Consider the following 57,671-nt stretch of genomic DNA (forward strand, 5'->3'; position numbering starts at 1 on the left):
TGCCGGCCGTGGTCATGCGCACGCCATAGCTCAGGTCGACCTGATCGATTGGCCCTTCCTTGCCCGCGAACCAGCGCCGTTTGGGCAGGTACTGGGGCAGGATGGTGGACTGCAGGGCGTCGCGTGAAGGCGACTCGAGCAGCTCTTCCAGACGTTTGCGTAGCACTAATGTAGTCAATTCCGGTAACCCCTCGGTAGGCTGGTTATGCCAGCTGGGCATGCGATCGTGGGCAGCCAGCACGAACCAGTAAAAGCCATAAGGCGGCAAGGTCAGCAGGAACGGCAGCTGCCCGATGGGCGGGAAGGCGCTGCCCCCGATCATTTCCACGGGGACCTTGTCGGCGTATTGGGACAAGTCCAGTTCCGCAGCCTGGGCCGCGCGCGACACGTTGGCGACACAGAGAATGACCTCGGTGTGGCCATCGGCACCGGTGAACTCCCGGATGTAGGCAAGGATGCGTCGGTTGCTGGGTGTCAGGGTGCGCAGCGTGCCGCGGCCGAAGGCTTTCTGCTGCTTGCGCACGGCGAGCAGGCGACGGGTCCAGTTGAGCAGTGAATGGGGATCGTGGCTCTGCGCTTCGACGTTGACCGTCTGGTAGCCGTAGAGCGGGTCCATGATCGGTGGCAGCACCAGCCGCTGTGGGTCGGCGCGGGAGAAGCCGCCGTTGCGGTCAGGCGACCACTGCATGGGCGTACGCACACCGTCGCGATCACCCAGGTAGATGTTGTCGCCCATGCCCAGCTCATCGCCGTAGTACAGCGTCGGTGTACCTGGCATGGACAGCAGCAGACTGGTGAGCAGCTCGATCCTGCGCCGGTCGCGCTGCAGCAGCGGCGCCAGGCGGCGCCGGATGCCGAGATTGATCCGGGCGCGGCGGTCTTCGGCGTAGTAGTTCCAGAGGTAGTCGCGCTCACGGTCGGTGACCATCTCCAGGGTCAGCTCATCGTGGTTACGCAGGAAGAAGGCCCACTGGCAGTTGGCCGGAATCTCCGGGGTCTGGCGCAGGATGTCGGTGATGGGGAAGCGATCTTCCATCGCAAGCGCCATGTACATGCGAGGCATCAGAGGAAAATGGAACGCCATGTGGCATTCGTCTCCGTCGCCTTCGCCGAAGTAAGGGCGGGTGTCCTCCGGCCATTGGTTGGCCTCGGCGAGCAGCATGCGGTCAGGGTAATTGGCATCGATCTCGGCCCGGATCGCCTTGAGCACACCATGGGTTTCGGGCAGGTTTTCGTTGTTGGTGCCGTCGCGCTCGATCAAGTACGGGATGGCGTCGAGCCGCAAGCCATCGACGCCCAGGTCCAGCCAGAAACGCATCACGCCGATTACAGCCTTGAGCACCTGCGGATTGTCGAAGTTCAAGTCCGGCTGATGGGAATAGAACCGGTGCCAGAAGTACTGGCCTGCCACCGGGTCCCAGGTCCAGTTGGATTTCTCGGTATCGAGGAAGATGATGCGGGTGCCGTCGTATTTGTGGTCGTCATCGGACCACACATAGAAGTCACGGGCCTTGCTGCCACGTTTGGCATGGCGGGCACGTTGAAACCACGGGTGCTGGTCGCTGGTGTGGTTGATGACCAGCTCGGTGATCACCCGCAGCCCGCGCTTGTGCGCCTCGGTAATGAAGCGGCGGGCGTCGCCGAGGGTGCCGTAGTCCGGATGCACCGCCTTGTATTCGGCGATGTCGTAGCCGTCGTCGCGCCGGGGCGAGGGGTAGAACGGCAGCAGCCATAAGGTGTTTACGCCCAGCTCAGCGATGTAGTCGAGCTTGCTGATCAACCCGGCAAAGTCACCGATACCGTCGTTGTTGGCATCGAAGAACGACTTGATGTGCAACTGGTAGATCACCGCATCCTTGTACCACAGCGGGTCGTCGATGAAGGCTGCCGGGCGGGTACGCTTGGCCATGTACCACTCCTCTGAATGCTTGATCGGTAAAAACCCGTCAGAGAGCGGGCGCGCCCGCTCCCTGACACGCTCAGCTGACTTTGCTGATTCGCCAGATACCGAATGGCTGATGCCAAGGCTCGATGCGCATGAACTGGGTCTTGCCGTACCACGACCAGCGATGACCATTCATCAGGTCCTCCCCGTGGGTTTCGGCACCGTCATCAAGGCCAAGCTCCCACAACGGCAGTTCGAAATGGGCTTCCTGGGCGTTATGCGGGTCCAGGCTCACGGCGATGAGAATGTAATTGTCACGGGCGGGGGTGCGCTTTGCGAAATACAGGATGTTGTCATTCCAGCAGTTGAGCAGCGTCAGGCCCAGGTGGCTCTGCAGGGCCGGGTTCTGCCGGCGGATACGGTTGAGCTGGGCGATCTCGGCGATGATGTTGCCCGGCTGGGTGAAGTCACGCGGACGGATCTCGTACTTCTCCGAGTCCAGGTATTCTTCCTTGCCCGGCAGCCCTGCCGCTTCGCACAGCTCGAAGCCCGAGTACATGCCCCACAAGCCCGACCCCATGGTCGCCAGTGCGGCCCGGATGAGGAAGCCGGCCCGGCCATTTTGCTGGAGGAAGAACGGGTTGATGTCTGGCGTGTTGACGAAGAAGTTCGGCCGGTAGCATTGGCTCCACGGCGGCTGGTTGAGCGTTTCGAAATACTCGCTCAGCTCCTGCTTGGTGTTGCGCCAGGTGAAATAGGTGTAGCTCTGCGCATAGCCGACCTTGCCCAGGCGGGCCATCATGGCGGGCTTGGTGAACGCCTCGGCCAGGAACAACACGTCCGGGTATTGACTGCGCACATTGGCGATCAGCCACTGCCAGAACGGCAGGGGTTTGGTATGCGGGTTGTCCACCCGGAACGTTTTCACGCCCTCCTCCACCCAACCGATGATCACATCACGCAGGGCGATCCACAGTCCAGGCACGGCATCGGGCGCATAGAAGTCGACGTTGACGATGTCCTGGTACTTCTTCGGCGGGTTCTCGGCATAGCGGATGGTGCCGTCCGGGCGCCAGCTGAACCAGCCTGGATGTTCCTGGAGCCACGGATGGTCCTGGGAGCACTGGATGGCGAAGTCCAGGGCGATTTCCAGACCGTGCTGGGCTGCCGCCGATACCAGGCGACGGAAATCTTCACGCGTGCCGAGTTCGGGGTGGATCGCATCGTGCCCACCGTCGGCACTGCCAATGGCGTAGGGGCTGCCAGGGTCCCCCGGCTGGGCCTGCAACGAATTGTTCCGGCCCTTTCTGTGCTGCATGCCAATGGGGTGAATGGGCGGGAAATACAACACATCGAAGCCCATGTCGCGAATCATCGGCAGGCGCTGGTGCACATCGTTGAAAGTGCCATGACGCTGCGGATCATCGGTGATCGAACGGGGGAACAGCTCATACCAGCTGGCGAATTGCGCGGCCGGGCGGTCCACATCCAGCGGGTAATCGCAGCTGCGGGTCAGGTAGCTGCGGTGCTCGGCGGCGGCCATCATCTGCGATGCCTCGGCGCCCAGCAGCAGGGCCACTTGTTCATCCTCGGGCAGCGTCTGCAACGTGGCTTGCAGCGCCTGTAATTGCTCGCGCAAGGCGCCGCTGCTCAATTCGATGCCCTTGCCCAGCAGCAACCGCCCTTCCTCGAGTTCAAGCTTTACGCCGACGCCGGCATTGAACTTTTTCTCCAGGTCGTAGCAGTAGGTGGCGTAGGGGTCGATCCAGGCTTCGATGCTGAACACATGCGGCCCGATTTCAGTGGGGGTGAATTCTGCCAGCCACAGGTCATTGCCGGGCGAGGTCATGGGCACGCAATGAATGCGACGGCTACCGGCCTGGCGCCAGTTCAACACCACAGCCATCCGGTCGTGGCCGTCGGTGAATACCTTGGTGCTGACCGCAACCGGCTGGTTGCTGATGGCCTTGGCGGCAAAAGCGCCGCCGTTTAGCACCGGCTGGGTGTCCTCGATGGCGATACGCGGTGCCATCAAGGCCTGGGACAGGCTGATGACCTGGTCCGGATGATCATTTGCCGTGGGCACGCTTTCGAAGGGCTCGTTCAAAGACATCAGGCCTTGCTCCCTGGGACTGGTGGCGGTAAGGGTTGAGAGCGCGGCGACCGAGCCTGGGTTCAAAAATGAATTGATTCGAGGCACCAGCGGTCGAACGCTGCAGGACAGGTTCACTCAACCGCAAGAGGCATGGCCATGACGCTCCCAACGCCCCCGGAAACGCCCGATCCGAACATTGACGATCCCAACCTCCCGCCCCCAGAGCCTGAGCGTGACCCGGATGACCTGCCGATTCAGCCGACCGTGCCGCCAACCGTGGGTGACCCACCCAGTCAAGAACCCCCGATAAAGGCGTAAGACTGTTCATTCAAGATCGCTGGGGCCGCTGAGCGGCTCCATGTGAACGGCACTACGATAACGGCGGGCGATTGAAGTCGACGACTGTCAGTCTTGCCCGTGGCGCATTGGCTGCGTTGTTCCGATCACAGGCCACCCTGTGTCGCTGACCTTTCTATTCGACCCTGCCCAGTTCAGCCACGCTGATCTCCCGCATCCTGAACTTCTGCACCTTGCCCGTCACCGTCATGGGAAATTCATCGACGAAGCGGATATGGCGGGGCACCTTGTAGTGGGCGATACGGGATTTGCACCAGGCCTGCAGCTCCTCGGCAGTGGCCTGGTGACCTGGATGCAGCTTGACCCAGGCGACGATGTCCTCGCCGTAGCGGCTGCACGGGATACCAATGACCTGGGCATCGGCGACCGCCGGGTGGGTATAGAAGAACTCTTCTATTTCACGCGGATAGATGTTTTCGCCACCGCGGATGATCATGTCCTTGTTGCGCCCGACGATGCGCACATAGCCCGCCTCGTCCATCACCGCCAGGTCACCGCTGTGCATCCATCCGGCCGCGTCGATGGCACTGGCCGTGGCCCCGGGGTTATCCCAGTAACCCAGCATCACGCTGTAGCCGCGCGTGCAAAGCTCCCCGGTTTCACCGCGCGCAACCGTTGCGCCTTGCGGGTCGATGATCTTGCTTTCCAGTTGCGGCTGGGTACGGCCCACAGTGGTGACGCGCAGCTCCAGGTCATCATCCGGGCCGGTTTGCAACGACACCGGGCTCGTTTCAGTCATGCCGTAAGCGATCTGCACCTGGGCCATGTGCATCTGGTCGATGACCCTGCGCATGACCTCGATCGGGCAGGTGGCGCCGGCCATGATGCCGCTGCGCAAGGACGACAGGTCCATACGCTGGCGGGCCGGATGATCGAGCATGGCGATGAACATGGTGGGCACGCCGTACAGGATGGTGCCGCGTTCCTCGGCCACGGCGCGCAAGGCCAACTCGGCGTCGAAGCCGTCGCCTGGGTAGATCATGGTGGTGCCATGGGTGATGCAGCCCAGGTTGCCCATGACCATGCCGAAACAGTGATACAAGGGCACCGGGATCACCATGCGGTCATGCGCAGTCAAGCCCAGGCTTGCGCCAACCATGAAGCCGTTGTTCAGAATGTTGTAGTGGCTGAGGGTAGCGCCCTTGGGCGCGCCGGTGGTGCCAGAGGTGTACTGGATGTTTACCGGCTGGTCGAAATGCAGGCTGTTTTGCCGGCCCGTACACGCTTCGTGGCTTACGGACATGCCCCAAGTGGCCAATGCCTCCCACGGCAGGAAGCCAGCAGGCGGGTCGTTGGCCAGGCTTACGACCCCGCGCAAGGCGGGCAGCGCGGCACTGCTGATCTGACCGGGTGCTGCGGTCGCCAACTCCGGCACCAAGGCCTGGACCATGGCGTGGTAATCGGAATGCTTGAACGCGTCGGCACAGACCAGCCAGCTGCACCCTGACTGGCGCAGCACGTACTCAAGCTCACCCACCCGGTAAGCCGGGTTGACGTTGACCAGGATGGCGCCCACCTTGGCAGTTGCCACCTGCAGGATGCACCACTGCGCGCAGTTGGGTGCCCAGATGCCCACGCGGTCACCGGTTTCGATCCCAAGGGCCATCAGCGCCCGGGCACACGACTCGACCTGCTCCGCCAGTTGCCGCCAGCTGTAGCGCAGGCGCTGGTGCCGAGCCACCAAGGCTTCCTGCTCGCCCAGGCGCGCCACGGTCGCGTCGAAGGCCTGGCCAATGGTTTGAGTAAGCAAGGGGCGGTCCTGGCGACCGCGGGTATAGCTGGGTTGAGTCATGTGCGTCCCTTCTTTTGATTGTTCTGGATAGGGGCCAAACGCGCGCCAATCACTTTGGCTCAGATTTACGTTTACGTAAAGGTGACGGATAAATTGACAAAAAAGCAGGTGCAGGTTTACGTTTACGTAAAGGTGATAGGCAGCTGAGCACGCTTTCTGCGTCAGCTGCCTGCCCAGGCAAGCTTGCCGCTCGCAGCGTGATCCCATTTCAAGAACAACAAGGTGCCCTCGCATGCATTACCCCAGCCTGAACTTCGCCCTGGGCGAGACCATCGACATGCTTCGCGACCAGGTGCGCACCTTCGCCGCCGCCGAGCTCGCCCCCCGCGCCGCGCAGATCGACCACGACAACCTGTTCCCTGCCGACATGTGGCGCAAGTTCGGCGACCTGGGCCTGCTCGGCATCACCGTGCCGGAAGAATACGGTGGCGCAGGCCTGGGTTATCTCGCGCACGTGGTGGCGATGGAAGAAATCAGCCGCGCCTCGGCCTCGGTCGCGCTGTCCTACGGCGCCCACTCCAATTTGTGCGTCAACCAGATCAACCGTAACGGCACGCCCGCGCAAAAGGCCAGGTACCTGCCCAAGCTGGTCAGCGGCGAGCACGTCGGCGCCCTGGCGATGAGCGAACCCAATGCAGGGTCGGACGTGGTGTCGATGAAACTGCGCGCCGACAAACGCGGCGACCACTACGTGCTCAACGGCAGCAAGACGTGGATCACCAACGGGCCCGACGCCAACACCTACGTCATCTACGCCAAGACCGATCTGGAAAAGGGCCCCCATGGCATCACTGCGTTCATCGTCGAGCGCGATTGGGCAGGCTTTAGCCGCAGCAACAAGTTCGACAAGCTGGGCATGCGTGGCTCGAACACCTGCGAGCTGTTCTTCGATGACGTGCACGTGCCAGAGGACAACATCCTCGGCCAACTCAATGGCGGCGTACGGGTGTTGATGAGCGGCCTGGACTACGAGCGCGTGGTGCTCGCCGGCGGCCCTACCGGCATCATGCAGAGCTGCATGGACCTGGTGGTGCCGTACATCCATGACCGCAAGCAATTCGGGCAGAGCATCGGCGAGTTCCAGTTGATCCAGGGCAAGGTCGCCGATATGTACACTCAGCTCAACGCCAGCCGCGCTTACCTGTATGCCGTGGCCCAGGCGTGCGATCGCGGCGAAACCACCCGCAAGGACGCAGCCGGGGTGATCCTCTACACCGCCGAGCGCGCCACGCAGATGGCCCTGGAGGCGATCCAGATTCTTGGCGGCAACGGGTATATCAACGAATTTCCCGCAGGTCGCTTGCTGCGCGATGCCAAGCTGTACGAAATCGGCGCCGGCACCAGCGAAATCCGCCGGATGCTGATCGGCCGCGAGTTGTTCAACGAGACCCGCTGAACACGCTGGCGCTGCGGCCGGCTCATACGCCCGCCGTGGCCACACCGGACAACCTTGCACGGCCAAGCCAAGGGCGCGCCGCTGCACCAGGAGTCATGATGATTCTGAAATCCCAAGTGAACCCCCGGTCACCCGAATTTGCCCAGTCCCAGGCGGCCATGCTGGCGCAGGTCGACAACCTGCGTGCGCTGCTTGCCGAGGTAGCCCAGGGTGGCGGCGCCAAGGCTCAGGAGCGGCACACCTCGCGAGGCAAACTGCTGCCCCGCGAGCGAATCGAACGTCTGCTCGATGCCGGTTCCGCCTTTCTTGAAATCGGCCAGTTGGCTGCACACCAGGTCTACGGCGAAGACGTTCCGGCAGCCGGCCTGATCGCCGGGATCGGGCGCGTGGAAGGCGTGGAATGCATGATCGTGGCCAACGACGCGACGGTCAAAGGTGGCTCTTACTACCCGCTGACGGTGAAAAAGCACCTGCGGGCGCAGACCATTGCCTTGCAGAACCGTCTGCCGTGCATCTACCTGGTCGATTCTGGCGGCGCCAACTTGCCGCGCCAGGACGAGGTGTTTCCCGACCGTGAGCACTTCGGGCGGATTTTCTTCAACCAGGCCAACATGAGCGCACTGGGCATCGCCCAGATCGCCGTGGTGATGGGGTCATGCACCGCAGGCGGCGCCTACGTGCCGGCAATGGCGGACGAGGCAATCATGGTGCGTCAACAGGCCACCATCTTCCTGGCCGGCCCACCGCTGGTGAAGGCGGCCACAGGCGAGGTGGTGAGCGCCGAGGCGCTAGGCGGCGCCGATGTGCATTGCCGCACCAGCGGTGTAGCCGACCATTACGCCGAGAACGACGAGCATGCCCTGGCGCTGGCCAGGCGCTGCGTGGCCAATCTCAACTGGCGCAAGCTCGGTGCCCTGCAATGCAAGCCGCCGGTTGCGCCCTTGTATGCGGCGCAGGAGCTATACGGCGTGATTCCGGCTGACGCCAAGCAGCCTTTCGATGTGCGTGAAGTCATCGCACGGCTGGTCGATGGCTCGGTGTTCGATGAGTTCAAAGCCTTGTTCGGGACCACGCTGGTGTGCGGCTTCGCCCACCTGCACGGCTACCCGATCGCCATCCTGGCCAACAACGGCATCCTGTTTGCCGAGGCTGCGCAAAAAGGCGCGCACTTCATCGAGCTGGCTTGCCAGCGTGGTATCCCGCTGCTGTTCCTGCAGAACATCACGGGGTTCATGGTGGGCAAGAAGTACGAAGAAGGCGGCATCGCCAAGCATGGCGCCAAGTTGGTCACGGCCGTGGCCTGCGCGCAGGTACCCAAGTTCACGGTCATCATTGGCGGCAGTTTCGGTGCCGGCAACTACGGCATGTGCGGACGCGCCTACGACCCGCGCTTTCTCTGGATGTGGCCCAATGCGCGCATCGGGGTGATGGGCGCCGAACAGGCTGCCGGCGTGCTGGTGCAGGTCAAGCGCGAGCAGAGCGAGCGCAGCGGCGAGCCGTTTGGCGCCGAGGATGAGGCCAGGCTCAGGCAGCCGATCCTCGATCAGTACGAGCATCAGGGCCACCCCTACTACTCCAGCGCCCGCCTATGGGACGACGGCGTCATCGACCCAGCGCAGACCCGCGATGTGCTGGCCCTAGCCTTGTCTGCGGCGCTGAACGCACCGATCGAACCGAGCCGCTTCGGCATATTCAGGATGTGACCCCATGAGCGATTTCACTACGGTAGAGGTGAGCCACGATCCACGTGGCTTCGCCACCTTGTGGCTCAGCCGCGAGGACAAGCACAACGCCTTCAATGCCTTGATGATCCGCGAGCTGAACATTGCCCTGGGGCAGCTTGCCGACGACGCGGGCGTACGCTTCGTGTTGCTGCGTGGGCGGGGACGGCATTTCAGTGCCGGCGCCGACCTTGCGTGGATGCAGCAGTCGGCGCAGCTGGACTTCAACACCAACCTGGATGACGCACGCGAGCTGGGCGAGTTGATGTATGCACTGCACCGCATCAAGGTGCCGACCCTGGCAGTGGCCCAGGGCGCCGCATTCGGCGGCGCCCTGGGCCTGATCAGTTGCTGTGACATGGCCATCGGTGCCGAAGACGCCCAGCTGTGCCTGTCGGAAGTGCGCATCGGCTTGGCACCGGCGGTGATCAGTCCCTTCGTGGTCAAGGCCATTGGCGAGCGCGCCGCCCGCCGTTATGCACTCACGGCAGAGCGCTTCAGCGGGTTGCAGGCCCAGGCCCTTGGGTTGTTGGCCGAGGTGTACCCGGCCAGCCAGTTGGAGGCCAGCGTGAACCAGTGGGTTGAAACCCTTCTGGCCAATAGCCCCCAGGCAATGCGTGCGACCAAGGAGCTGTTGCGCGAGGTCGACGGCGGCACCCTCAGCCCTGGCCTGCGTCGTTATTGTGAGAACGCCATCGCGCGAATCCGCGTAAGCGCCGAGGGCCAGGAAGGCCTTCGTGCGTTTCTGGAAAAACGCCAACCTGCCTGGCAGGCCGATGCAAACAAGGAGCCACGCCCATGAACCGCCCGCCATTGACAACGTTGCTGGTGGCCAACCGTGGTGAAATCGCCTGCCGGGTGATGCGCACCGCCAAGGCCATGGGCCTGACCACGGTGGCGGTGCACAGCGCCATCGACCGTAATGCCCGCCACAGCCGGGAAGCCGATGTGTGCGTGGACCTGGGCGGCAACAAGGCGGCAGACAGTTACCTGCAGATCGACAAGCTGGTGGCAGCGGCCAAGGCAAGCGGTGCCCAGGCCATTCACCCGGGCTATGGCTTTCTTTCTGAAAACGCAGATTTTGCCCGCGCAGTCGAAGCCGCTGGCTTGATGTTCCTGGGCCCACCTGCGTCGGCCATCGACGCCATGGGCAGCAAGTCGGCCGCCAAGGCCTTGATGGAGTCCGCAGGCGTGCCGCTGGTGCCGGGCTATCACGGCCAGGCCCAGGACCTGGACACCTTCAAGCAAGCCGCCCGGCACGTCGGCTACCCGGTCCTGCTCAAGGCCAGCGCCGGTGGTGGCGGCAAGGGCATGAAGGTGGTCGAGGACGAAAGCCAGTTGGCCGATGCCCTGGCGTCGGCGCAACGTGAAGCCCTGTCATCCTTTGGCGATGCGCGGATGCTGGTGGAAAAGTACGTATTGAAGCCGCGCCATGTGGAGATCCAGATTTTTGCCGATCGCCATGGCCACTGCCTGTACCTCAACGAACGGGATTGCTCGATCCAGCGGCGTCACCAGAAGGTGGTCGAGGAAGCCCCTGCCCCGGGCCTTTCGGCAGACCTGCGCCGCGCCATGGGCGAGGCGGCAGTACGCGCGGCGCAGGCCATCGGCTATGTCGGCGCTGGCACCGTGGAATTTCTGCTGGACGCCCGTGGCCAGTTCTTCTTCATGGAAATGAACACGCGCCTGCAGGTGGAGCACCCCGTCACCGAGGCCATCACCGGCCTGGACCTGGTGGCCTGGCAGGTTCGCGTGGCTTGCGGTGAGCCCCTGCCCATCACCCAGGACCAGGTACCGCTCAACGGCCATGCCATCGAAGTGCGGCTGTACGCCGAAGATCCGGCCAATGACTTCTTGCCGGCCACCGGCACCCTGACGCTTTACCGGGAACCGGCTTGCGGCCCAGGCCGGCGCGTGGACAGTGGTGTGAGCGAGGGCGATGCGGTGTCGCCCTTCTACGACCCGATGCTGGGCAAACTGATCGCCTGGGGCGAAGACCGGGAGCAGGCCCGCCTGCGCTTGCTGGCCATGCTGGATGAGTTCGCGGTAGGCGGCGTCAAGACCAACATCGCCTTCCTGCGACGTATCCTGGCCCACCCTGGGTTTGCAGCAGCCGAGCTGGATACCGGCTTCATCCCGCGCCATCAGGAAACGCTGTTGCCCGCCGCGCAGGCATTGTCGGCCGAGGGCTGGGAGGCAGCAGCCCAGGCGTGGTTGCTGAGCGAACCTGCCTGCGCACGCGTGGACGACCCACACTCCCCGTGGGCCCGACAAGACGGGCTGCGCTTGGGGGCTGGAACTTCGCTGAGTGTGCATCTGACCCACAACGGGCATGACCAGGCCGTTACGCTTAACCAGAAGACCCAAGGCATCTGGAGCCTGCAAGGGGATTGGCTGATGCGAGAGCAGGCAGGCCTGCGCACCCGCCGCCTGGCCATTCGCAAAGGTGCCAGCCTGTATCTGCACTGGGATGGAGAACTCCACACCCTCGAAGCATTCGACCCGCTCGCCCAGGCAGCCATCGACCTTGTCCATCAAGGCGGCCTGACCGCCCCCATGAACGGCAGCATCGTGCGGGTACTGGTCGAGGTGGGTCAGGCGGTAGAGGCAGGTGCCCCGCTGGTGGTGCTGGAGGCCATGAAGATGGAGCACAGCATTCGGGCCCCCAAGGCCACCACGGTCAAAGCCTTGCTGTGCCAGGAAGGCGACATGGTCAGCGAGGGGGCAGCGCTGGTCGAACTGGAACCGTGAAGGCCGCGGGGTCGCGGTGCCTGACGGCCTGCGGCCCTTGCCTCACCGCACGGGCCACGTGGCCTCAGAACGCCCCGTGTACCCGCACTACCACGCCCAGGAACTCACAGCCGGTTTCGCAGAGCACCGTGGGGTAACGGGTGTTCAACGGCTTGAGCATCTTGTCGCCGCCTTCTTCGACCAATTGGCGTAGCACGGGGGCTTTGCCAGGCTGGCGTGCGATCACCAACCTGCCGGGCTCCACGGGCAACCCGGTATCGACCAGCACGCGCATGCCTTCGGGCACGCTCTTGCCGCTGGCAGCGTTCATCGAGTCGTTTTCCACGGCAAGCCAGAACGCATTGCCGGCAGGCATGTAGTCGGTCTGCTCGTGCACTTCGCTGGTTTCAGGCAACGGGCCCTGCAAGTCCGCCCACTTGAGCACCGGAAAGCGAAAGCTCGCATAGAGCAGGGCCTGTGCGGAAACAGGCGGCTCAGCACCGTAGTGGCCAGGTGATTCGCGCATCAGATCGCGCTCGACCACCATGACCTGGGCCTCCAGAAAGACCAGGCCGAGCTTTTCCAGTTTTTCGTTGATGGTCTCCAACGTGGGACGACGGGTGCCGCGAAGCCAGTGCCCTACCCCACCTTGCGTCATGCCCAGGCGCTCGGCCAGTTTCAACTGGCTGAGGTTGTGTTCGCGCTTGTAGCGCTTGAGAAATGCATTCCAATTTTCCATGAGCGGCAACAATACGGACTGTATTGGAAGCAGCAATACACAATCTGAATTATTTATTTGGCGCTAGAAAATACAAATTGACCTATGCTCTGAGTTCATTGTGTTTGACGAGAACCTGGAAGGTATCGCAATGAAACATCCGAAAAACGACGAAACAGATCTCGACAGCGAAGCCGCCCGCCGCGCGCTGGATTATTACCTAAACCCCAACCCGCCCCGCCCTACGCCTGAGAACAGGATTTGGACGCTTCACGAAGGCGTCACACGTGATCAAGCCCAGGAGCATGCCATTGCCCTGCTGCGCTGTGCGGCGGCAACCGCCCAGGAAACCGCCACCCACCAGCATGGTGGCCAGCGAGAGCTGCTGTTTGCCTTGATGCACATGATGGACATGGCTCGCGCGCTGCTGGAACACCAGCGCACGGCAGACCCCTCCGCTTGAGGCAGGTTGTCGTGAATGGGAGGGAACGCAGCAGGCGCTTGGCGTGCAAAGCCAAGGCCCCGCTTTGGGGGACAAGGAAGCGCAGCGGTAGATTTTCTACCGTCGTGTATAAAAAATCATTTGACTGGCAAATGATAACGATTATTATTGCACTCAGCTGATCGCGAGATCAGCTGGATAAACCGGAGCTTAGGTCGCTCTCGGATTATCTCCTCATCAGGCTAATCACGGTTTTTGACCCAGCTTTTTGCTGGGTCTTTTTTTTGGCTCTTCAGGCTAATGAAGATCGTGATGGCGGCGATGGTAGCAAAAGTGTTTCCGGGGGTGAACGGCCATTACAAAAGTTTGCCGATTCAGCACTTGAGAATCAATCTCGTTAAGTCTAAGCTCGGCTTCTACGGATGTCCCCATCTGCTCTCTAGCAAGGAACTGCTCATGACCCGCATGCTCTTGCGCCTCCATACGCCTCTGCCCGAGCACGCTGCCGATAGCGATGCTGCCCTGTTGCTCGCACTCAAGCGCCTGCCACGCGCTGCGCAACAAGTGTTTCTGCTAAGCCGTCTCGATCAGCTGGCCCAGGCCAGGGTCGCCACACGTCTAGGCTTGCCCCTACGCAGTGTCGAGCGTCTCATGGTCCAGGCGTTGCTCGCCGGTCAGCCCCGCCCCGATGGCCCGACGAGCCAGGCAGCTCGGTGGTATGTGCGTTTGCAGAGCCCGGACGTCACCGCCTGCGAGCGTATCGACTTTCGTCGCTGGCTGGACGCCTCGCCCAACCACCTGCAGGCGTTCCACGCTACTGAACTGCGCTGGCGCAGCCTTTACGCGCCCGCCCTGGCCTTGGGCCGCGATGGCTGGTATCGCAAGGGTCGCGCTGCCCTGTCGCTGGGTGGATGCTCGATTGCCGCCGCGCTGGGCATGGCCGTACTGGTCTTGCTGGGGCTGTGGACGTGAAAAGGAGCCATTGCCCGTAGCTGACGCCTGCGCTTTGAGCGCCTTACCACAGCGCGATGTCGTACGTCAGGTACAGCCGATTGCTGTCGCGTCCACGGGCAAAGTCCGAGCGGTACACATAGTTGCGCAGCTTGACGCCAAGCCCTTTGGCGGGGCCTGATTGCACGACATACGCAAGCTCTGCGTCGCGCTCCCATTCGCTCAGGCCCGCCGCGCCAGAACGGCCGTTATCACCGCTCAGGTAACGGGTCATGAAGGTCAACCCCGGCACCCCGGCAGCGGCGAAATTGTAGACATAGCTCGCCATCCAGGTCTTTTCATCTTCTTCGATGAACTTGCCGATGCCCACGTTGCTGAATGAGTACACCGTCGCGCCGCTGATGTATGGCAGTCCCGCTTTGCCATTGAGCTGCTGATAGCCTGCGCCGAACGTGTGGCCGGAATGCGTGTAGGCGATTTGGCCGCTGAGCATGTCATTGTCGATCGGGCCACCGTAGGCCGCACCGGTGCTTTTGCTTTTGAAGTAACGCAGGTCCGTGGTCAGCACACCGCCAGCCAGCGCATGGTCGTGAACCAAGCCGGCGAAGTCCTGACGGTAGAAGTGCTCGAGCTGGCCGTGGTAGTAGCTCAGGCGCAGCTGTTTGCTGAAGGTGTAGTCGGCGCCGGCAAAGCTGAAGTCTCCGGCTTCGCCGCCACTGTAGCCGTCCAGGTACAGGCCGGTGCTGTTCGATGAATCGCGCTGCTTGAAACGAGTCAGGTGCCCGGCCGTGAGGGTCAAATTATCGAGTGCGGTACTGGTGAGCTGCGTGCCTTGGTAGGTTTGCGGCATCAAGCGAGCATCGTTGTGCACCAGCACTGGTAACTTGGGCAACAGGGTGCCATGCCTGACGACGCTCTGCCCAACACGCGCCTTGACCGTAACGCCGGCACTGGCGAACGTGTCGGCGGCCCGGCCATCGTCATGCACAGGCAACAGGCCCGTGCCACTGCGGCCACGCCCCGAATCCAGGCGCACGCCCAACAGGCCCAGTGCATCGAGCCCCAGACCCAGGGTACCGGGGGTGTAACCCGACTGGTAGTCGAGCAAGAAGCCCTGCGCCCACTCGGTACGCTCACTCTTGGCAGTGCCTGCGGCGCGGGGACTCATACCCTGTTCGTCGCGAAAGTTCTCGTTGAAATAGACGTTGCGCAGTTGCAGCTTGAGCTTGCTGTCTTCAATGAAATCGGTAGCGCCGGCCACAGGCAGGCAGCCGCAGAGCAGGCCACAGGCGGCCCCTCGCGCGAGGGTCAAGGACATGATCGGTACTCTGTTGTTGTTTTTAGGGTGTAAGCGATGGCGGGCGCCCGGCGGCGCCCGCACCGTTCAGACGAAGAACGACAGCGCGCCGGTCAACACCGCCAATGCAGTGATGACCAGCGAAGTGAGCACAGCCCACTTCACCGTGGCTTTCTGGAAGTCGCCGATGTCCTTGTCGACCATGCCCACCAGCAGCAGGGTCGAGGCGACCAACGGGCTCATCAAGTGCACCGGCTGGCCCAGCACCGAGGCGCGGGCGATCTCCACCGGGTCGATGCCATAGGCGGCGGCTGCGTTGGCCAGGATCGGCACCACGCCGAAATAATAGGCATCGTTGGACAGCACGAAGGTAAGCGGCATGCTGGTCAGCGCCACCACCAGCGGGAACCAGTGGCTCCAGGCTTCCGGGATCCAGTCCACGAGGGTTTGCGCCAGGGCATCGACCATCTTGGTGCCCGAGAAGATACCGGCAAAGATACCGGCGGCGAACACCAGCAGCACCACGGTCATGGCGTTGCCCGAATGGGCCAGGATGCGTTCTTTCTGCAGTTCCAGTTGCGGGTAGTTGATCATCAGCGCAGCAACGAAACCGATCATGAACAGGATCGCCGCGTGCATCAGGCCCAGCACCAGCGCGGTCATGACCACGATGACCAGCACCAGGTTCACATAGGCCAGACGCGGGCGCTTGTGGGGCGTATCACCCAGGATTTCCTTGATGTAGCAGTTGCCGCCGCCGGACTCCAGGGCCACGTTGCCAATGCGGCGTCGTTCGGCACGGCCCAGCAGGTAGGCGGTGAACACCACCCAGGCGGCGCCACCGATCACCGTGGGCAGCATGGGAATGAAATAGTCGGTGGCATCGAGCCCAAGTGCTGCGATGGCGCGGGTGGCAGGCCCGCCCCAGGGGCTCATGCCACTCATGATGCTCAGCGACAGCATCGATACCGTTGCCAGGATCATCGGGTTCATGCCGATGCGCTTGTACAAGGGCAGCATGGCCGCGCAGGTGATCATGTAGGTGGTGGTGCCGTCGCCGTCCAGCGCCACCAGCAGCGACAGCAATGCAGTGCCAATGGCGATCTTGATGGGGTCGCCGTTGACGCGCTTGAGGATTTTACGGATCAGAGGGTCGAACAGGCCGGCATCGATCATCAAGCCGAAAAACAGGATGGCGAACAGCAGCAAGGCGGCCGACGGGGCTACCATTTTCAGCCCGTCGAGCATCATCTTGCCAAGGTCAGGCGCAAAGCCCCCCACCAGTGCGAAGACGATCGGCACGACCGTCAAGGCGACGATCGGGGACAGGCGTTTGCTCATGATCAGGTAGGTGAACGTCACCACCATGATCAGGCCCAGGAGTGCGAGCATGGCTTTTTCTCTTTTGTTTTTATCCGGGTTGGGCCGTCGATGGCGCAGACGAGCCCCCTACCCGCGCGCGTTCCTGCGCGCGGGTTGCAGCGTTTTGAGGTCAGGGTGTTGCGGGCGTCTTAGCCGTGATGGCTTGGCTTGGCGACCCAGGTGGCGTCAGGGCCGACCGTGGTGGGTGCCGGCTCGACCACAGGCTCGCCATTGAGGCGGCTGAGCAGTATCTGCTTGTCACACGCGTTTTCGGAAATCGACACCACCACGGTGGCCACGGCGTTGCTGGCAAGGCTCGTGAGGGCGCGAGCCTCTGACATGAAGCGGTCGATGCCGATCAGCAGGGCCAGGCCTGCCAACGGGATGTCGTGGATGACTGTCAGGGTCGAGGCCAAGGCCACGAAGCCGCTACCGGTCACGCCCGCTGCGCCTTTTGACGACAGCAGCATGATCGCCAGCATGGTCACCACCTGGCCCAGGCTCAGGTCGATGTTGCAGGCCTGGGCAATGAACACGGCGGCCAAGGACAGGTAGATCGCCGTACCGTCGAGGTTGAACGAGTAGCCGGTAGGCAGTACCAGGCCGACGACCCCTTTCTTGCAGCCAAGCTTTTCCAGCTTCTCCAGCATGCGCGGCAACACAGGTTCCGTGGAAGAAGTGCCCAGCACCACCAGGAACTCTTCGCGGAAATAGCGCAGCAGCTTCCACAGGCTGAAACCATGGGCGCGGCAGATGCCGCCCAGCACGACCAGGACGAAGAACGCACAGGCAATGTAGAGCGTACCGATCAGCTTGGCGAGCGACCCCAGCGAGGTGACGCCGTACTGCCCGACCGTGAACGCCAGGGCACCGAACGCACCGACCGGTGCGAAACGCATGAGGTAGCCGAAGATGCGGAACACCATGGCCGAGGCCGCTTCCAGTACGTCCAGCACCGGCTTGCCCTTCTCGCCCATGGACGACAGCGCGAAACCGCTGAGCACGGCAATGAACAGCACGGGGAGCACTTCACCCTTGTTGAACGCCCCCATGAAGGTGTCCGGGATGATGTGCATGAAAAAGTCCACCACGCCCAGTTTGGCGGCCGAGGCGGTGAACTGGGTCAGGCCTTCGGTGCTCAGGGTGGCCGGGTCGATGTTCATGCCGACCCCTGGCTTGAACAGGTACACCGCAGCCAGGCCGATGATCAGGCTGACAATGGTCAGCCCCAGGAAAAGCAATAGTGTCTTGCTCATCAAGCGCCCGAGCGAGCGCTTGTCGGTCATGCCGGCTATACCGGTGACGATGGTGCAGAACACCACGGGCGCGATCATCATCTTGACCAGCTTGATGAAGGCATCGCCCAAGGGCTTGAGCGCAACGGCCTGTTGCGCCCAGAAGTGACCGAACACTACGCCCAGCACGACGGCGCAGAGGATCTGGAAGTACAGCGATTTGGCAAGTTTCATGAGGCATCACCCATTGTTCATATTGTGCGGATGCGCTTGTTGCAAGGTACAGCGGTCGACCCTTGAGGTGGCTAGCCAGCCAACCTGCGCAAGGTAGGCGCGTAGACGAACCCTGAAAAGAGCCGCCGGGCAGTACGTACTACAGAGGCTTGCAGGGTCTTGCCATCAGCGCCGCTGCGTGACAACGCGACGTCGATGCCACCACTTGGATGCTCAAGACGAACCTGGCTCAGGTCCAAGGCTTGTTCGCCCAGCAGATCCACAATGACGCTGCCGGGGCTGACACAGGCTGTGGCCAGCCCCACAGCACCGGTGATCGCCAGGGCACGGTGGCAATTGTGCGGCATGAAGTAGCGCACCTGGAGCGTGCCGTCGTAGCGCGGCTTGGACACCAGCACCGGCTTGGGGATCACCATGCCGCTGACATCGCCAAGGCCCATGGCCTTGCCGGCTTTGAGGCGCAGGGCTTCCAGACGCTTGAGCAGAGGGCCGTTGGCGTCGAGCTCGTCGGGCGTTTCGGCGCCGGTCATGCCCAGGTCACTGGCCTGGATGACCATCATGGGCATGGCCATGTCGATACAGGTCATGGGCACGCCATCGATCACATCCTTGGCTTGCCCAGTGGGGAACAGCTTGCCGGTCTTGCTGCCAACTGCATCAAGGAAGGTCAGGTGCACCGGCGCGGCAGTGCCGGGCACGCCATCGATGGCGGTACGCCCTTCATAGCGCACGATGCCACCCGGGGTTTCCACCAGCGAGTTGACGAAGGTGCCCGTGTTCAGGTTACGAATGCGCACCAGGGTCTTGCCTTCCTGGCCCTTGACCAGCCCTTGCTCGATGGCGAAAGGACCGACCGCGCACAGCATGTTGCCGCAGTTGGGCGCAGTGTCCACGCGGCGCTGGGCGACCATCACCTGCACGAACAGGTAATCGACGTCGGCGTCGGCATGCAGCGACGGGCTGATGATCGCGACCTTGCTGGTCTGCGGGCTGCCGCCACCGATACCGTCGATCTCCAGCTCATGGCCGGACCCCATCAGGTCGATGAGCAATTCATCGCGTTCGACCACATTGGCAGGCAAGTCCCAGGCATGAAAGAACGGCCCTTTTGAGGTGCCGCCGCGCATGAGTACGCAAGGAATTCGTTGCATGATTTCGCACTCTTGTTGATCAATGGACATCATTGATGCCGTGAGCAAAAGAGTGACAGGGATGGATAAATCATTCCAATGCAAATATCGTAGCGATTATTCCGTTTTACAACATAATAAAAATCGACTTCGACCTGAGGTGAATCGTGGAATATGAGCTTCAAGACATACGATCTTTCGTGAAAATCGCCGAACTCGGCAGCTTCCACGAGGCCGCCGAGGTGCTGCATCTGTCACAACCGGCATTGAGCCGGCGGATCAAGAAGCTGGAGGAAGGGTTGGGCACCTCGCTGTTGGAGCGCACCACCCGCCGTGTCAGCCTGACCAGTGTGGGACGCGATTTTCTGCCCAAGGCCAGGCGCCTGCTGGACGACTTCGAGGATTCGATTCTCAGCATCCGGGAGCTGGCCGAGCGCCAGACCGGGCAGGTGACGCTGGCCTGTATCCCGACTGCAGCGTTCTATTTCTTGCCGTCGGTGATCCGCGACTACAACGACCAGTACCCCAAGATCCGCATTCGCCTGTTGGACCTGAGCGCCAATGATGGCCTGGAGGCCGTGCTGCGCGGGGAAGCCGATTTTGGCATCAACATGATGAGCGGCCAGCATCCGGACATCGAGTTCGTGTCCTTGGTGCAAGAGCACTTCGTGCTGGCCTGCCGGCGCGATCACCCATTGGCCAACCGCAATGCAGTGACCTGGACCGAGCTTGCCGACTATCGATTGATCGGTGTCGGCCGATTGAGCGGCAACCGCATGTTGCTCGACCACGCTCTGGCCGGGCTGAATCTGCGGCCCAAATGGTTCTACGAAGTGCAGCACCTGTCCACGTCCCTGGGCATGGTCGAGGCCGGGCTTGGCGTATCGGCCATGCCTAGCCTGGCCATGCCCAGTGCAGACCACCCTACCCTGGTAAGCGTGCCGTTGATTGAGCCGCAAGTCACCCGCACCTTGGGCCTGGTCTACCGCCGCGGCGCCTCGCTGTCGCCGGCAGCGGAGAAGTTCGTGTCGATCCTGCTGGAGAAATGGCCGAACCGCTGAGCATGAAACAATCTTAACGCCGGTTAATTCAGCGCTGGGCCCGCCTGCCAATAAGCTGTGCGTTTTATCCGGAGTTTTCCCATGCTCAAGACGTTGTCCTGCACGGCACTGCTGGTCGCCACCTTTGCCTGCTCTGCCGCAGAGCCCACCCCTGACCAGGCCCCCACGCTGACCGTGCTCAGCTCCGGCGGCATCATGGGCGCCATCCGCAACGTTGCACCGGCTTATGAACACACCTACGGGGTCAAGCTCAACGTGCTCGCCGCGCCATCGATGGGCCAGACCCCGCAAGCCATCCCGAATCGGCTGCAACGGGGCGAGCCGGCCGATGTGGTGCTGATGGTGGGCTCGGCGTTGGACAAGTTGGTCACCGACGGCAAGGCCGACAAGGCCAGCCGCATCGACCTGGGCAAGTCGTTCATTGCCATGGCCGTACGCAAAGGTGAGCCCAAGCCGGCTATCGGCACAATGGGTGAGTTGCGTCAGGTGCTGCTCGATAGCCCCTCGGTTGCCTACTCCGACAGTGCCAGCGGGGTCTACCTGTCCAAAACCTTGTTCCCGAGCATGAACCTGGGCGAAGGCTTCACCCACAAAGCCCACATGATCCCCGCCGAGCCCGTCGGCAAGGTGGTCGCACGCGGCCAGGCAGCCATCGGGTTCCAGCAACTGAGCGAGCTCAAGCCGGTGGCCGGCATCGACATCGTGGGGCTGATCCCGGCCGAGGGGCAAAAGATGACGATGTATTCGGGTGCGGTGGTTGCCAACAGCCAGCACCGAGCGGCGGCCCAGGCGCTGCTTGACTACATGGCCTCTGCCCAGGCGGACGCCGCCATCGAGAAAAGCGGCCTGACCCCGCTGCCGCACACGGCCCACTAAACTTCAACCCTCGCCCGGGCACGTTGATCAAAGGCGTGCCCTGCCGGCGTACCGCAGCGTCTGAGACCCATCCTTCCTCGTTCCCAAGGCCGTCGCGATGCAAGACATGCTGCAAGAGATCCTCGACCAGGTGCGCCCACTGCTCAGCCAGGGTCAGGTCGCGCAATACATCCCCGCCCTGGCCCAGGTCGACCCCAACCAGCTGGGTATCGCAGTGCACAGCCTTGATGGCCAACTGCACTGCGCTGGCGATGCCTATACGCCCTTTTCCATCCAGAGCATTTCCAAGGTGTTCAGCCTGGTCCAGGCGATCAACCATAGCGGCGAAGACATCTGGTCACGCCTGGGTTACGAGCCTTCGGGGCAGGCCTTCAATTCGCTGGTGCAGCTGGAGGTGGAAAAGGGTCGCCCGCGCAACCCGTTCATCAATGCTGGCGCACTGGTGATCTGCGACATCAACCAGTCACGCTTCGCCACCCCAGCCCTGTCGATGCGCGACTTCGTTCGCCGCCTGGCTGGCAACCCGCGCATCGTCAGCGACACGGTGGTGGCCGAGTCCGAATACCAGCACCGCGCACGCAATGCCGCCATGGCCTGGCTGATGACCGCGTTTGGCAACTTTCGTAACGACGTGGACGCGGTGCTGAGCAGCTACTTCCATCACTGCGCGCTGTCGATGAACTGCGTCGACGTAGCGCGGGGCTTTGCGTTTCTGGCCAACAGCGGCTATTGCCCGCACAGCGGTGAACACGTGCTCAGCGCACGTCAGACCCAGCAGGTGAACGCGATCATGGCTACCAGCGGCTTGTACGACGAAGCCGGCAATTTCGCCTATCGTGTGGGCCTGCCGGGCAAGAGTGGCGTGGGCGGTGGCATCGTGGCAGTGGTCCCCGGGCGGTACAGCATTTGCGTCTGGTCCCCAGCGCTCAACGCTTCTGGCAATTCGCTGGCTGGTATTCGTGCATTGGAATTGCTGAGTGAGCGTATTACGGGGTCGGTTTTTTCGGCGGTACCTTGAGGGCCATTTCCTACACGTCGGAACTCTTGTCAGACGTGCAAACCCCTTGTTTACAGTCAAGTACGATCGTCCCAAGTAAGATCCTGATGCACATACAGGCCCTCAGGGAGAGCAGCCATGAGCATCAACAGCAAAAGACGACGTGACCTGAAAAAAGCCAAGAGAAAGCCTGCTAGCGGCGGCGGTAGCGGTCTGCAGCCGCGAGCTCTCTACCAGCTGAATAGCTTTCGCAAAGCGTACATCAAGAGCTGGGGCATCAACTCCGAAGGTCACTTGGCCCAGGGCCACTACCCCTGGATGGCCGAACGCGTGAAGGGCTTCCCACGTACCCTGGAGATCGGTTGTGGCGTCGGCCATTCCACGCTGGCGCTGCTGCAACAGGGGCATACCGTCGTGTGCGTGGAAGAGAACCCCCAGTGCATTGCGGCGACGCGCAAGCGGCTGGCCGACGAAGGCTTCTGCGTCGAGGTCATTGCCAGGGAAACGCCGGTTAGCCTCGATGAAAACGCCTACCGGCTGATCTACAGCGAAATCCCAGAAGCGCCCGAAGCGGACTGTTTGCTCATCGAGGGCGATGCCCTGAACGACCCCGCCCTCGAAGCATGGCTCGAACGTCAGCCCAAGTTCGACGCCGTCGCGTGCTGGTTGCTGGGTACCCATGATGCACGTGGGCACAACGCCGCGGTCGATCTGGCACTGATGCCCACAGCCTATGAACATCGGATCTTCGTGCAGAACCGGGTTTACGAGATTGCTGATCGTATTCTTCGCTCAGGTGGCGTGCTGTCAGTGATCGACCGGGCTCAGACGCCGACCACACAGGATATGGTCGAGAAATTGCTGCAGCACCATCGCGAGCAGGCCAGCGTGACGTCCCTGGTGGTGCAACCTGTGGAACACACGCCGCACGTCGAGTCTGAGCAGCAAGGCGCCATGCGTATGATGACCACTAACCCCCTCGATGCTGCAATGGCATTCACGCCTGACGACCCGCCTACGATGTCGCTATGCTCGACGACGTCAGTCAAGCCATGAGGTAGGCGGCTCGTACCCAGGCCAGGTGTTCGGGGATGGATTGATCTGCAAAAAAAGATAGGGGTGTGAAAGAACTGGACCAGAGGCAGGCGCGGCCTTAGTTGTCGTTCGGTTCAGTTCCTTCACACACGGGTGCAGTGTCAGGGGGTAGAGAGCCCTGCACAACTGGCAAAATTAACAGCTGTGCGGGGCTTGAACTTGCCTCTATTGTAGTATTCGTCTGACCGGTATCAATTCGGCTTTATTAGAGCTTGCCACGTGGAATCCAAGTATTCTGCTCCGCACACTGGACGCCAATCTGCAAATTGTGTTCCTTGAGATAAGGCTCGCCCTGGTTATCAATCAAGTAGAAAACTTCATGCAGATATTGATTTCCAGTGGCGTCCTTGTAACAGCGGAATGCGGTGTTTGCAGGGAAGGCCTTACGAATATCAGAGAACATCGTTTCATGGCCGATCATCTGCTTGAACGCGGCTTCGTTCGCGAAGGTGACCGCCTTGCGAAACGTTACAAAGTTCTGGAAGTATTGCTCCATCGTCTGGCCTGAACACGTGCCGTGCTTTTTCCATTCGTGCGCGAACATCCCGGCGGGATCGCTGGGCACCAATGCCCTCAAGTCGGCATTGGCGAGCGCCTTGTCAATGTCGTCTTCACTCATGGCGCATGCCTTACCCTCTTCACAGGCCGGCGACCGAGTGCAGAACTGAGGATGGCGGTTGGTATATTTCCCAATACTCTCGCTATAGGGCCAAATCCCGTGGGTTAGAAAGCGCTGTGGGGGTTGCTCGCAGCCAGCCGTCGCTGGTTTCATCTTGCAGAACGTCGGTTGCCAGGTTACGGAATACACCAAGAAGCTTACAGGAGGTGCGTCGGCATCGGCTTGCTCGTTCGGATCCAATGCCATGGCGGTGTTGATCCAGGCGAACGAAAAAAGAAGCAGGCTTGCGGTCAGTAGGCGCATGAGTTCATTCCCTTGAAGATAAGCGCCGTCGGTGTGACGGCTCCTCAATCAGACTGAGATTGCGATAAGAGGTCTACTGGCAAAAAAATCAGGCTCCGTTCTTCTCCCATGAGCACGATCCCACATCAAGGCGTACTGAAGCCGACAATGTTGTAGACAAATTCGTGAGCCTCGCGCTGCCTGCCGATACTCGGGTCCTGCACCCTGACACGATCGTCATCATGCACGACCAGTACATGATCGTGGTCGAGCACTTCCACGCCTTCTGGCTTGTGATTGAACGCCACGGCAGAACCGTCCGGCTGTTTCACAGGCTGGGGCTGGCCTATCTGTTTACCCTGATAAGGCAGTACCCAGAGATAGCCGCCGAGCTCGTCACCCTTTTCAAAACTCGTCACGGCGTAGAAACGGTCTTTGTTGTAACGGTCGAACTTAATGCCGGAGAGCCCCAGCTCCGGACGGGGTGAATGGGCAGGGCCCAGCTTTTTAGCCATCTCATCTGCCGGGATACGCCAGACGACTTCAAGTTCATCACCCAAGACGGCCTGTTGCGGGTCGATCCGAAAGGGCACGGACAGTAACAGAAACGAGAACACGGTGGCCTTGCTGTTCTCACCATACTCGCGCACGCCTATCAGCAGCCGATCGTCAGGTGCCGTCGTCAGGGCTTCGATCTGGTAGTAAGGCGACCCTACGGCTTTGCTGATGCGCTCACGCAAATCTCGCGAACTGGCAACATTTCCTCGCGTTGACTCACTGACGATTTTTGCATCGGCAGACGCGTCTGCGGGCCAATACAGCAGTGTATTGAGTGCATCTGCCGCTGGGTTTTCTGCCGTCCCCTCCTTGTTGAATGCCGTGATGGCAATCACGTACTTACCGTCCAGCGTGGTTGTGAGCCCTCATACTTGTCTGCATGCTTAAGTGTCTGGCTATCCAGGTAACGAGGCTGCCCAGCCAGCCGATTTTGATCGTCCAGCCCGATTGTGAAAATGGCAGGGTCACCAGGGTTGGGCATCTGCTTGTCATTTGCCAATACAACCCGATTGCCCAACCGCACGACACCAGAGACCTCACAGTTCACCGCACTGCCTTTCTCGTGACACGCCGCAAGATGCGTTTGCACAGATTGCGCCGGATCGCTGATAGGCGCTGCGTGGAGGCTGGGCCAATAGGCTGTCGCCCCAGCAAACACGATCACCATGATTGATCTGCTCATTTGAACCTTCCTTGGCAAAGCGGTTGCGTTGAAGAGGTAACGTACATTGAGAATAGCCTCAGTGACACTGGCAATTTTGATAGGTATTTCGGGCTGCTTGTGGGTACTTAGTTGATTGAAACATACCGGGAGATTAGGCATCAAAGCCGGCCTGCCACGAGACCTCCTAACGGCCAGGAACTCCCTGCGAGACGATAGGAGCACGTGTGAGTAAGAGTCGAGCCTCAGGCGATCGTTTGATCGCGGCATGCCTTTAGCATGGGTCGGTGTGAAGATATCTGCGATTCACGTCCCAAGCTTCATTTGATAGTTCATAATGCTTGGCCATCGCAGAATTCCCTCGCGTAGATGGCTGAAAAATTTACAGAACTTTGGCTTTCAAGGCGCAGCAGTCCGGTGTGTCGGAATCTCAGATAGCGCCTAGACCAAAAAAATGAGTGGTAGTTGCGAAACTCCACATTAGGCCACCGAGACTGCGGCCTAGCACGTGAGCGGCAGCCTCGTTGGGCCTGCCTTTTGCCCGGCGCCAGAGGAGGCCCGGATGGCACGTCCGGCAGTCGAATTGATTATCCAGATTTATAAATCGATGCACGTGCGGCTCGGCGATTGGCGTTCTCAGGATTTAGTAGATAGCCTAGTATTTTTGTCAGGTGACAAAAGGTGATACGGGCTGCAGGATCCAACTGAATGACTTTGTGCAGCAAGTCCTGCTCCCCTACTAATCGGGAAATCAGCCATGAGTCGCTTCCTGGATGCTCGTGTCAATGGTTATAACAAAACCGTTATCGACAGTGCAGGCCTGAAAAGAGGTCAGCGGATTCATGTTAATGGCGATGGCTGTTGGTTTTTGCAAGCCGAGTCCACCCAGCTCCACGTTCTGTATGTGGATAAGGATGGCAAATTTAATGACTACTATGCACGCCGTTACCCTGTCACCGTGCGTTACACGAGCATCAGAACGATCACCGAGGTACCGTGCGCAGAGATCAGTTTAGAGAGCCAAGACCCCGAAAACTATCGGCTGCTGGTACAAGCCTATCAAGAGGGTTTTGGTGATCTGACCCATGCAGGCGCTAAACTCGTAACACTGGACGGCATCGAAGAGCAATCAATACGGAGCGTGCCTGTATTGATTGAAATCAAGCCCGATGTGGTCGACACCCCCGACACGATATATGGATATGGTGTGGCACACGCCGACACGTATGGCATTCTTTGTTATCTGGATGCACCTCCATCAATGACTGGCACACACGTCAGCGTCTCACGCGATACTGCGCTTGAGCAATGTTCAGTTTCACTCGGTAGGGCTTATGGTATTGTTAATCACTTTAGATTGGCATTCATTGACAGTATCAAGAAATCGAATATTCATGCCATTTACGCATTGACGGATCTGCCTGAACTCACCGACCTCAAGACGCTGTTGGTGAGGCGCGCTCAAACACAGAACGCGCTGATTGCCGCAGGTGCGTTTAGCGTAGAGCCTGCTCAGTGGGCAAAGCTGAGCGATCGTCCAGGCCCTTTCCTGGTGGAAGTCCACTCGCCAGAAAGTTTAGTAAACGCTGATTCGGATGAAGAGGAGGAAGTCTCGGCTGAACGTGCATCGACAGCTTATGACGGCACCTTTGGCATGATTAGTAATATTCAGATATGGTCAGCGTCTGCTGGCAGTCTGCAGGTCACCTGTGATGAGAGCACTAAACAAATATATGAAGCACTTGTCACTCAGGTGGCCGCTGCGTCGCGCTATGCGACGGTCGAAAAAATTACACTTTCTTGGGGTAGTATAAAAACCATCTACAGTATGGCCGACGTCAAGTTGGAGCAGGACACCCCGGCACCGGCCCGTGACACTCCAGAACGAGTACCCGCCTGGTGGGGGGAAAGCGAAACACCGGCCGATAATGATACCCTCCCGAACATGACTGGCTTCGAGGCAGCGCAGCTTGGCGCTGGCCAGGAAGTCTGGCGTAGTTGGAATTACCTGCTCGCAGATCGAGATTTACAGGTCGATGAATACCTACATGCCTGGGTCATCAATGAAGCCGATGGAAGCATCGTCAAGCACGTGGCATGGAAAGCCGCAAAGGCAACTTCAGCGTTGGCCAAATGGCCAGAGGCATTTTTAAAGGCGATCAACGCTGCTCCAGTTGACTCCCAAGGTTACAAATGGGTGTGCGCGGGTTATTTGACCGTAGCAGGGGATCTGAGTGTGGCCACGAGTGGCAGCCCGACCACGGCGGCTTTCACTACGCTCACGTCCACCGGCAAATATAGCCTCAACAGACTTTGGGTCTACGGAGACGGGCTGCGGCTTTTCACCAATGCTCCGTTCGTGGCCAATCAGGTCATTGTCAGTCGACTGTCAGATAGCCCCCCGCCGCCAGGTGAAAGCATTTCGGTGCAAGTGCGCGATCGTACTTCCTTGCGTTTGTATGAAACCTATCTGTTCGAGCCAACGATCGACCCCGGGCGTTCTGACGATCCCAGCGTAACTGCGGCCGTATGGAGCAAGGCGCTGTGTAGCCACATCAATGCAAAGTGCCAGGATAGGCGTTACGGGCTACTGCGGGCGGGCGTACTGGGCAGTGATGACGTCACTATTGAACCCGCTGACAAAGGTAATGCGTTGTGGGTTGCACAACACGCTGATGTGTCGGTGGAACTGGACTCAATGGTTTGGCAGAAGTACCGCACGGCCACCACGTTCACGCCACAGCCAGGGTCCGTCATCCAGATCCTGCTCTATGATCGCTACAGCGCGGAGCAACTGCCCGGCTCCCCTCTGCGCTACACAGTGAAAAGCACCGACGCTACAGCAGCGAAATGCCTTGAATCACTCGCTCAGGCACTTCATGCATCGGACTTGGGCGAGTACCTACGCCTAGGCACGCTTGAGTCGGCGCAAGGCAAACCTACTGGCACCGAAGACTGGATGCTTTGGCATATGCCTTTACCTGTCAGGGTAGTGGTCACGGGTGTACCCGGGTTGACCAGTGACTATGAGCCGGCGCTTGAGACGCCAGAAGGCCACCCACTCACGCTGGGTGATCTGCATAAAAACTTCAAGAATGGACTAACGCTGGCATTGAGTGACCGCTGGACCGGACATGTCATGGATTCCTGGAGCTTCACGCAGGCAGTAGATGAATCGGACGCAGAGACCGACGCTGCGCGCTTTACGAAGTGGGTCAATGGGTTGGGTGAGCTAGTTGCACCGAGCGTTGCGATGTGGGGTACGCATTCAGCGCTCCTGACCAAGCCAGACATAGAGGCCAGCGACTTGGCTGATCAATCCCTATGGTTACCCACGGACGCGGAAGTTGTGTTGGTTGCTCACCGTCTCATCGCAGCGCCTTCATACAAGCCCAGAAAGCCGCCAACGCTCGAGCAACGAATAATTTACAAGCGCAACCAGCTGATATGGGAAGAGGCACAGAATTACAGTTACTATACGGCATGGACCTCCCAGACGAATTATTCGAAACAATTTTCGAAAATTCTCAGTTGGGGGGATGATGTTCTTACCGCTCGCGACAGGAGCGAAATACGGCCTCGCAATTTCTCATACAAGCCAACCTCTATCAAGGAGGTTACTTATGCCGATTTTCAATTTAAAGGCCCATCGGCTAATACACCCGTACTGGTGGCGTCCAGGCTTGCACGGGACGATATTTTTTACGCGCGGAATGATGTTTGGCAACTTCAATACTCATCCAACCATGTCACCCAGCGCCTGGCAAGCAGTGAGGGCCACGTTGTCGTTCAATTTACCAAGCCAGATCACGACTATCTTTACGTATTGGGTGTATTGAGAGTTATACAGGCGTCCTGTAACAACGAAAGTTCGAACGAGAAAAAGATGAGCGGCTCCGTAAGGGAGGCGATCCGGAGTGGGTGGTTTGATGCCGCTGCAAAAAAACTCACCAGCATCGATGCCATGAGCCCTCAAGATGCAGCTTGCTTGAAACAGGCCGACGAATTGATTACAGCGTTGGCAGATACGGAGCTGCTGGCAGCAATCAGGCATTATCAATTGGCTTTCCTGAGTGACGAGAACAGTATGTTCATTGGGGATTTATCTGCAATCCAATCAGAGTTTTGTCGTCTGCCTTTGGTAGCAGCATTAGACAAAAGCATAGATGAGGCAGCATTAGACGAAAGTATAGATGAGACAGCATCAGGGAACAATCTGAGCGACATAGGATTGTTGGTGAATCCCAATGAAATAGGAAAAATTTTTGACAAGCTCGCCACACTGCCGGCAACATCTCCTGAGTTTTCCAGCATAAGATCCAACCTCCTTGAACTTGCTAGGCGCTTAGTGCTCGGAGAGAACAAGACGTTCTCCGAAACAACCTGGACCACCCTACGAGCCCTAGGCAAATTGAACATTGCACATGAGCCGCTACTCGTTCAGTTACTCTGCGGTGAACAGAACCCAGATCAGCATCACCTTCACCTTCGATTGACGCCAGCGGCCTGGGCTAAAGGAGTTCGCATCATTGACTACTCTGCGGACCTTTCTCCAGACATACGCCGTCTCTATGAGCTTTCACCGAACTTGCGTTCCTGGAATGGAGGCATGCAACTTTATATACCCAAAGATATAACGCTTGATCGCGTCGACGGCTTATGTAGCGCCAGCTATCTTAGTCGCTCAGGCATTACCCCCGCCTTCTTGAATACAGCTCCTTCGCACGGGGCCTTGGGTCCCATGCCACTCACCATCGAAATGCCGTTCAAAGGCCGCACCTTCATCCCCAAGGACTCGCTTTGCGCCGACTACGCCGGCACTCTCGGTTCCGAACTCTATGACGTCAGCGGTGCCAGTGAAAATGGTGTCGACAGCAAAACGGGCCTGTTCCACGCCCATTACCCAGTGGGTGTCGTACGCGGACTGGCAGGCAAGGGGCCGGAGCTTGACCTGACCCTGCATTACGCCGCCACCCGTGCCAACGAAAGTGCGTTGGGCGACGGCTGGGCATTTCGCTTTAGCGTCTACGACAATCGCCTTCACCGGTTGACACTGCATAGCGGTCAGACCATTACCCTCACCGCCGAACATGTGGGCCAAGCGAACGGCAAAAAACGCCTGACCATCAATGGCATTACGCTCACCGGTGCCACGGGCAATCACGGCGCCCTGACCGGCCTGACCGTGGTGTTCCCAAGCGGGCGCAGTGAAATCCTGGCCAAGCCCGACCCTCATGATGGCAAGGAAGCAAGTGAAAACTACAAAGCAGCTTTCGTCAGCAAAGCAAAAAAACTCAAAGAAAACCTTGAGCAATGGCTCAAGGAGTCAGGTGTCAGCAAAGAGCAAAAAGAAACGCTACAGGCCAAAATCCAAGAGCTGAGCAAGCTCGAGAGCGATATCAAACGCAAGGCGTATCTTCTGGTTCCTCGCAGTATCAGGGCATCGCAAGGCGGTGTGCTCACGTTGTCCTGGGAAGGTAAGGAAGGCCACGTACATTTGCAGCATATCGCTGATGGCGACACCACGCTAATGATCGCCAGCCACGAGACACCTGTAGCAGAGGGTGAATACAGCTCCACATTCACTGTGTGGCCCGATACCGAAGAGGCTTACACGGTCAAATTGTGTATCAAAGACTGTCTGCTCACGCAACTGACACGCCAGGGCAAGAACGATGCAAAGCCAGTGCAGACAGTCGTGTTCGGGTACGAAGGTGAACCGGTTCTTGACCGCGTGCTGTGCTCGATCAGTGAGGAGGACGGCTCGCTGGAGGCCGTCAGCTATGGACCGACGTGGAAGGACTGGGATACCAGTAGCGACTGCCTCATTCCCTTGTCACGGGTTATGCGCCACACACTGGTGCCTGGTGCGGGTCAACTACCCATCACCCACATATGGGAATGGCAAGGCAGCAGTTCACTGATGAAAGAAGGCGCGACATTCTCGTCGACCTGCAGCCTGGACACTGGAAGCCATCTCGAAGGCCCCTCTACCTCACGTACCTGGACGCTCAAGAATGGTTTCATCGTCGAAACCCAGGTCATCGAGAAGCTTTCGCATCTGGTCCGGCAAACCACCCGCATGATCTACCCCGACACGGTCGCCAGCAGTGATCCCGCAGTCAGGTTCCGCCTGGCTACGCAGCCGATCAGCACGACAGTGACCACTGAAGATTTTCGTGCCCATTCTCAGCCCGCTGCACCAGTGGACACTGTTGTCGATAAATCCGCCGAGGAGCGTCATCCATGACTATCGACCTCAATGCAAGCCGCAGTGGCGAGGCGTTCACTGCAGCAGGAACTGTGAGCAAGACGTCGAGCTTCACATACGATCAAGATTCAGGGTTGCTCACTAAAGCCGTGATGGACGATGGTCAGACGACGCACCTGTGCTACTACCCGGTAAAGGCAAGCGCCGACAAGGCGGATCGTAGCGATCAGGTTCCTGCGCTGGCATCGCTGTTGAAAGGGTTCAAGTTGGAGAAAGATGAGTCTGCTCTTTCTACAGTGGCGCTGGGATGCCCTGAAATCCCCGATGTCAGCAACCCGCCTCTGCTTGCGCAATGCAGTTATCTGACGTTCCCGGACGGCAGTTGCTCGGAAATGAACATCAGTCTTTATAGCTACGCAAGCGTCCACAAAAGCAGCAGTGGCGTGTTGATGCCTGACACGACACTAAGTCTGGAGGGCGTTGAGGTGGATACCTCTACTACGCCATGGACGCTTGCCAAAGCACCTGGTCGCCAAGGGCTGGTCGTCACCTTGCAGCAGGTCAGCAGCACTCCGAGTGACACGGATGTGAAGACCGAAACGACCTCGACCCGTTGGTTCAAGGACAATCATGCCCGGCAGACGCAAAAGCTGACTGAGACCACCACCATCGATACCAGTGCCGGCACCTTGCAGGTAAAAAGCCAATCGCCCCTTACACTGGGAGCACTGAACCTCACTGCCACCTTGGCCCAACACATTCGCTCCGCACGTAGCGGCCGCGTGCTGGCCGATACCGAGCAAGATGAATTGGGTAGGCCAGTATCGATGGCTTACTACACGTATGATGCCTGCGACCGTTTGTTGACGAGCACCACGTATGCCTGGGATGCCAAAAAATTCTCCCCAGGGCCTAAAGAGCTTGAGGCCCTGTCGGTAACGACGCAGCAATGGATAGAAACAGGCAACGGAACCTGGATCGTCACGGTTGGCCCAGATGGTCGCAAGGGCCGCACCCTGCTCGATGGTCTGCAACGTCCTGTTCGGCGAGAACTGCAGCGCACAGCAGGTAGCGACGACTCAGCCCAGAATTACGTCTGCCTTGAGGAAGTCGTTTACGGCGCAGACGGCGAGCCGCAACAGCAGTGCATTTATGACTACCACCCAGGAGGGTTATGCGTTCGTAACGACGGCGCGAGCTTGCCTGCTTTACTCCGGGACTGGTTCTGGCAAGCCGAGGCGTGTGATGATCAGACCAAGCCAGATGGCACGCAAATTCAGCGGGTCGAAACATTCACCGGCACAATGCTGCGAGGCCCTCTGCATAGCGTCGAGAACACCCAGACCAACCAGGCAGATGGCAGCGTCACGCTGGCGGTCAGTCATAAGCGCTGGGGCGCGGCGAGCCAAAAAATGGAGGCTACTGGGCTGAGTCGCGAGCAACGAATCAACAACCGTGGCTTATGCGATCAGGTCATCGAGACGGTAGGAAACGTTAACCGGAAATGGACGCTCGCCTACGATGAGCTCGGCCGCCGCACCCAGACGACCGCGCCAGACGGCACGGTCGTGACATGGGCGTTCAAAGGGCTCAGCACTGTTCCTACAAAAGTCAGTATTCAAGCCAAATCAGGCGCCGTGCGGGAATTGGGTAGACAGAGTTTGGGCGGTGAGGGAAACCACGGCTCGGATATTGAATCAAGAGTAGTGGGCGCCGAGGGCTCAACGCAAAAAATCACCTTTTTAAACGATGGTTATCAACGCCCTGATGGCACAAAAGTGTGGAATGAAAGCAGCACCGATGGCAGCAGTGTGTCGTGGTACATCAAGGGCAATCAAGCGAGTGCTGTCAAGGCGAAGATTGCAACCTTCACCTACAACGAGATCACCCAGGCCATCAAGGTCGAGCGCCTCGAAGCCTCAGTAAACTTACAGAGCAAGATCAGCACCGAGAGCCTCTCGCCCCGCTTGTTAGGGCAGACATTGACAACCCGCACACTGCGCGGCATGCATCAGCGTGAGCATGTTCAGCAGTCGCTACGGGGAGACATCAGCCAAGCGAGTTTCAACAATGGGATCGCCACTCGCGTCTGGCACGATGGACAGAACAGACGCACTCGGGTACGACGTATGGGCCTGGACTATCGCTATCGCTATGCGGGCCAGGGTGAGCTCGACCGGTTGTTTGTGAGTGACCGAGCCAACGGCAGAACACTGCTGGTGTCCTTCGATTACGATACCCTTGGCCGGGAAACTCAGCGTACCTACCACCTGAATGGCGAGATCAAGAGCCGCTATGAACAAACATGGTCGGTAAGCGGGCAGCTCTTGAGCAAATCGTGGTTCCGTAACGGTGAAAGCGAGGCGACGCGTAGCGAAACCTTCGCCTATGAAACCCATCGCAATGAGCTCAAGCAATGGAGCGTTCGGGCATCCAAAGGCTTCGAGATTCAAGACAAGAACCAGAAAGGCATCCAAGACCAAGCCTACACTTATGACGCGCTAGGCAACCTGCTTACGTGCGTCACGACCTTCCTTGACGGCGCAAGCGAAACACGCGAATTCGTTTACGGCAATGCACTGCAACCGACCCAGCGCACAGGCATCACCGTGACGCACACCCCTAACGGGGGCAAAGCGGGCAAGCCGACAACGCACACCCTGGTCAGTGACAAGAACGGCAGCCTTACCACTGATGACTCAGACCACCAATTCGTCTACACGCCCGTTGGCCAACTTCAATCTGTGACTAGCGTCAAGGATCGCACGCTGCTTGCCAGTTATGAATATGACCACATTGGTCGTCTGGCCTCTCAATGGGATGAAAGCAAGCAACAGCGACGGGTCATGCAATACAAGGGCGACCAACTGTGCGGAGTCGTATGGTTAGATGCGAAGGACACACCAGTGCGGGGCACGGTGCTGGATGAGGAAGCCGGCCTGGTAGTGCAATGCCAAGAGATGAGCGAGGCGGCTACCGCCGCTCACTACTGCTTCAGATTGCCCGATCCGCAAAATGGTGGCGCAGAAGAGTACTCGATGGATGCCCACGGCGACTGGGTAAGTCAGTCTATAGGTTTGACGCCGTGGGGCGAAGCTTCCCTGGAAAGCCTCAATGCGCTCAACAGTGGTCTTGGCTACAACGGCCAGTGTGTCGACCCGGTAACAGGCGCCTACCATTTGGGTAACGGCTACCGCGTGTACGACCCTCGCTTCCAGGCTTTTTTCCAGGGCGACAGTCTGAGCCCGTTTGGTGAGGGCGGGCTGAACGACCGTGCGTACTGCGCAGGTCGGGATCCGGTGAACTGGCATGATCCGAGCGGGCACATCATGATCAGTCGCCGGGAAGAGGCTTCGACGCTTGCGTCCCTGGACGATATGATCCACGAAACTGCCCCGCCTCATCATGAGCCTGCGGCGTGGTGGGAATGGCTACTATTAGCGAGTGTTCTGGTGCTAGGTGTCATTGGCTCGATCCTTACAGGCGGTTTGCTCGGCGTCTTGTTACTCGCCGTCGCTGGCCTTGCGTTCGGATTGGGAGCAGCGGAACTGTCTTTGCGGCAAAGTAACCCGGCGTTGTCGTCGAAATTGGGCTGGGCCTCCCTGGCGGTCGGCCTGTTCGATGCGTCTGGAAAAGGGTTGGCCAAGTTAGGCAGCGTGCTGCTTAGAGGTGCAAGCAAAGGTGTAAGAGCATTGACTACGTTGCGCTCCTCAATGCTGAGGCGGGTTGAGGGCTTGTACAGCTCACTGTCCAAAGGTGCTCGCCGTGGCCTCGGTAACATCAAGGAGCGGCTCTTGTACCGTGTTGAGACGGTATCTAAAGCGCCAGTCAAAACAATACCTGGACGGGTATCGAAACAACAGAGGGACGCGCTCAATGCGAGTCGTCCTGCTACACCTCCCAGCAATGTCTCACCACCGCGAATGCTTCATGTGCCTCATGTCGTCGCTGTAGATGATCTGGGTGATTATCAGCTTTATCGCAGGGCCTATCACCCATCAGACAGGGTCGTCATGTCATTCCATGGAATGAACTCAGTGAGAGGAGGCAAAGTAGAAATTCCAGCACATGCGCAACTCAATCACTATGCCCCCGCCACGGGTACCGCGAACACCGATATCGCGTACATACGAGGAACGAATACAGTTGCACGAGATCTAGGGTTGGAGCGAGTCGCCGCAGGGACTGGCAATGTGACCAAGGTCGTACCAGGCAGTCACTTTACCTCCAACTATGTCATCGAGCATTTTGAAAAATTCTCCGATGTGCACCTGCGTCAACTGGTGGAAAAATACAATGTCGATATTTTGGTACTCAAGCCGAAGTCGGGACCGCGACCACTCGCCAACGCCTTTAATACGCTGGACAGCGCAGGTCACTCCTACAAAGTTTACGACTTTGTCGCCTGTCGTGCATCCGAACTGAAAATGAATATTCCGTTCATGAAGTTACCTTCTAGCAAAATCTAGAAAAGTCGACCATCCAAGTTTTCGCTATAAGTCGAAGGGTTCGAGGACTGGGATTTTTCGACTTGAGGAGCATGGCGCATCATGATGAACAGTCCGTTGGATTATCTCCGCCTGGGTATTGTGAATCACAGGACCCAGGCGGATAAGTTACTTCGATCCAGACATTCGAATAGCCGATTTCGCGCAGCACCGTAGATGAGGTACCGCGCATGCCATACCTCAGTCAGCAAGCCCGCATACCCATACGGTTCAAAGCCGTATTTAGCGTGTTCTCGCTCATCCTCTCGTTGAGGTCATAGCGGTCGGCAAAGACGTTATTGGCCCGTCGCCGCTCAATCCTGGCCAGCACGTCGAGCAGATTGTTGCCGCTTGATGGTTTAAATCGAAGTCTTGCCCAATGTCGGCAGCACGTCGTTGTCGAGGCACGCTGGATCTGCACCAGCGTGCTCTGCCGCCCCTTTCTTCAGCACACGACCGCGTTGCTAAAGCCACAATGCGTACATCGCCTGGAAAATGTGCTGCTCTGCAAGATTTTGGGTATGACGCTAATGCCGGCGATACGTGCCGGAGTTGGTGCCCTAAGCAATCAGCCGCCGCGCCTAGTCGCGCAGCGAGCGTGTCTGACGCAAGCCAACTTCGGGATCGGTACCGAAGGGCATGCGCTTTTGCATGCCGGCCCCCGAATAGTGGAAGTGCCGCGACTTGCCGCCAGCCCCGCTCACGCTGAGTGACAGGCCATCGCTATTGCCGGGGGTGTAGTCTTGCCAATGGCTTTGGCGTGGCGGACGGTTGCATCTGAGAATGCCATGTATGAGCTCCTGAACATGAAATTCAGGGCTAGATGCTCGTAACGCTCCTCTCCAGCAACAAACCGCCACGGTGGGAGTCCGGATTTCATGGACTAACTTCTCGACTAAAAAAGTCCAGATGCCCATGGGTAGAAGTGGCTTTGGCTGGAACGAAAAAAGACGCCTAGGCGTCTTTTCCGAAGATCTAAGAAACCAACGGGCCCCTGTAGACCGATATTTGGAGCGGGAAACGAGACTCGAACTCGCGACCCCGACCTTGGCAAGGTCGTGCTCTACCAACTGAGCTATTCCCGCGTCGTGATGGGTGCCATTGTAGCGATATCCAAAATGGCGTCAACCCCTTGATTCAAAAAAACTTTTATTTCTGCTCCGAGCCTTCGCGCAGGTGCGGCCAGGCAGCCACCAGGTAATGCACCATCGACCACAAGGTCAAGCCCGCCGCGACTAACAACAACCCATAACCCAGGATCACCCAGAAGGTTACCGCTGGCGGGTTGCCCAGCAGGATCACCAACGCCAGCATTTGTGCAGCCGTCTTCCACTTGCCCAGATTGGACACGGCCACGTGCGCCCGCGCGCCCAGTTCGGCCATCCACTCGCGCAGCGCCGACACCACAATCTCGCGACCGATGATGACCGCAGCCGGCAAGGTGAGCCAGAAGTTGGCGTGGGTCTGCACCAGCAGCACCAGCGCAACGGCGACCATGAGCTTGTCGGCCACCGGGTCCAGGAACGCACCGAACGGGGTGCTCTGCTGCAACCGACGCGCCAGGTAGCCATCCAGCCAGTCGGTGGCGGCGGCGACGGCAAATACGCTGCTGGCGGCCATGTAGCTCCAATGGAACGGCATGTAGAACAGCAGGATGAAAATCGGGATGAGCAGAACGCGTAGAACGGTGAGCAGGTTTGGAATATTCATCGGTACGACTGGCCGCGGGTTGAACCCGGCATTCTACTCGCTATGCAGGCTGGCATAAATCGACTCGGCAAGCTTTTTACTGATACCCGGTGCCTTGGCTATCTCGTCGACACTGGCGCGGTTGAGCTCTTGCAGGCCGCCGAAATGTTTCAGCAAGTCACGCCTGCGCTTGGGCCCGACGCCTGCTACATCCTCCAGGCTCGACACCCGCCGGGCCTTGCCGCGACGGGCACGATGGCCGGTGATCGCGAAGCGGTGGGCCTCGTCGCGGATCTGCTGGATCAGGTGCAGCGCTGGCGAATCACCCTTGAGGGTGAATTCGTTGTGCACATCGTTCAGGTAGAGGGTTTCGAAACCAGCCTTGCGCGTCACGCCTTTGGCCACGCCAAGCAGGGTCAACTCGCTGAACCCCAGTTCCTGCATCACATCGCGCGCCATGTTCAACTGGCCCTTGCCTCCGTCCACCAGCAGCACGTCCGGCAGCTTGCCCTCGCCATCGCGGATACGCCCATAACGACGGGTCAGGGCCTGGTGCATGGCGGCGTAGTCGTCGCCGGCCGTGACGCCCTCGATATTGAAGCGCCGGTAGTCCGACTTGATCGGCCCTTCCGGCCCGAACACCACGCAGCTGGCGACCGTCGCCTCGCCACTGGAATGACTGATGTCGTAGCACTCCAGGCGCTGCGGCACTTCGTCCAGGCCCAGTACTTCGGCCAGTGCGTCAAAGCGTGCTGCCATGTGCTGGCGGTTAGCCAGGCGTGCGTTGAGCGCCTGCTCGGCGTTGGTCACTGCCAACTGCTGCCAGCGCGCACGGGTGCCACGCACGCGATGGCTGATGGTCAGCTCGCGGCCGCGTAGAGCATTGAGGGCCTCGGTGATGGCCTCGAAGTCCTCGTGCACCACGTTCACGATGAGCTCCCCCGGCAACTCACGCTCCGGGTTGCCGACGTAGTACTGGGAAACGAATGCCGCCATCACCTCGGAAACGTCTTCCTCGATGCCGACCTGCGGGAAGAAGTTCTTGCTCCCTAGCACACGCCCGCCACGGACGCTGATCATGTGGACGCAAGCGCCGCCGGGGTTGACGAACGCGGCAATGACGTCGACTTCGCCACTGCCCCCTTCGATGTACTGCTGGTCCTGTACGCGGCGCAGCAGGCCGATCTGGTCGCGCAGTTCGGCTGCCTTTTCGAAATTGAGGTCCATGGCGGCCTTTTCCATCTCGGCATTGAGCTCATTGCCCAACTGCTGGCTGCGCCCTTCCAGGAACATCACCGAATGGCGTACGTCCTCGGCATATTCCTCGGCGCTGACCAGGCCGGTGCAGGGCCCCTTGCAGCGCTTGATCTGGTATTGCAGGCATGGACGGGTGCGGTTGGCGTAGTAGCTGTCCTCGCATTGCCGTACCAGAAAGGTCTTTTGCAGCACGCTCAGGCTCTCGCGGATGGCCCCGGCACTTGGGTAAGGGCCGAAGTAGCGCCCCTTGGCTTTCTTCGCGCCCCGATGAATGCCAAGCCGCGGGAACTGACCGTCGGAAAGGAATACATAAGGATAGGATTTGTCGTCACGCAGCAGGATGTTGTACGGCGGGCGCCACTCCTTGATCAGGTTCTGCTCCAGCAGCAGCGCCTCGGTTTCGTTGGCGGTGATGGTGGTTTCCACCTGGGCGATGCGGCTGACCAGTGCGGCGGTCTTGGGCGCCAGCCCGGACTTGCGAAAATAGCTGGCCAGGCGCTTCTTGAGGTTCTTGGCCTTGCCCACGTAGAGCAGCCGCGCATCGGCGTCGAACATTCGGTACACACCCGGGCGACCACTGCAGGTCGCCAGGAATGCGCTGGCATCAAAGACTTCAGACATGAGGTTTACAGGCTTGCGTCAACCATACCGTGGCGAACGGCCAGCAATGTCAGTTCGACGTCGCTGGTGACCGAGAGTTTTTCAAAGATCCGGTACCGGTAGGTATTCACGGTCTTGGGCGAGAGGCACAACTTGTCGGAAATGATCTGCACTTTCTGGCAGCCGACGATCATCAGGGCAATCTGGATTTCACGCTCGGACAACGCATCGAATGGCGAGCCCTGTGGCTGGAACGACTTGAGCGCCAACTGCTGGGCGATCTGCGGGCTGATGTAGCGTTGGCCGGCAAATGCCAGGCGAATGGCCTGGACCATCTCATCGAGGCCGGCGCCCTTGGTCAAGTAGCCGGCCGCCCCGGCTTGCAGCAGGCGCGTGGGGAACGGGTCTTCTTCACACACGGTCACTGCCACCACCTTTATGTCAGGGTGGCTGCGCAGCAACTTGCGCGTGGCCTCAAGACCGCCAATGCCAGGCATCTTGACGTCCATCAGCACAACGTCTGGCTTGAGCTCGCGCGCAAGCTTGAGCGCCGATTCGCCGGAGTCCCCTTCACCTACCACCTGCAAGCCGTCGATGTCGGCCAGCATGCGCGTAATACCGGTTCGTACCAGATCGTGGTCGTCGACCACTAGGACCCTAATCAAGCACACACCTCTTCAGCAGGGCGATTGTATGACGCCACCTTAACAAAATTTTTCAAGACCGGCCTAGCGCATTGCTTTCGTCAGAAACGACTGACGACCCGGGTCTGAATATATACGCCCCGGCTGCTCATGCCTGTGGTCAGACAGACGTTTCAACAGGTGAACAATCGCCGCCTTGTCGGCCTCAGCCAGGCCCCGAAGCGCGTTGAGCAGGTCCGACTCCTGCGCACTAAGCCCATGCAAGGGTACAGGGGTGCGTACCCCGTTCAGAACATACAGCGCATCAACCCCCCTGACCGCTACCGCAGCCAGGTAATCGACACGTGGCATGCGCTCCCCACTTTCGTATTTGCCCTGCGCGTTGGGTTCCACCCCACCGATATCGCCGAATACACGCTGGGTCATACCCAGCCGCTCACGTTCTTCCCGCAGCCGGGGGCCGATTCCATTCATCCGGGCGTCTCCTTGTCCCTGGGTATCTCCGAGCAGCGCCACGTCCGCACGCACCGCTGCCTCGTTTACAAAGGGCACTATGCCGCTGACGGACGACTGGGACAAGGCATCATTGCCCTGAGCAATCGATCCTGCGCTGCATGCGCACAAAACAATCATCCTCGCCCATTTCGACGAACCCTCGTCGCTGGTAAAGCCTGCGCGCCGGGTTGGTGCGAAACACCATCAGCCTGAGCAGCGCCAGGCGCCGTTGGGCTGCCCATTGTGCGAGCGTTTCGAGCACCCAGCTGCCAACCCCCTGCCCCTGGTAAGCGGGAAGCAAATGCAACTCACGGATGAACAGTGCCTGGCTATCCTGGCTGAGGCTGCAGAAACCCAACACGGCGTCGGTATCGGTGTCGGTCACTAGCCACTGCTCGCGCCACTGCCAGGCCTGGTCGAAAGCCTGCTCCACCCACAGAAGGTCGTATCGGTGGTAATAAGGCAGCATGAGGCGGCGCGTCAGGTCGCGGGCGAACGTCAGATCACTGTCAGTGGCAGGAATGAGTTGCAGCATCATGCGCTCTCCCGCTCAGGCCGGCTTGGCCGGAACGAACTCACGCCCTTGCGTGGGCTTGGCGCTGCAATGCATCGGTATCGACACGAACGAACACCGAATCGGCCCTGACGGTGAGCACCCCATCGGCCCACACCTCGCAGATCACCCGGCTTTTGCGTGCCACTTCTCCCTCGACTCGAGCCTTGAGCAGCAGCTCAACCCCCATGGGTGTCGGTTTGAGGTACTCAAGCCCCAGGCGGCCAGTGACGCAATCGATACGCGGCAAGCTGCCAGGCGCCCGGCCTTCGCTTCGATAGTGATAGGCCATGGCCGTCCAATTGGAGTGGCAGTCCACCAGCATTGCCAGCAATCCGCCATAGACCAGCCCCGGCCAGCCGGTAAAGGTAGCGTCGGGGGTGTGTCGACAGATCAGATGAATGCCGTCTACGGCCCAATGGCTTTGTACACGGAGCCCGTGCGGATGGGCGCTGCCACAGCCATAGCAAATGCCATCCGGGGCAGCCACTGCCTGCAGGCTCAAGGCTTGATCGTTCATACGCTTCCTGTGCTTGTTGTAATGAGGGCGCGCTACGCCCTCATTAAAGCAGATAGGTCACGCGGTTTGCAGGCTCGCCTTGCCGGGGCGCCTGGCCAGGGCCACCACGAGGATGAACGTCGTGACCCCGGCTGTCATCAATGTCTCGTATCGGTAGGCATCGCTGAACAACATGTACCCCAGCACCAGGACGATGGTGGCGATCACCAGCCAGGTGAGCCAGGGGAACAACCACATCTTCAGCTCCAGCAAGCGCCCTTCGCGCTCCGCGCGCGCACGCATGCGCAGTTGGGACACGGCGATGACCAGATACACCAGCAACGCGATGGCACCGGTGGTGGACAGCAGAAAGCCGAACACCTTGCCTGGGAACACATAGTTGACCAGACACCCGGCAAACCCTGCCAACGTCGAGAGGATCACCGCGACCGTAGGCACCCCGGAGCCTGCAATGCGCCGGGTGATGGGCAGAGCCTGCCCGCGGGCGCCCAGCGAATACAGCATGCGCGAGGCGGTATACAGCCCCGAGTTCATGCAACTGGTCACGGCCACCAGCACCACCATGTCCACCAGCAGCTTGGCGCCAGGCACGTTCAGCACCTCAAGGACCCGTTGGAACGAGCCGACTGCCTTGAGCCCTGGGTCATTCCAGGCCACCAGCGAAACCACCAGGAAGATCGAAGCCAGGTAGAAGATCGCGATGCGGTACACTACCAGGTTGGTGGCACGACGGATCTTGTCCTTGGGGTTGGCCGTTTCGTCGGCAGCGATGGTGACGATCTCCGCGCCGAAGAACGAAAAGATGGTGATCAGTACACCGCCCAGTACGGTGCCAAAGCCGTTGGGCATGAAGCCTCCGGTATCCCAGAGTCGGCTGACCCCGGACACGTCGGCCAAGGGCCAGAAGCCAGTCACCGCCAGGGTACATACGACGATGAAGGCAACGATGGCCACGACCTTGATCAACGCGAACCAGTACTCGAAGGCGCCGAAGTTCTTGACGCTGATCAGGTTGGTACCTGATAGCACGAGCATGATCAGGAAGGCGAACAGCCAGGACGGCACCCCGGGAAAGTAGGCATGCAGGATATCAGCGCCGGCGATGGCCTCGACCGGAATGATTAGCACCCAGAACCACCAGTACAGCCAGCCGATGGTAAAGCCCGCCCACGGGCCGATGGCCTGCGAGGCGTAGGTGGAAAAAGAACCGCTATTGGGGTTGGCGATGGCCATCTCGCCCAGCATGCGCATCACCAGCAACACCAGCAGCCCGGTCATGGCATAGGAAATGAGGATCGCCGGGCCTGCCGTGGCGATGGCGTTGGAGGAGCCAATGAACAGCCCGGCGCCAATGATGCCGGCAATGGAAATCATCGATACCTGACGGGACGTCAGGCCATGTTGCAAGGAACGCTGTTTCTTGTTGTTCGGGGAAGCCATGTTGAACCCTCTGACTGGATCGCACGGTCATTTTTTGATCCGGGTCAGTATTGAGACTTGCCAGAGGTGTCACAAACGACGTTTTATCAGTACGTAATTCCTTGAGGGAATGATTAAGCGCTCGCCTATGTGGATTACGTCCCCTAGCACGGCGTATGAGCCTCCCTTGCAAAAGGGTGAATCATGATGTTCAAGGAGCATGACCAGTGCACCACTGGTTACAGCGTCGAACACATCAAGAACCGTAGGAATGAAACCAATCCAATAATTCGTTTGCACCCCCTGACCCTACGCGCTTGGATAGGCAGTACATCGCCCACAGGTCCCCGCCTCATGAACCACGACTGCATCAGCCAATCCATCGCCATCGTTCATCCCATCACCCTTTCACATGGCCGCAACGCCGAGGTATGGGACGACCAAGGGAAACGCTACATCGATTTTGTAGGCGGCATTGGCGTGCTGAACCTGGGCCATTGCAATCCGGCGGTCGTACAGGCCATACAGGAACAAGCCAGCCGCCTGACTCACTACGCCTTCAACGCAGCCCCACATGCCCCTTACCTTGAGCTGATGGCGCAACTGAGCCAATTCATCCCGGTCGATTACCCGGTGGCCGGCATGCTGACCAACAGCGGCGCGGAGGCGGCCGAAAACGCCTTGAAAGTGGCCCGCGCAGCGACCGGCAAGCGCGCCATCATCGCCTTCGATGGCGGCTTCCATGGCCGTACCCTGGCCACCCTGAACCTCAATGGCAAGGTCGCCCCTTACAAGCAGCGGGTTGGCGAGCTGCCGGGGCCGGTGTACCACCTGCCCTACCCCAGCGCCGACACCGGGGTTACCTGCGAACAGGCCCTCAAGGCCATGGACCGCCTGTTCAGCGTCGAGCTGGCGGTGGAGGACGTGGCGGCGTTCATCTTCGAGCCGGTGCAAGGTGAAGGCGGGTTCCTCGCCCTTGACCCAACGTTCGCCCAGGCCCTGCGCCGTTTCTGCGACGAGCATGGCATCCTGATCATCATCGACGAGATCCAGTCGGGCTTCGGGCGTACCGGCCAGCGCTTCGCCTTCCCACGTTTAGGGCTTGAGCCCGATCTGCTGCTGTTGGCCAAAAGCATTGCCGGCGGCATGCCGCTGGGTGCGGTGGTCGGGCGCAAGGAACTGATGGCAGCGCTGCCCAAGGGCGGCCTGGGTGGCACTTATTCAGGCAACCCGATCGCCTGCGCAGCGGCCCTGGCCAGCCTGGCACAGATGACCGACGAGAATATCGCGACTTGGGGCGAACGCCAGGAACAGGCAATCGTGCGCCGCTTCGAGCACTGGAAGGCTACAGGCCTGAGCCCGTTCATCGGCCGCTTGACCGGCGTCGGCGCCATGCGCGGGATCGAGTTCGTCAATGCCGACGGCAGCCCGGCACCGGCGCAACTGAGCAAGGTGATGGAAGCGGCACGCGCCAGGGGGCTGTTGCTGATGCCCAGCGGCAAGGCACGGCACATCATCCGCCTGCTGGCACCGCTGACCATCGAGGCCTACGTGCTCGAGGAAGGCTTGGATATTCTCGAGCAGTGCCTTGCCGAGCTTGGCTCCTGAAGAGGGGCTTAGAGACCCAGCTCTTGCGGGGTAAGCATATCGGACTCGAAGGCAATCCAGCCGCCTTCGAGTTCGGCGTGGCCATTGACGATCGGGCCGTAGTAGGTCAGGCCATTCTCCAGTGTCACGCAGATGTGCGTGGCGTTCTTTTCCGGAGCGGCCAGCGTACCGACGAAATGCACCTTCTTGAGGGTCTCGGTCACCGCTTCCAGGCCCACGCGCATGCTGGCGTTTTCCGAGGCTTCGATGTCGCCGCCTCGGTCTTCGGCGCTGATGGTGATGGTGGCGATGTACGGGTACTGGTTGCTCAAGCGGGTCTACCTCGAAACGTGGGTGGGCATAGGGGCGCGTAGAGTACGGCAGCCGCCGCCCCTTGTCTCTAGCGTTCGCCTGCCGAACCGCCGCGGTGCAGACCAACACAGGTGATCTGCCTGCAACGATCTGTTAGGGTGCCGGCCGATACACGCCCTAGCATACGAGGATCCCGAGTGAGCGCTGAAGAACCCATGATCGCCGACCTGTTCGACGTCGACAAACGCCTGTCCCTCAAGCCGGTGGTGGATTTCAACAGCTACCTGCGCAATGCGTTTGGCGAGGGGCCCTGCCGCTGCCACCGTTGCCTTGAAGGCGCCGACCAGACGACCTACGCCCTGGCGCACACGTTCTCGTTCGACGGCCGGCCATGGCATCGCCGCTTCGCCAGTACCGCCGCCAGCGACGTGGCGCAAGTCCTGAAAAAGGCCTGGCTGTCGTACACCAAGGTGGATCTGACGCTGTCCGGCATCCTCGACCTGGCCACCGTACAGACCTTCACGGATGCAGCGCTGCACCCGCGCCTGCTCGCCCTGCTGCCCGCCAGCGGGCTGGTCCGTGAAGCAGACGGACAGTGGCACCTGCAGGCCCCGGCTGACTAAAGCTCTGGCCTGCGGCCCATGCGGCGGGCCACCGCCTCAGTGCTGTTCGCCGGCCCGCTTGAGCAGCTTCTTGCAACGCTCGGACAAATGCACCACCCGCAGGTGCTTGCCGGCCTTGGCATAGCGCTCACGCAAGGTTTTCAGCGCGGCAATGGCCGAATAGTCCACAAAGCTCAGGTGCTGGCAGTCCAAGGTCACGTCGGCTGGGTCATTGGCCGGGTCGAACTGGTTCAGGAACGGCGCGGTCGAGGCGAAGAACAAGGTGCCGTGCACCTGATAACGTTTGTGCCCGTGCTCGTCCTCATGGCTGTCGGCGTACAGTTCGCGCGCATGCTGCCAGGCAAAGTTCACCGCCGCGATCACGATGCCGAACAGCACGGCCATGGCCAAGTCGGTGAACACAGTCACCACGGTGACGGCGATGATCGCCAGCATGTCGTTCACCGGCACCTTGTGCAGCACCCGCAGCGACGCCCAGGCGAACGTCTGTTGCGCGACCACGAACATGACACCCACCAGGGCCGCCAAGGGGATACGTTCGATCAATGGCGAAAGAAACAGCACGAACAACAGGATCATCACCCCGGCCATCACCCCGGACAGCCGCCCTCGCCCACCGGAACTGAGGTTGATTACCGTCTGACCGATCATGGCGCATCCACCCATGCCGCCGCACAATCCCGACACCATATTGGCCGCCCCAAGCGCCACGCACTCGCGGTCCGGAAAGCCGCGGCTTTCGGTGATCTCGTCCGTCAGGTTGAGGGTGAGCAGGGTTTCGAGCAGGCCCACCATGGCCATCAATACGGCATAAGGGGCAATGATCTGCAATGTTTCAAGGGTCCAGGGCACCGGCGGCCAGGCCAGCTCCGGAAGGCCACCGGCAATGTGGGCCATGTCACCCAGGGTCCGGGTCGGCAGGTCGAACAGGTACACCAACAGGCCTACACCCAGGATCGCAACCAACGCCGGAGGCACAGCACGGGTGAGCTTGGGCAGGATGTAGACCACCGCCATCGTCAAGGCCACCAGGCCGACCATCAGGTACAAGGACGCCCCGTTCAGCCAGCGCTCGCCTTGCTTGAAATGCTCAAGCTGGGCCATGGCAATGACGATCGCAAGACCATTGACGAAGCCGAGCATTACCGGGTACGGCACCAGCCTGACCAGCTTGCCCAGGCGCAATACGCCGAAGAGGATCATCACCACGCCCCCGAGCAACACCGTCGCTAGCAAGTATTGCGCGCCGTGCTGCACCACCAGTGCGACGATCACGACGGCCATCGAGCCGGCAGCACCGGAAATCATCCCCGGCCGGCCGCCGAACAGCGCGGTCAGCGTGCAAATGACGAATGCGCCATAAAGGCCCATCAATGGGTTGAGGTGTGCCACCAAAGCGAACGCGATGCATTCGGGCACGAGGGCAAACGAGGTGGTCAAGCCGGCCAGCAGGTCGGCACGTAGGCGAGCGGGTTTCATGGAATTCCTGGGTGACGGTCCAGAACGGACGGAGTGCGAAAACAAAGGCGCGATGTTACGGAATTTGTCAGGCAGGAGCCACCGATCAGCGCACCCGATCGCGACTCTGCACCGCCAAATCCAGGGCACGCTGCATGTCCAGACGTGCAGAACGCCCGAGGTCCGGGTCATCCAGGCGCCCGCCTCGCTCCGACGGCAAAATGGGGGCAGTCAAGTCCTCGGCATCCATCGCCTCGAAATCCTGCTGCTCGCCAAGGGTCAGCGCACTGCGACGTAGCAGCATACGCACCTGCGTCGGGGTCAGCGCCGGGTTGATCGACAGCATCGCGGCCACGGTGGCCGCCACCAAAGGCGTGGCATAGGACGTGCCGCAATGGGGTTTGGCTTCGCCGGAGGGGCGCAGGCATGCGGCGGCGCTGACATCCACACGGCTGTCGATGTTGGAGCTGTGGCGCTTGCGCACATGCCGCGGGTCACTGACGGGTACGGCGTGCTCACTGCGCTGATGGCCGCCCACCACCAGCAGCTGTTCAGTGACGAAGGACGACGGCAATCGGTATTCGTCCGTGCCCGACCACGAAGCCCCATTACCCGCGGAATTCACCACAATCACATCCGGATGCTTGGCCCGCAGCCACAGGAAAAACTCCTCCAGCAGCTCTTCATAACCGCTCATTGCCAGCCCGGAACGGACCAGCGAATCGACCTCATCCCCCTTGATGTTACGCGCACCTACCCGGTGAATGCCCCAACTCCAGTTCAGCACCCGCACACCGTCCTGCACCAGGTTGACGGATGCGGCGATATTGGCCGTGATACCGGCGTCGGAATTACGGTCGACGATCACATCGAACCCCGGGCTTGCCTTGCCCAGCCCAGCGAGAAAACCCTCGTCCTGAGCGGCGAAGATCCCCGCCACATGGGTGCCATGGCTAGCAGACGCGCTGCCGTCCCTGGCATACACGCACGTCTGCCCGTGCTCGCAGGCGCCGCGATAACGCGTGAAGCCAGCCGCATCGAAGTCCACACCCCTTTCAATCACCCCGACACGCACAGGCTGGACAGGGATTCTGGAAGCAGGAATGCGGCGCTGATAGTAGTACAAGGCGTCCATGAAGCGGTTGGCGGCCCATTCATCCGCCTGGGTGATAGCCGGCTCGGCGCGGTCGTCCCCCTCCTCGCCCCGTTCGGGAGCCGACTCTTCGACGATCACTGCATCGACACTGACCTCCGTACCCATGCGCAGGATCATGGCGTCCCGTTGCACCAGATCGTGCACCGGCAAGCGCAACTGGTAGACGTTCAGCGGCGCTATGGCGCCCACCACCTGCGCGCCGTACTTTTCGGCAATGCGCCTGGCCTCCTGCAGACCGTCGTATTTCTCTTCTACCAGCACACTGACCAGATTCAGGTAGGTGGTCAGGCCGTCCATGTTCTTGGCCACTTCATCGGGGCCTGCGGCGACCACATGGCTGCGCTGACGGGTCAACCATACGGAGTTGCTGGCCTGCCCGTTGACCTCCAGCCACAACGGCGCACTCGGCCCAGGCCGGTGTTCAAGGGTCAGCGTGAACGTGTCGGCTTGGCGCTCCAACGCTTTAGCAGGCACTGTCACACCCCCAACCTTGAATGTTGGCGGCTGTTCACCCAGCCCCGTCACGCGCAGGCACCATTGCTGGCGCTCAGTACTCAATACATCACCGCAGCGTTGCAGTTGCTGGATGCGCAGTGTATCAGGCGCTGCCTGCAAACCGGCGCTCCACAAGCACCCCCATACGATGAACCAGCGTTTCATGATAGTCGCCCCCGGATGGCCTGTGATTGCGACCCACGACCCCTGCCAAGGTTCAGCCGCTGCCCTGTCCTTCGGGACCCTCCTTGTGGAAGCCGAGGTCCAAGATGGCACCACTGACGATCCAGGAATTAATTGCTGCGAAATAGCTCAGGAAGTCCAGGCGCTGCCGATGCAGCGATTACACTCACCTTTTACGGAGACCTGCCCATGTCCACACGCCCGCTTTTCATCTCGTTGGCAATGCTGGCCAGCCTGGCCGCACAGGCCGAGACTGAGGTCGTGCCGCTGCAGCACCGCAGCAGCGCCGAATTGCTGGCGCCCGCGCAAGCCTTCATCGGCCAGGACGGCACCGTCAGTGCCTTCGAGAACAAGCTCATCGTCAATGCCAGCCCACAACGCATCGGCGAGCTGCGTAATGTGCTCAAGCAACTGGACACGGCCGCCAAGCGCTTGCTGATCAGCGTCGACACCAGCGACAGCCAATTTCAGGATACCCGCGGCAACGCCAGGATCATCCGCCACGGCACCTCCAACCGCGACGGCGGCGTACAGCAGATCCAGGCAAGCGAAGGCCAACCAGCGCTGATCCAGGTCGGCCAGAGCATCCCCGTCACCAGCTCCAGCACCGATGGATACGGGCGCGTGCAGAGCGACACCCAATACCGCAATGTAACCCAAGGTTTTTACGTAACGCCGATGCTTACTGGGGACACCGTTCGCCTACAGATCAGCACCAATAATGATCGTATCAGCCGCGAACGTGCAGATGTAGTGGATGTTCAAAGCACCGACACAACCCTGACCGGCAAGGTTGGCGAGTGGATTGATATGGCCGGGTACAACCAGCAGAGCCAGGCCGGTTTCAGCAGCGCAAGCCATATCTACAGCACCGAGCGGGGAAAAAACATGACAGTGCGGGTGAAAGTCGATGTTTTGGACTGATCCCAGACAGCCTGCGGCCTCGACCAAAGGCCTCTGAACTGACTGATGAGTCGTATTAGACCAAAGATGTAGTAGACCTAAAAAAGCACTACAAAACGTTTGACAGGTACTTTTTCACGAGGGCATGATGGCCTCGCTCCCGCTAATCAGGGGCCCTGGCAAGGGCCTTCGGGGCGCCCTCTGGCACCTTGGAGGCGCCCTGTGTCCGTACAGCCCACAAGGCGGTTCGACGAGGTGGCGACTGCAACGAGCAAGTGGTTGCGAGGGACTCAAGTGCGTCACCGCCGTCACAGCATTCGCGTAGCACCGCAGCGAGGCATCCACGAGCCGACCTGCCGGGGCACCGATGGACCTGACTGCCCGCCTTGCCCCTCATCCTTGCCCGCTGCCGCCGCACCCGCTTGAACAGGACTGCCGCCAGCGCCCTGATCTGCCCCGAGCATCCGCACAATTAACCCAAGATCGATGCGACGAGGTTTACTTCCATGGCACTGACACGCGATCAGCAAATTGCAGCCCTTGAGAAAGACTGGGCCGAAAACCCGCGCTGGAAAGGCGTGACCCGTACCTACACCGCCGCCGATGTCGTTCGCCTGCGTGGCTCCCTGCAGCCGGAGCACACCCTGGCCCGCCTGGGTGCAGAAAAGCTGTGGAAGCTGGTTACCCAAGGTGCACATCCATCGTTCCGCCCGGAAAAAGATTTCGTCAACTGCATGGGCGCCCTCACCGGCGGCCAGGCCGTGCAGCAGGTCAAGGCAGGCATCCAGGCCATCTACCTGTCAGGCTGGCAGGTAGCTGCCGACAACAACTCCGCCGAGTCCATGTACCCCGACCAGTCGCTGTACCCGGTCGACTCCGTGCCGACGGTGGTCAAGCGCATCAACAACTCCTTCCGCCGCGCCGACCAGATTCAGTGGAAGGCTGGCAAGAACCCAGGCGATGAAGGCTACATCGACTACTTCGCGCCCATCGTGGCGGATGCCGAAGCCGGTTTTGGCGGCGTGCTCAACGCCTACGAGCTGATGAAGAACATGATCGAAGCAGGCGCTGCAGGCGTGCACTTCGAAGACCAGCTGGCCTCGGTGAAAAAATGCGGTCACATGGGCGGCAAGGTGCTGGTGCCGACCCAGGAAGCCGTGCAAAAGCTGGTCGCCGCGCGCCTGGCAGCCGACGTTTCGGGCGTACCAACGATCATCCTTGCCCGTACCGACGCTAACGCTGCCGACCTGCTGACCAGTGACTGCGACCCCTACGATCAGCCGTTCGTGATCGGCGAGCGCACCCGCGAAGGCTTCTACAAAGTGCGCGCAGGGCTAGACCAGGCCATCGCCCGCGGCCTGGCCTACGCCCCGTACGCCGACCTGATCTGGTGCGAAACCGCCAAGCCGGATCTGGACGAAGCCCGCCGCTTCGCCGAAGCGATCAAGAAGGAGTATCCGGACCAGATCCTGTCGTACAACTGCTCGCCTTCGTTCAACTGGAAGAAGAACCTGGACGACGCCACCATCGCTAAATTCCAGCGTGAGCTTTCGGCCATGGGCTACAAGCACCAGTTCATCACCCTGGCCGGCATCCACAACATGTGGCATGGCATGTTCAACCTGGCGCACGACTACGCCCGCAACGACATGACCGCCTACGTGAAGTTGCAGGAGCAGGAGTTCGCCGACGCCAGCAAGGGTTATACCTTCGTGGCGCATCAGCAGGAAGTGGGTACGGGCTACTTCGATGACATGACCACCGTGATTCAGGGCGGGGCTTCGTCGGTGACTGCGCTCACCGGTTCGACTGAGGAAGAGCAGTTCCACTGATAATGGGTTGCAATCGAACAAAGCCCCAAGCTTCCTAAGCTTGGGGCTTTGTCTCATGCACCTGACACAAGCAGGCATACACTGCACCTGCAACGGCATGCAGGCATCAAGCAATGACTACTCAGCTGCCAGCTGAGCTCTCGCCATGCAAAACTGCATCTAGACATGTGACCGCACAGTACCTCAGTGCGCCATGCCCAGCTCGGCGTCATCCATCAATGCCTTGGCCATGGCGCTGAGGTAGTGGGCCGCCCAGATCATCATTGGCCTGTCCTCCGTCAAGCCGATGATGGTCAGTTCGCGAACGTAACCCATCAACTCTGAAGACTGCTCGCGAGCATCCCGGCACGGTATCCCGGGCTCGATGCGAAACAACGCGTGCGTGCCGTTTTCACCTTGGCAAAACGTTGTTTGACCGACGGTGAACTGGGTGTCTTCTGTGGTCATGGTTGAATCCCCTGGAAATTTCTGACTGCATGGCCGGCCCCTGATGCGGGCAGACCCGCTCCCGCCGTCAATGTGGAACATTGCAGGCTGCGGTGATTGCGTAGGCGTGGATTTACCCGCCAAAGGCCGGCTGTCGCTACACATCGATCAGCCTCAGTGCAAAGGCTTGGCACCGGCTGGCATCTGCACCTGAATCAAGGCCGACTCAAGCAAAGCCCGAAGCGCTTCGAGTTCATGCATCGAGGTCATCATGAGGATCGATGCAGGGGACTTGGGCTGTTGGAGCAAGGCCTGATGCACCACGGTCGCTGCGCAGAGTGCGTGGTCAGTGGCCTGGATCAGGGTGTCTTCGAGGGAATGAGAGATGCGAGGTGGATCGGGGACTATCTTCAACATAGCTATTTACCTTCTATGGCTGGCCACCCACCTGCTGTCAAACAGAAGGGCGGCAGCTGTACGTGGGTTGACAGACCGGCGGAAATAGCTAAGTTCCGGCGCACGCAAGCGTGCCCGCACGCACAGCCACCATATAGGAAAGCCGCGCACTATTTACCGTCACAGCCTGTCAAAGCTGTGTCGTTGATGAGCAACGACAGGCCGAGACTAGAGCGCTACCCGAGCAGCCGCAACGGAAAACAGGCGGCAAGAGTATGTTTGGGAAATGCCCTACAGGGAAGGGGTTAAATCCGACATTCCAGTGACCCCGCGCCTCACTGCACCTGGCGCTGAGCCCGCTCTGCGTGTGCGATGTCGCCTAGCGCGAGCGCTGCCCATCCACTGCGTGCAACCACGGCGAGGAGCAATCAGAGCACCCTGGTCTATGCTTGCAGGCACAGCGCCACGCGCGACCCCACCACCGTATACGCGCTTCAGTATTGACCCAGGGCGGTACCCAGCGGGTCGATAAGTGCTAGAACACGAGCTTTTCGCATTTGCAAGCAGAGGAAATCTGCAGATGAACTTTACAAGGTGCAGAACGGACCAAATAAGAGGCATCAGTCCAAATGATATTAATTATCATTACTCCATTCGTAATTCGTTACCACTCGCAAGAAACATAATTAACAAAAGCGCGCGCAATGCCCGAATTTCAAGGCTTTCAGCCAGTTACAAGCCGATAGTGTTGTTGATCCTACGAATAAATTTGCTACGGAAATTTTACTTGGCCCGGGTTTACCCATAAAATCAGCAGGATTGATTCAGCTGCGACATTTGGTCACTGCAAGTGCGACACCACGTCGCCGCTCTACACTTATTTCAGACTGCAGAGCTGGGTCTCTGTATAAGGATTTAAAGCATGTCCGATTCGGCAGGACTCATCGCCCACAACTGGGGCTTTGCCATCTTCCTTCTGGGTGTCGTCGGCCTGTGCGCCTTCATGCTCGGCCTGTCCAGCCTGCTCGGCAGCAAGGCCTGGGGCCGCGCCAAGAACGAACCCTTCGAATCCGGCATGCTGCCCACCGGCAGCGCGCGCCTGCGCCTGTCGGCAAAATTCTATCTGGTCGCGATGCTCTTCGTGATCTTCGATATCGAAGCCCTCTTTCTCTTTGCATGGTCTGTGTCCGTCCGCGAAAGCGGCTGGACCGGGTTCGTCGAAGCACTCGTTTTCATAGCAATTCTGTTGGCAGGTCTTGTCTACCTATGGCGCGTCGGGGCCCTTGACTGGGCACCCGAAGGTCGCCGCAAGCGGCAAGCGAAGCTGAAACAATGAGGCTTTGGCATGCAATACAATCTCACCAGAATCGATCCGGACGCACCCAACGAGCAGTATCCGGTTGGTGAACGGGAAACCGTCACCGATCAACTGCTCGAAGACCAGGTCCACAAGAACATCTTCATGGGCAAGCTCGAAGATGTGCTGCGTGGCGCCGTCAACTGGGGCCGCAAGAACTCCCTGTGGCCGTACAACTTCGGCCTGTCCTGCTGCTACGTGGAAATGACCACGGCCTTCACGGCGCCCCACGACATCGCCCGCTTCGGCGCCGAAGTCATCCGGGCCTCGCCGCGCCAGGCCGACTTCATGGTCATTGCCGGTACCTGCTTCATCAAGATGGCGCCGATCATCCAGCGCCTCTACGAGCAGATGCTCGAGCCCAAATGGGTCATTTCCATGGGTTCGTGCGCCAACTCCGGCGGCATGTACGACATCTACTCGGTCGTTCAGGGGGTCGACAAGTTCCTCCCCGTGGACGTCTACGTGCCCGGCTGTCCGCCACGCCCTGAGGCTTTCTTGCAAGGCTTGATGCTGCTGCAGGAGTCGATCGGCCAAGAGCGACGTCCGCTTTCCTGGGTCGTGGGTGATCAAGGCATTTACCGTGCCGAGATGCCTGCCCAGAAAGAGCTGCGTCGTGAACAGCGCATTGCCGTCACCAACCTGCGCAGCCCCGACGAAGTCTGATCCAGCGACCTGCCGCCGGTGCCCGAGGGTGCCGGCGGCCTGGCTTCATTCTTAACGTTGACCCAAAGCGACCGAGACCATGACAGCGGACAACGCTATTTACATTCCGCCCTACAAGGCAAACGACCAAGATGTGGTCGTCGAATTGCACAACCGTTTTGGCGCCGAAGCATTCGTCGCCCAGGAAACCCGCACCGGCATGCCCGTGCTGTGGGTCAAGCGCGCCCAGCTCAAGGAAGTGCTGAGCTTCCTGCGCGGCGTGGCCAAGCCCTACAGCATGCTGTACGACCTGCACGGGGTCGACGAGCGCCTGCGCACCCAGCGCCGTGGCCTGCCTGCCGCCGACTTCAGCGTGTTCTACCACCTGCTGTCGATCGAGCGTAACAGCGATGTGATGATCAAGGTTTCGCTCAGCGAAGGCGACCTGAACCTGCCCTCGGTGACCAGCATCTGGCCCAACGCCAACTGGTACGAGCGTGAAGTGTGGGACATGTTCGGCATCGATTTCGCCGGTCACCCGCACCTGAGCCGCATCATGATGCCGCCGACCTGGGAAGGTCACCCACTGCGCAAGGACTACCCGGCCCGCGCCACCGAGTTCGACCCCTACAGCCTGACCCTGGCCAAGCAGCAGCTTGAGGAAGAGTCGGCGCGCTTCAACCCAGAGGCCTGGGGCATGAAGCGTCAGGGCGCCAACGAGGACTACATGTTCCTCAACCTTGGCCCCAACCACCCGTCTGCCCACGGTGCCTTCCGTATCGTCCTGCAGCTCGATGGTGAAGAAATCGTCGACTGCGTACCGGACATCGGCTACCACCACCGCGGTGCCGAGAAGATGGCCGAGCGTCAGTCCTGGCACAGCTTCATTCCCTACACCGACCGTATCGACTACCTCGGCGGTGTGATGAACAACCTGCCGTACGTCCTGGCGGTGGAAAAGCTGGCCGGCATCCAGGTGCCGCAGAAGGTCGACGTGATTCGCATCATGCTCGCCGAATTCTTCCGTATCACCAGCCACCTGCTGTTCCTGGGCACCTACATCCAGGACGTAGGCGCCATGACCCCGGTGTTCTTCACCTTCACCGACCGCCAGCGCGCGTACACGGTGATCGAAGCGATCACCGGTTTCCGGCTGCATCCGGCCTGGTACCGTATCGGTGGCGTCGCGCACGACCTGCCGCGTGGCTGGGACAAGCTGGTCAAGGATTTCGTCGAGTGGCTGCCCAAGCGCCTGGACGAATACACCAAGGCCGCCCTGCAGAACAGCATTCTCAAGGGCCGTACCATTGGCGTGGCCGCCTACAACACGCAAGAGGCGCTGGCCTGGGGCACTACGGGTGCCGGCCTGCGCTCCACCGGTTGCGACTTCGACCTGCGCAAGGCACGCCCCTACTCCGGCTACGAGAACTTCGAGTTCGAAGTGCCGCTGGCCCACAACGGCGATGCCTACGATCGCTGCATGGTCCGCGTCGAGGAGATGCGCCAGAGTATCCGCATCATCGACCAGTGCCTGCGCAACATGCCGGAAGGCCCGTACAAGGCGGACCATCCGCTGACCACGCCGCCGCCCAAAGAGCGCACCCTGCAGCACATCGAGACCTTGATCACCCACTTCCTGCAAGTGTCGTGGGGTCCGGTCATGCCGGCCAACGAGTCGTTCCAGATGATCGAAGCGACCAAGGGCATCAACAGTTACTACCTGACGAGCGACGGCGGCACCATGAGCTACCGCACCCGGATCCGCACCCCGAGCTACCCGCACCTGCAGCAGATCCCTTCGGTGATCAAAGGCAGCATGGTTGCCGACCTCATTGCGTACCTGGGCAGTATCGACTTCGTTATGGCTGACGTGGACCGCTAAGCATGAACAGCACGCTTATCCAGACAGACCGTTTCGCCCTGAGCGAAACCGAGCGCTCGGCCATCGAGCATGAAATGCATCACTACGAGGACCCGCGTGCGGCGTCCATCGAAGCCCTCAAGATCGTGCAGAAAGCCCGTGGCTGGGTGCCGGACGGCGCCATTCATGCCATCGGCGAGGTGCTGGGTATCCCGGCCAGCGACGTCGAAGGCGTCGCCACCTTCTACAGCCAGATCTTCCGCCAGCCGGTCGGCCGCCACATCATCCGCGTGTGCGACAGCATGGTGTGCTACATCGGCGGTCACGAGTCGGTGGTCAGCCAGATCCAGAGCGAGCTGGGCATCGGCTTGGGCCAAACCACTGCCGACGGCCGCTTCACCCTGCTGCCGGTCTGCTGCCTTGGGAACTGCGACAAGGCCCCGGCGCTGATGATCGACGACGACACCTTTGGCGACGTGCAGCCTGCTGGCGTCTCCAAGCTGCTGGAGGGTTACGCATGACCATCACTTCCTTCGGCCCGGCCAACCGCATCGCGCGCTCGGCTGAAACCCATCCGCTGACCTGGCGCCTGCGTGAAGACGGCGAGCCGGTCTGGCTGGCCGAGTACGAATCGAAGAACGGCTACGCCGCTGCCCGCAAGGCGCTGGCGCAGATGTCGGCTGACGAGATCGTGCAAAGCGTCAAGGACTCCGGCCTCAAGGGCCGTGGTGGCGCTGGCTTCCCCACCGGGGTGAAGTGGGGCCTGATGCCCAAGGATGAATCCATGAACATCCGTTACCTGTTGTGTAACGCCGATGAAATGGAGCCCAACACCTGGAAGGACCGCATGCTGATGGAGCAACAGCCCCATCTGCTGATCGAAGGCATGCTGATCAGCGCCCGCGCGCTGAAGGCCTACCGCGGTTACATCTTCCTGCGCGGCGAATACACCACCGCGGCGAAAAACCTCAACCGCGCCATCGATGAAGCCAAGGCCGCTGGCCTGCTGGGCAAGAACGTCTTGGGCAGCGGTTTCGATTTCGAGCTGTTCGTGCACACCGGTGCAGG

The 57,671-nt window shown here is 60.1% G+C and carries 44 protein-coding genes and 1 tRNA gene (2 of these 45 cut by a window edge); 21 read left to right on the forward strand and 24 right to left on the reverse strand.

From position 1 onward, the window contains the following. The 3 genes from treS to CWR53_RS14025 all read right to left on the reverse strand — a co-directional run. Positions 1-1,909, reverse strand: partial view of a maltose alpha-D-glucosyltransferase gene (treS, locus tag CWR53_RS14015; protein WP_100851884.1) — the 5' portion only. 1,412 nt of this gene lie to the left of the window's left edge; only the first 1,909 of its 3,321 coding nucleotides appear in the window; its start codon is at positions 1,907-1,909; the stop codon falls past the left edge of the window. A gap of 70 nt (positions 1,910-1,979) precedes the next feature. After that, on the reverse strand, positions 1,980-3,998 hold the full coding sequence (locus CWR53_RS14020; RefSeq protein ID WP_058605052.1) for an alpha-1,4-glucan--maltose-1-phosphate maltosyltransferase: 2,019 nt from the start codon (positions 3,996-3,998) through the stop codon (positions 1,980-1,982). Between the two features lie 454 nt (positions 3,999-4,452). Further along, the gene (locus tag CWR53_RS14025) at positions 4,453-6,129 is read right to left on the reverse strand and encodes an AMP-binding protein (protein ID WP_100851885.1); all 1,677 of its coding nucleotides are present in this window, start codon (positions 6,127-6,129) and stop codon (positions 4,453-4,455) included. Positions 6,130-6,361: 232 nt separating this feature from the next. Here CWR53_RS14025 and CWR53_RS14030 point away from each other — a divergent pair, with 232 nt between their 5' ends. The 4 genes from CWR53_RS14030 (at position 6,362) to CWR53_RS14045 (ending at position 11,997) form a co-directional block, all read left to right on the forward strand. Then, positions 6,362-7,525 carry an isovaleryl-CoA dehydrogenase gene (locus tag CWR53_RS14030; RefSeq protein ID WP_100851886.1) on the forward strand — a complete coding sequence of 388 codons (1,164 nt, stop codon included), beginning with the start codon at positions 6,362-6,364 and terminating at the stop codon, positions 7,523-7,525. Between the two features lie 95 nt (positions 7,526-7,620). Continuing rightward, entirely contained in the window at positions 7,621-9,228 is a 1,608-nt protein-coding gene (locus CWR53_RS14035; protein ID WP_100851887.1) for a carboxyl transferase domain-containing protein, read from the forward strand. Positions 9,229-9,232: 4 nt separating this feature from the next. Then, positions 9,233-10,048 (forward strand): gamma-carboxygeranoyl-CoA hydratase, encoded by an 816-nt coding sequence (locus tag CWR53_RS14040; RefSeq protein ID WP_100851888.1) that lies wholly within the window; start codon positions 9,233-9,235, stop codon positions 10,046-10,048. Beyond that, positions 10,045-11,997: an acetyl/propionyl/methylcrotonyl-CoA carboxylase subunit alpha gene (locus tag CWR53_RS14045; protein WP_100851889.1), complete on the forward strand. Its 1,953-nt coding sequence runs from the start codon at positions 10,045-10,047 to the stop codon at positions 11,995-11,997. The genes CWR53_RS14040 and CWR53_RS14045 overlap by 4 nt, the downstream gene beginning before the upstream one ends. A gap of 64 nt (positions 11,998-12,061) precedes the next feature. On the opposite strand, the gene CWR53_RS14050 is transcribed toward CWR53_RS14045, so the two are convergent. Next, on the reverse strand, positions 12,062-12,715 hold the full coding sequence (locus tag CWR53_RS14050) for a LexA family transcriptional regulator (protein ID WP_058605058.1): 654 nt from the start codon (positions 12,713-12,715) through the stop codon (positions 12,062-12,064). Between the two features lie 130 nt (positions 12,716-12,845). Here CWR53_RS14050 and CWR53_RS14055 point away from each other — a divergent pair, with 130 nt between their 5' ends. Next, positions 12,846-13,157, forward strand: a complete 312-nt coding sequence (locus CWR53_RS14055; RefSeq protein WP_058605059.1) for a DUF6124 family protein — start codon at positions 12,846-12,848, stop codon at positions 13,155-13,157. A 435-nt stretch (positions 13,158-13,592) separates the two neighbouring features. Further along, positions 13,593-14,108: a DUF4880 domain-containing protein gene (locus CWR53_RS14060; RefSeq protein ID WP_078478323.1), complete on the forward strand. Its 516-nt coding sequence runs from the start codon at positions 13,593-13,595 to the stop codon at positions 14,106-14,108. Between the two features lie 43 nt (positions 14,109-14,151). Here CWR53_RS14060 and CWR53_RS14065 read toward each other — a convergent pair whose 3' ends face one another. The 4 genes from CWR53_RS14065 to CWR53_RS14080 form a co-directional block, all read right to left on the reverse strand. After that, positions 14,152-15,405: an OprD family porin gene (locus tag CWR53_RS14065; RefSeq protein WP_100851890.1), complete on the reverse strand. Its 1,254-nt coding sequence runs from the start codon at positions 15,403-15,405 to the stop codon at positions 14,152-14,154. A 66-nt stretch (positions 15,406-15,471) separates the two neighbouring features. Continuing rightward, on the reverse strand, positions 15,472-16,776 hold the full coding sequence (locus tag CWR53_RS14070) for a CitMHS family transporter (protein ID WP_027916232.1): 1,305 nt from the start codon (positions 16,774-16,776) through the stop codon (positions 15,472-15,474). Positions 16,777-16,895: 119 nt separating this feature from the next. Further along, positions 16,896-18,215 (reverse strand): C4-dicarboxylate transporter DctA, encoded by a 1,320-nt coding sequence (gene dctA, locus CWR53_RS14075; RefSeq protein WP_100851891.1) that lies wholly within the window; start codon positions 18,213-18,215, stop codon positions 16,896-16,898. Between the two features lie 71 nt (positions 18,216-18,286). Continuing rightward, entirely contained in the window at positions 18,287-19,366 is a 1,080-nt protein-coding gene (locus CWR53_RS14080; RefSeq protein WP_078479404.1) for a 4-oxalomesaconate tautomerase, read from the reverse strand. A 146-nt stretch (positions 19,367-19,512) separates the two neighbouring features. Here CWR53_RS14080 and CWR53_RS14085 point away from each other — a divergent pair, with 146 nt between their 5' ends. The 4 genes from CWR53_RS14085 to CWR53_RS14100 all read left to right on the forward strand — a co-directional run bounded on the left by CWR53_RS14085 (position 19,513) and on the right by CWR53_RS14100 (position 23,335). After that, entirely contained in the window at positions 19,513-20,406 is an 894-nt protein-coding gene (locus CWR53_RS14085) for a LysR family transcriptional regulator (RefSeq protein ID WP_100851892.1), read from the forward strand. Positions 20,407-20,487: 81 nt separating this feature from the next. Then, complete coding sequence (locus CWR53_RS14090) at positions 20,488-21,282, forward strand: substrate-binding domain-containing protein (RefSeq protein WP_078478320.1); 795 nt, start codon at positions 20,488-20,490, stop codon at positions 21,280-21,282. A gap of 97 nt (positions 21,283-21,379) precedes the next feature. Beyond that, entirely contained in the window at positions 21,380-22,300 is a 921-nt protein-coding gene (gene glsB, locus CWR53_RS14095) for a glutaminase B (RefSeq protein WP_100851893.1), read from the forward strand. Positions 22,301-22,417: 117 nt separating this feature from the next. After that, on the forward strand, positions 22,418-23,335 hold the full coding sequence (locus tag CWR53_RS14100; protein WP_100851894.1) for a class I SAM-dependent methyltransferase: 918 nt from the start codon (positions 22,418-22,420) through the stop codon (positions 23,333-23,335). Positions 23,336-23,579: 244 nt separating this feature from the next. Here the strand turns inward: CWR53_RS14100 and CWR53_RS14105 are convergent, their stop codons facing one another. The 3 genes from CWR53_RS14105 to CWR53_RS23240 form a co-directional block, all read right to left on the reverse strand. Beyond that, positions 23,580-24,296, reverse strand: coding sequence for a ribonuclease (locus tag CWR53_RS14105; RefSeq protein WP_100851895.1), 717 nt, complete (start codon positions 24,294-24,296; stop codon positions 23,580-23,582). A gap of 125 nt (positions 24,297-24,421) precedes the next feature. Then, entirely contained in the window at positions 24,422-25,168 is a 747-nt protein-coding gene (locus tag CWR53_RS14110) for a hypothetical protein (RefSeq protein ID WP_258313158.1), read from the reverse strand. Further along, positions 25,165-25,515, reverse strand: a complete 351-nt coding sequence (locus CWR53_RS23240) for a hypothetical protein (RefSeq protein WP_258313159.1) — start codon at positions 25,513-25,515, stop codon at positions 25,165-25,167. Before CWR53_RS23240 ends, CWR53_RS14110 begins: the two co-directional genes overlap by 4 nt. Positions 25,516-26,251: 736 nt before the next feature. Between CWR53_RS23240 and CWR53_RS14115 the strand changes: the two genes are divergently transcribed. Both CWR53_RS14115 and CWR53_RS14120 read left to right on the forward strand, forming a co-directional pair. After that, positions 26,252-31,744: a hypothetical protein gene (locus tag CWR53_RS14115; protein ID WP_100851896.1), complete on the forward strand. Its 5,493-nt coding sequence runs from the start codon at positions 26,252-26,254 to the stop codon at positions 31,742-31,744. After that, positions 31,741-36,174, forward strand: a complete 4,434-nt coding sequence (locus CWR53_RS14120; protein ID WP_100851897.1) for an RHS repeat-associated core domain-containing protein — start codon at positions 31,741-31,743, stop codon at positions 36,172-36,174. The genes CWR53_RS14115 and CWR53_RS14120 overlap by 4 nt, the downstream gene beginning before the upstream one ends. Positions 36,175-37,201: 1,027 nt before the next feature. On the opposite strand, the gene CWR53_RS14125 is transcribed toward CWR53_RS14120, so the two are convergent. The 8 genes from CWR53_RS14125 to CWR53_RS14160 form a co-directional block, all read right to left on the reverse strand. Further along, positions 37,202-37,277: transfer RNA gene (locus CWR53_RS14125), tRNA-Gly, on the reverse strand. Positions 37,278-37,341: 64 nt separating this feature from the next. Then, a complete protein-coding gene (gene pgsA / locus CWR53_RS14130; protein WP_023534788.1) occupies positions 37,342-37,902 on the reverse strand; it encodes a CDP-diacylglycerol--glycerol-3-phosphate 3-phosphatidyltransferase in 561 nt (186 codons plus the stop codon). A 33-nt stretch (positions 37,903-37,935) separates the two neighbouring features. Further along, the gene (gene uvrC, locus CWR53_RS14135) at positions 37,936-39,759 is read right to left on the reverse strand and encodes an excinuclease ABC subunit UvrC (RefSeq protein WP_058605068.1); all 1,824 of its coding nucleotides are present in this window, start codon (positions 39,757-39,759) and stop codon (positions 37,936-37,938) included. A gap of 5 nt (positions 39,760-39,764) precedes the next feature. Beyond that, positions 39,765-40,403: a UvrY/SirA/GacA family response regulator transcription factor gene (gene uvrY, locus CWR53_RS14140; protein WP_027916239.1), complete on the reverse strand. Its 639-nt coding sequence runs from the start codon at positions 40,401-40,403 to the stop codon at positions 39,765-39,767. Between the two features lie 63 nt (positions 40,404-40,466). Further along, a complete protein-coding gene (locus tag CWR53_RS14145) occupies positions 40,467-40,856 on the reverse strand; it encodes a helix-turn-helix domain-containing protein (protein WP_058605069.1) in 390 nt (129 codons plus the stop codon). 109 nt (positions 40,857-40,965) lie between these two features. Continuing rightward, positions 40,966-41,415: a GNAT family N-acetyltransferase gene (locus CWR53_RS14150; protein ID WP_100851898.1), complete on the reverse strand. Its 450-nt coding sequence runs from the start codon at positions 41,413-41,415 to the stop codon at positions 40,966-40,968. Between the two features lie 37 nt (positions 41,416-41,452). Beyond that, a complete protein-coding gene (locus CWR53_RS14155; RefSeq protein ID WP_100851899.1) occupies positions 41,453-41,950 on the reverse strand; it encodes a PaaI family thioesterase in 498 nt (165 codons plus the stop codon). A 57-nt stretch (positions 41,951-42,007) separates the two neighbouring features. Then, positions 42,008-43,390, reverse strand: a complete 1,383-nt coding sequence (locus CWR53_RS14160) for an amino acid permease (protein ID WP_100851900.1) — start codon at positions 43,388-43,390, stop codon at positions 42,008-42,010. Positions 43,391-43,723: 333 nt separating this feature from the next. Between CWR53_RS14160 and CWR53_RS14165 the strand changes: the two genes are divergently transcribed. Further along, positions 43,724-44,977 (forward strand): aspartate aminotransferase family protein, encoded by a 1,254-nt coding sequence (locus CWR53_RS14165; RefSeq protein WP_100851901.1) that lies wholly within the window; start codon positions 43,724-43,726, stop codon positions 44,975-44,977. Between the two features lie 8 nt (positions 44,978-44,985). On the opposite strand, the gene CWR53_RS14170 is transcribed toward CWR53_RS14165, so the two are convergent. Then, positions 44,986-45,288 (reverse strand): hypothetical protein, encoded by a 303-nt coding sequence (locus CWR53_RS14170; protein WP_027916244.1) that lies wholly within the window; start codon positions 45,286-45,288, stop codon positions 44,986-44,988. 177 nt (positions 45,289-45,465) lie between these two features. Between CWR53_RS14170 and CWR53_RS14175 the strand changes: the two genes are divergently transcribed. Beyond that, positions 45,466-45,891 carry a hypothetical protein gene (locus CWR53_RS14175; RefSeq protein ID WP_100851902.1) on the forward strand — a complete coding sequence of 142 codons (426 nt, stop codon included), beginning with the start codon at positions 45,466-45,468 and terminating at the stop codon, positions 45,889-45,891. A gap of 36 nt (positions 45,892-45,927) precedes the next feature. Here the strand turns inward: CWR53_RS14175 and CWR53_RS14180 are convergent, their stop codons facing one another. Then, a complete protein-coding gene (locus CWR53_RS14180; protein WP_100851903.1) occupies positions 45,928-47,370 on the reverse strand; it encodes a SulP family inorganic anion transporter in 1,443 nt (480 codons plus the stop codon). Between the two features lie 85 nt (positions 47,371-47,455). Beyond that, positions 47,456-49,165, reverse strand: a complete 1,710-nt coding sequence (locus CWR53_RS14185) for a S8/S53 family peptidase (RefSeq protein ID WP_100851904.1) — start codon at positions 49,163-49,165, stop codon at positions 47,456-47,458. Between the two features lie 207 nt (positions 49,166-49,372). On the opposite strand from CWR53_RS14185, the gene CWR53_RS14190 reads away from it, so the two are divergent. Beyond that, on the forward strand, positions 49,373-50,107 hold the full coding sequence (locus CWR53_RS14190; protein WP_100851905.1) for a secretin N-terminal domain-containing protein: 735 nt from the start codon (positions 49,373-49,375) through the stop codon (positions 50,105-50,107). A gap of 485 nt (positions 50,108-50,592) precedes the next feature. Next, positions 50,593-51,918: an isocitrate lyase gene (gene aceA / locus CWR53_RS14195; RefSeq protein WP_100851906.1), complete on the forward strand. Its 1,326-nt coding sequence runs from the start codon at positions 50,593-50,595 to the stop codon at positions 51,916-51,918. 183 nt (positions 51,919-52,101) lie between these two features. On the opposite strand, the gene CWR53_RS14200 is transcribed toward aceA, so the two are convergent. Together CWR53_RS14200 and CWR53_RS14205 are read right to left on the reverse strand one after the other, a co-directional pair. Then, complete coding sequence (locus CWR53_RS14200; protein WP_058605078.1) at positions 52,102-52,365, reverse strand: DUF3077 domain-containing protein; 264 nt, start codon at positions 52,363-52,365, stop codon at positions 52,102-52,104. Between the two features lie 153 nt (positions 52,366-52,518). Beyond that, complete coding sequence (locus CWR53_RS14205; protein ID WP_058639792.1) at positions 52,519-52,761, reverse strand: hypothetical protein; 243 nt, start codon at positions 52,759-52,761, stop codon at positions 52,519-52,521. 901 nt (positions 52,762-53,662) lie between these two features. Between CWR53_RS14205 and CWR53_RS14210 the strand changes: the two genes are divergently transcribed. The 5 genes from CWR53_RS14210 to nuoF all read left to right on the forward strand — a co-directional run. After that, a complete protein-coding gene (locus CWR53_RS14210) occupies positions 53,663-54,076 on the forward strand; it encodes an NADH-quinone oxidoreductase subunit A (RefSeq protein ID WP_008096178.1) in 414 nt (137 codons plus the stop codon). A 9-nt stretch (positions 54,077-54,085) separates the two neighbouring features. After that, on the forward strand, positions 54,086-54,763 hold the full coding sequence (locus CWR53_RS14215) for an NADH-quinone oxidoreductase subunit B family protein (RefSeq protein WP_023534774.1): 678 nt from the start codon (positions 54,086-54,088) through the stop codon (positions 54,761-54,763). Positions 54,764-54,842: 79 nt separating this feature from the next. Further along, positions 54,843-56,624 (forward strand): NADH-quinone oxidoreductase subunit C/D, encoded by a 1,782-nt coding sequence (gene nuoC / locus CWR53_RS14220; RefSeq protein WP_023534867.1) that lies wholly within the window; start codon positions 54,843-54,845, stop codon positions 56,622-56,624. A 2-nt stretch (positions 56,625-56,626) separates the two neighbouring features. Next, the gene (gene nuoE, locus CWR53_RS14225) at positions 56,627-57,124 is read left to right on the forward strand and encodes an NADH-quinone oxidoreductase subunit NuoE (RefSeq protein WP_027916252.1); all 498 of its coding nucleotides are present in this window, start codon (positions 56,627-56,629) and stop codon (positions 57,122-57,124) included. Continuing rightward, positions 57,121-57,671: the 5' end (the start) of an NADH-quinone oxidoreductase subunit NuoF gene (nuoF, locus tag CWR53_RS14230; RefSeq protein WP_023534745.1), read on the forward strand. The gene runs 829 nt beyond the window's last position; the window shows 551 of its 1,380 coding nt (coding positions 1-551); the start codon lies at positions 57,121-57,123; its stop codon lies off the right edge, out of view. The genes nuoE and nuoF overlap by 4 nt, the downstream gene beginning before the upstream one ends.

Source organism: Pseudomonas sp. SGAir0191, from assembly GCF_002812565.2.
GTDB lineage: Bacteria > Pseudomonadota > Gammaproteobacteria > Pseudomonadales > Pseudomonadaceae > Aquipseudomonas > Aquipseudomonas parafulva_B.

What these genes read in the sequence shown, in the direction of transcription:
- CWR53_RS14115 (WP_100851896.1), top strand. Translation starts at nt 26,252, where the DNA reads ATGAGTCGCTTCCTGGATGCTCGTGTCAATGGTTATAACAAAACCGTT.
- CWR53_RS23240 (WP_258313159.1), bottom strand. Translation starts at nt 25,515, where the DNA reads ATGAGCAGATCAATCATGGTGATCGTGTTTGCTGGGGCGACAGCCTAT.
- CWR53_RS14090 (WP_078478320.1), top strand. Translation starts at nt 20,488, where the DNA reads ATGCTCAAGACGTTGTCCTGCACGGCACTGCTGGTCGCCACCTTTGCC.
- CWR53_RS14145 (WP_058605069.1), bottom strand. Translation starts at nt 40,856, where the DNA reads ATGAATGGAATCGGCCCCCGGCTGCGGGAAGAACGTGAGCGGCTGGGT.
- CWR53_RS14105 (WP_100851895.1), bottom strand. Translation starts at nt 24,296, where the DNA reads ATGCGCCTACTGACCGCAAGCCTGCTTCTTTTTTCGTTCGCCTGGATC.
- nuoE (WP_027916252.1), top strand. Translation starts at nt 56,627, where the DNA reads ATGAACAGCACGCTTATCCAGACAGACCGTTTCGCCCTGAGCGAAACC.
- CWR53_RS14080 (WP_078479404.1), bottom strand. Translation starts at nt 19,366, where the DNA reads ATGCAACGAATTCCTTGCGTACTCATGCGCGGCGGCACCTCAAAAGGG.
- pgsA (WP_023534788.1), bottom strand. Translation starts at nt 37,902, where the DNA reads ATGAATATTCCAAACCTGCTCACCGTTCTACGCGTTCTGCTCATCCCG.
- CWR53_RS14210 (WP_008096178.1), top strand. Translation starts at nt 53,663, where the DNA reads ATGTCCGATTCGGCAGGACTCATCGCCCACAACTGGGGCTTTGCCATC.
- glsB (WP_100851893.1), top strand. Translation starts at nt 21,380, where the DNA reads ATGCAAGACATGCTGCAAGAGATCCTCGACCAGGTGCGCCCACTGCTC.
- CWR53_RS14040 (WP_100851888.1), top strand. Translation starts at nt 9,233, where the DNA reads ATGAGCGATTTCACTACGGTAGAGGTGAGCCACGATCCACGTGGCTTC.
- CWR53_RS14185 (WP_100851904.1), bottom strand. Translation starts at nt 49,165, where the DNA reads ATGAAACGCTGGTTCATCGTATGGGGGTGCTTGTGGAGCGCCGGTTTG.
- uvrC (WP_058605068.1), bottom strand. Translation starts at nt 39,759, where the DNA reads ATGTCTGAAGTCTTTGATGCCAGCGCATTCCTGGCGACCTGCAGTGGT.
- dctA (WP_100851891.1), bottom strand. Translation starts at nt 18,215, where the DNA reads ATGAAACTTGCCAAATCGCTGTACTTCCAGATCCTCTGCGCCGTCGTG.
- CWR53_RS14060 (WP_078478323.1), top strand. Translation starts at nt 13,593, where the DNA reads ATGACCCGCATGCTCTTGCGCCTCCATACGCCTCTGCCCGAGCACGCT.
- CWR53_RS14160 (WP_100851900.1), bottom strand. Translation starts at nt 43,390, where the DNA reads ATGGCTTCCCCGAACAACAAGAAACAGCGTTCCTTGCAACATGGCCTG.
- CWR53_RS14030 (WP_100851886.1), top strand. Translation starts at nt 6,362, where the DNA reads ATGCATTACCCCAGCCTGAACTTCGCCCTGGGCGAGACCATCGACATG.
- CWR53_RS14050 (WP_058605058.1), bottom strand. Translation starts at nt 12,715, where the DNA reads ATGGAAAATTGGAATGCATTTCTCAAGCGCTACAAGCGCGAACACAAC.
- CWR53_RS14150 (WP_100851898.1), bottom strand. Translation starts at nt 41,415, where the DNA reads ATGATGCTGCAACTCATTCCTGCCACTGACAGTGATCTGACGTTCGCC.
- CWR53_RS14165 (WP_100851901.1), top strand. Translation starts at nt 43,724, where the DNA reads ATGAACCACGACTGCATCAGCCAATCCATCGCCATCGTTCATCCCATC.
- CWR53_RS14020 (WP_058605052.1), bottom strand. Translation starts at nt 3,998, where the DNA reads ATGTCTTTGAACGAGCCCTTCGAAAGCGTGCCCACGGCAAATGATCAT.
- CWR53_RS14100 (WP_100851894.1), top strand. Translation starts at nt 22,418, where the DNA reads ATGAGCATCAACAGCAAAAGACGACGTGACCTGAAAAAAGCCAAGAGA.
- CWR53_RS14155 (WP_100851899.1), bottom strand. Translation starts at nt 41,950, where the DNA reads ATGAACGATCAAGCCTTGAGCCTGCAGGCAGTGGCTGCCCCGGATGGC.
- CWR53_RS14035 (WP_100851887.1), top strand. Translation starts at nt 7,621, where the DNA reads ATGATGATTCTGAAATCCCAAGTGAACCCCCGGTCACCCGAATTTGCC.
- CWR53_RS14055 (WP_058605059.1), top strand. Translation starts at nt 12,846, where the DNA reads ATGAAACATCCGAAAAACGACGAAACAGATCTCGACAGCGAAGCCGCC.
- aceA (WP_100851906.1), top strand. Translation starts at nt 50,593, where the DNA reads ATGGCACTGACACGCGATCAGCAAATTGCAGCCCTTGAGAAAGACTGG.
- CWR53_RS14025 (WP_100851885.1), bottom strand. Translation starts at nt 6,129, where the DNA reads ATGACTCAACCCAGCTATACCCGCGGTCGCCAGGACCGCCCCTTGCTT.
- CWR53_RS14045 (WP_100851889.1), top strand. Translation starts at nt 10,045, where the DNA reads ATGAACCGCCCGCCATTGACAACGTTGCTGGTGGCCAACCGTGGTGAA.
- nuoC (WP_023534867.1), top strand. Translation starts at nt 54,843, where the DNA reads ATGACAGCGGACAACGCTATTTACATTCCGCCCTACAAGGCAAACGAC.
- CWR53_RS14180 (WP_100851903.1), bottom strand. Translation starts at nt 47,370, where the DNA reads ATGAAACCCGCTCGCCTACGTGCCGACCTGCTGGCCGGCTTGACCACC.
- CWR53_RS14065 (WP_100851890.1), bottom strand. Translation starts at nt 15,405, where the DNA reads ATGTCCTTGACCCTCGCGCGAGGGGCCGCCTGTGGCCTGCTCTGCGGC.
- CWR53_RS14070 (WP_027916232.1), bottom strand. Translation starts at nt 16,776, where the DNA reads ATGCTCGCACTCCTGGGCCTGATCATGGTGGTGACGTTCACCTACCTG.
- CWR53_RS14190 (WP_100851905.1), top strand. Translation starts at nt 49,373, where the DNA reads ATGTCCACACGCCCGCTTTTCATCTCGTTGGCAATGCTGGCCAGCCTG.
- CWR53_RS14200 (WP_058605078.1), bottom strand. Translation starts at nt 52,365, where the DNA reads ATGACCACAGAAGACACCCAGTTCACCGTCGGTCAAACAACGTTTTGC.
- CWR53_RS14120 (WP_100851897.1), top strand. Translation starts at nt 31,741, where the DNA reads ATGACTATCGACCTCAATGCAAGCCGCAGTGGCGAGGCGTTCACTGCA.
- CWR53_RS14205 (WP_058639792.1), bottom strand. Translation starts at nt 52,761, where the DNA reads ATGTTGAAGATAGTCCCCGATCCACCTCGCATCTCTCATTCCCTCGAA.
- CWR53_RS14215 (WP_023534774.1), top strand. Translation starts at nt 54,086, where the DNA reads ATGCAATACAATCTCACCAGAATCGATCCGGACGCACCCAACGAGCAG.